The sequence below is a fragment of the Burkholderia sp. BKH01 genome, assembly GCF_025685725.1.
GTDB lineage: Bacteria > Pseudomonadota > Gammaproteobacteria > Burkholderiales > Burkholderiaceae > Burkholderia > Burkholderia pyrrocinia_C.
The window spans coordinates 113480-170073 of the sequence record NZ_JAOTQT010000012.1 but is presented as its reverse complement, the minus strand read 5'-3'; the positions used below and the strand labels follow the sequence as shown (position 1 = coordinate 170073).

Here is a 56594-nt window from a genome sequence, read left to right as displayed (position 1 = left end):
GCAATCGGGTTAACCAGCATAAGGCGATCGATTATTTTTTGCAGCGCAGCAGCGTACCGATTTTCGGTGCTGGCGTAGAACGCTGATTTTTATGAGCAATTTTTTGTATTGCGCGATGAGCGATGCCGTGGAAATCGACGCATCGCCGCAATTTTGACGCCGACGCATCATTTCCGAGGGCCGGAGCACGATGGTTGAAACCGTGCCGGAGTGCGATCGCGCGGCGCTTCCGGCCTTACACCGATACTTTCATTTTTATTTCGATTGACCTCGCTCGATGCAGGTCGGGCGAATAGCCGCTCCACCCTTCGGCGTCGCGGCAGGCACCGCGTCGATCATGTGCCCGGCCGCTAGCGCTGATGACTCAGACGGCCCCATACGCGCATCGTCACCGCGCGATAGCGGTTGTGTTGTGCGGGAAAATGGACGAAGCGGCTGTCGCGCACGGCATAGACCGGCGATGACGCGAGCGTCATCGCATCGACGATATGGTGCGCATCGATCATGCCGCTTGCGGCGGGCAGCGACGACTTCGACGTCTGCGTTGTGACGATCGCATCGTAACCGCGTGCGACATCCGGCAGCGCGTGCGGGTCGAACACGACGGAGAACGGATCGAGCACGAGCAGCAATGCGCCCGGCTCGATCGCGACGAGCTGCGCGATGATCGCGTGGTACTTGTGCAGGACCTGCTGGCGCTCGCCATACACGTGCATGCCGTCGACCATCGCATGCCGGCAGCCGTGCAGCCGCGCGTAACGCTCGTGGTTGTCGACAAGTTCGTCGACAGGTCGATGAGAGAGGACTGTCAGAACGGAATGCGGGCTGGCCAAGAGCGTCACCTTGAGTCGCGCCAATCGAAACGCGATATGTAGCGCGTTACCGCCGCTCAAGTCGAGCACTCATTGCCTGACTGGCTGCCTCGGCCAATTCCGCCTGCGGATGAGATCCGGCTGCATCGAATGTGTTGTGCGTGGATGCAGCGGAAAAAGAAAAAGCCCCGCAAGTCCGAGAACTTGCGGGGCTTTGTCACCGCTTTTGGCGGAGACGGAGGGATTCGAACCCTCGATCCAGGTTTTGGCCCAGATGCTCCCTTAGCAGGGGAGTGCCTTCGACCTCTCGGCCACGTCTCCCAAACTTTCGCTCGCACCAGGGAGGCAGTGCGACGAGAACGAAATAATATAGGGTTTCGAACCGCGCGTCAATTTCCGTGATGCATTTTCGTCAACGCATCACGAAAATTTCATCATGCCTGGTCGAGTTCGAATGCCTTGTGCAGCGCGCGGACGGCCAGCTCCATGTATTTCTCGTCGATCAGCACCGAAATCTTGATTTCGGACGTCGAGATCATCTGGATGTTGATGCCCTCTTCCGACAGCGTGCGGAACATCTTGCTCGCGACGCCCACGTGCGAACGCATGCCGACGCCGACGACCGACACCTTCGACACCTTCGGGTCGCCCTGCACCTGCTCGGCGTTCACATGGCCCTTCACCTGGTTGGTGAGGATGTCCATCGCCTTCTGGTAATCGCCACGGCCGACCGTGAACGTGAAGTCGGTTTTGCCTTCGACGCTCTGGTTCTGGATGATCATGTCGACGTCGACGTTCGCGTCGGCGACCGGGCCGAGGATCTGATACGCGATGCCGGGCTTGTCGGGCACGCCCATCACAGCAATGCGTGCTTCGTCGCGCTGGAACGCGATGCCGGAAATGACTGCCTTTTCCATGGTCTCGTCTTCTTCAAAAGTAATCAGGGTGCCCGAGCGCATTTCTTCGTCGAGCGCAATCAGCGGATCGGTCAGGCTCGACAGCACGCGCGTCTTCACCTGGTATTTACCGGCGAATTCGACCGAGCGGATCTGCAGGACCTTCGAGCCGAGGCTGGCCATTTCCAGCATCTCCTCGAACGTCACGCGATCGAGGCGTCGCGCCTCTTCGACGACACGCGGATCGGTCGTGTAGACGCCATCGACGTCCGTGTAGATCAGGCACTCTTCGGCATCCAGCGCGGCAGCGACCGCCACCGCCGACGTGTCCGAGCCGCCACGGCCGAGCGTCGTGATGTGGCCGTCCGGATCGACGCCCTGGAAGCCCGTGATGATCACGACCTTGCCTGCGTTCAGATCGGCCTTCACGCGGTCGTCGTCGATCGAGTGGATGCGCGCTTTCGTGAACGCGCTGTCGGTCTTGATCGGTACTTGCCAGCCGGCATAGCTCACGGCCTCGACGCCGATTTCCTGCAGCGCGATCGACAGCAGGCCGACGCTGACCTGCTCGCCGGTCGACGCGATCATGTCGAGCTCACGCGGGCTCGGCTGGCTCGAAATCTCTTTCGCAAGACCGAGCAGACGGTTGGTTTCGCCGGACATCGCCGAAGGCACGACCACCATCTGGTGCCCGGCCTGATGCCATTTTGCGACGCGTTTCGCGACGTTCTTGATGCGCTCGACCGAGCCCATCGAAGTGCCGCCGTATTTGTGTACGATGAGTGCCATTGTCGTTCTGAACTGGAGGAGAGACCGCACGGGCGCGCTGGGCAGGCCGCGTTGCCGTTCGGTCACGCGGCTTGTGGCTGTGGACGGACGACGAGGGGGACGGCTGGGACGCAACACGCAAGCGTGACGGATTTTGCCCGGAAGGCCGATCAGGCCGCGCAAACCGGGTACGTCACGCGGGAAACCTGCACAAATCGCTCAAAAATCGAGCCGAGCAAACGACCGAGCGTACCCGATAGAAGCCCGCTTGACAAGCCGCTCGCCGTGCCTGCGGCCGTTCCGGCGCTGTTTACCAAATGGTGAAAATGGGCGCGCCATCACGCCGCCGGAAGCCTGCCCGCCGTTACGCGATCAGCAGGTCGGGACGCCATTCGATCCTGCGCCACGCGCCGCCGTCGGAAGGCCCGTTGTCGGACAATTCGCCATCGCGGTTCACGCCAAGCCGCGGCACGTAGATCAGCCGGTCGCCCGCGAACAGCAGCGGCACGTCGCGCTGCCATGCCGGCACGCCGCGCTCCTGGAACAGGTTCTTCAGCGTCCGGCCCGGGCCGCCCGGCGACGTGCGCATCCGCTCGCCGCCCGCCCGGGCGCGCGCGGCGAGCGGCGCGGCGCGCAGCAGCGCCTCCGGCACCGCGCCGGCGCTTCCCGCGTCGACCGGCGCGAACACGAACGTGCCGCGCCATCCCGGCAGGTGCCAGACTTCCTGCCCGTCCCACGCGAGCGCCGATTCCGGGTGCGGCGTGCCGGTGCCGTCGTCGGCCGGTTCGGCGCTGTCGCCCGCTTCCCAGTAGACGACGTCGCGATAGAGCCGCAGGCACTGCCCCGCGTGATCGACGCGCAGCGCATGCGCGTCGTGCGCGGCGCGCAATTGCCGCATCATGTTGGCGAGCCGGGCGGCGGATGCGCCCGGCAAGCCGAGCCGGCGCATCCAGAAGCGCAGCAGGTTCGCGCCGCGCGTGTCGTCGAACGCGACCAGCGACTCGCGCGACAGCGCCCGCCCGTCATCGCGCGCGGCGACGGCGAAATCCAGTTCGGCCAGATCGTCGAGCAGCCGCTGTGCGGCGGCCGCATGCTGGGCCGCGCGACCGAGCGCGTCGCGAAAGCCCGGGAAATGCACGGCCAGCGCCGGCAGCACGTCGATGCGCAGCGCATTGCGCGCGTAGCGCGTGTCGCTGTTCGATTCGTCGTCGATCCATTCAAGCTCGTGCTGCGTCGCATAGCGCTCGAGTTGCGCGCGCAACAATCGCAGCAACGGACGCACACGCTCGACGCTCACGCCGTCGGGACGGTAGCGCGGCGCCATGGCGGCGAGCCCCGCGATCCCCGCGCCGCGCAACAATTGCAGCAGCACGGTCTCGGCCTGGTCGTCCGCATGCTGCGCGAGCCACAGCGTGGCCGCGCCATGGCGTTCGCACATCGCGTCGAGCGCGGCATAACGACGCTCGCGGGCAGTCGCCTCGATACCGAGACCGCTGTCGCGCGGCACGTCGACGCGCATCGATTCGAATTCGACGCCGAGCCGCGCCGCCGCCGCCTCGGCATGCGCGACCCACGCGTCGGCGTTCGCGCTCAGGCCGTGATGCACGTGCAGCGCGACGCACCGCGACGCGCCCGCGACCCGCACGGCCGCGTCGAGCAGCACCGTCGAATCGAGGCCGCCACTGCAGGCGATCGCGATGCGTGCGTCGGACGGCATGCCGGAAAGCGCAACGCCGACCGCGTCGAGTACGACGCGGTCGGCGGAGAATTCGGTCGGTGGGATCACGAGAGGGACGCGCGCTCGGCGGCGCGCGTATTGAACACGCGGCCGGTCATGCGCCCGGCGTGGTTTCCTTGAACTTGCCGTAGGCCATCAGGCGCTCGAAGCGGCGCTCGCGCAGCGCATCGATGCTCATGCCCTGGAACTGGCGCAGCGAATCGGCGAGCGCGCGGCGCAGCAGCGCCGCCATGCCTTTCGGATCGCGATGCGCGCCGCCGAGCGGCTCGTTGATGATCTTGTCGATCAGGCCGAGCGCCTTCAGGCGGTGCGCGGTCAGGCCCAGCGCTTCCGCGGCTTCCGGCGCCTTCGCGGCGCTCTTCCACAGGATCGACGCGCAGCCTTCCGGCGAGATCACCGAGTAAGTCGAGAACTGCAACATCATCACGGTGTCGGCCACGGCGATCGCGAGCGCGCCGCCCGAACCGCCCTCGCCGATCACCGTCGTGATGATCGGCGTCTTCAGCTCGGCCATCACGTACAGGTTGCGGCCGATCGCCTCCGACTGGCCGCGCTCTTCCGCGCCGATGCCCGGGTACGCGCCCGGCGTGTCGACGAACGTGAAGATCGGCAGCCCGAACTTCTCGGCGAGACGCATCAGGCGTTCGGCCTTGCGATAGCCTTCCGGACGCGGCATCCCGAAGTTGCGCGCTGCGCGCTCCTTCGTGTCGCGGCCCTTCTGGTGACCGATCACCATGCACGGATGGCCGCCGAAGCGCGCGAGACCGCCGACGATCGACAGATCGTCCGCGAATGCGCGGTCGCCGTGCAGCTCGTGAAAATCGGTAAACAGCTCCGCAACGTAATCGAGCGTGTACGGACGCTGCGGGTGCCGCGCGATCTGCGAAACCTGCCATGGCGACAGGTTCGCGTAGAGGTCCTTCGTCAGTTGCTGGCTTTTCTTCGACAGCCGCTCGATTTCTTCCGAAATATCGACAGCCGAGTCGTCCTGCACGAATCGCAGCTCTTCGATCTTGGCCTCGAGTTCGGCGATCGGCTGTTCGAAATCCAGAAACGTGGTCTTCATGTGTTCGAATCCTTGGGTCTTGCGGCAGCGCGTATTCTACCCGCGCGGGCGACGCTCAAGACCGGCTCTCAACTATTGATGTTTAAAACCCGATAGCCGGCGCTCAGGCATCGGCGTCGGGCGCATCGAGGCTGCGCCACATATACCAGGTCGCGACGGTGCGCCACGGTTCCCAGTTGGCCGCGACCTCCCGCGCCTCGCTGCGCGTGACGGGTTCCCCGCTGAAGTAATTGACGCTGATCGCGCGGATCAGGCCCGGGTCGTCGAGCGGCAGCACATCCGGCCGCGACAGGTTGAAGATCAGGAACATCTCGGCCGTCCAGCGGCTGATGCCGCGGATCTGCGTGAGTTCCGCGATCACGTCCTCGTCGTCCATCGACGTCCATTTGTCGACGTGCAGCGCGCCTGACACGAAATGCTGCGCGAGATCGAGGATGTATTCGGTCTTGCGCTTCGACAGCCCGCACGCGATCAGCTTGTCCGCGCCGAGCCGGATCACCGGCTGCGGTGCGAGTTTCGGACAGGCATCCTCGATGCGCGCCCACAGCGACTGCGCGGACGGCACCGAAATCTGCTGGCCGACGACCGAGCGCGCGAGCGTGACGAACGGGTCGCCGCGCTTCACGAGATGTGCGGGACCGAACTTCGGAATCAGTTTCTTCAGGATCCGGTCGCGCTTGACGAGGTCGGCGCATGCCTTGTCCCAGTACGCAGGGCGCACGACGACCTCCTCGCCGTCCATTTCGGACGCACGCGTCTTGCGGGCCGCATCGGCGGCCGGCAGCGCGGCCGCCGGCTGCGCATGACCGTTGAGCGCGCCGTTCGGCGCGGCGCGCGTCGCGTCCGACTTCGCCGCCGGCACGCGCTTGGCTGCCGGACGCGCGGCGACCGGGGTCGCGCGCCTGACCGGCGCTTTTCTGGCCGTTGCCATCCTGCCTCCTACCTGACGGATCGGTCAGTGGAACGCACCGCGCTCATACGCGACGCCATTCGGTCGATCCGCCCGGTTTGTCTTCAAGTGCGACGCCGGCCTCGAGCAGTTCCGCCCGGATCCGGTCCGCTTCGGCATAGTCCTTCGCTTGCTTCGCCGCGACGCGCGCGGCGATCTTCGCTTCGATCTCGTCGGCAGCGAGCGCGCCCGCCTGCGCGGCGCCGGACGCCTGCTGCAGGAACGCGCGCGGTTCGCGGCCCAGCAGGCCCAGCAGGCCCGCCAGCTGTTTCAGTTGCCGTGCGAGCGACGCGTCGCCCGTGCGATTCACCTCGCCCGCCAGCTCGAACAGCGTTGCCACCGCGACGGGCGTGTTGAAGTCGTCGTTCATCGCGGCCGCGAAACGCTGCGCATGCGGCTCGTTCCAGTCGAGCGCGAGCGTGTCGGCCTCGACATCCTTCAGCGCGGTATAAAGACGCGTGAGCGACGCGCGCGCATCGTCGAGATGCACGTCGCTGTAGTTGAGCGGCGACCGGTAGTGCGTGCGCACGATGAAGAAGCGCACGACCTCGGCGTCGTACCGCTCGAGCACTTCGCGGATCGTGAAGAAGTTGCCGAGCGATTTCGACATCTTCTCGTTGTCGACCTGCACGAAGCCGTTGTGCATCCAGTAGTTGACGAACGTCTGGCCAGTCGCGCCTTCGCTCTGCGCGATCTCGTTCTCGTGGTGCGGGAATTGCAGATCCTGCCCGCCGCCGTGGATGTCGAAATGCTCGCCGAGCAGCGTGCAGCCCATCGCCGAGCACTCGATGTGCCAGCCCGGGCGACCCATCCCGTACTTCGACGCCCACGACGCGCCTTCCGGATCTTCCGGCTTCGCGCGCTTCCACAACACGAAATCGAGCGGATCTTCCTTTGCATCGTTCGCGGCGACGCGCTCGCCCGCACGGAGATCGTCGAGCGACTTGCCCGACAGCTTCCCGTAGTTCGCGAACTTGCGCACCGAGTAATTGACGTCGCCGTCGGTCGCCTGGTACGCGTAGCCGTTCGTCTCGAGCGTCTCGATCATGCCGAGCATCTGCGGAATGAATTGCGTCGCGCGCGGCTCGATGTCGGGCCGCTGGATGCCGAGCGCGCCTTCATCCTCGTGCATCGCGCCGATGAACCGGTCGGTCAGCGACTTGATCGTCTCGCCGTTCTCGACCGCGCGGCGGATGATCTTGTCGTCGATGTCGGTGATGTTGCGCACATACGTGACCCGGTAGCCGATTGCACGCAGCCAGCGCTGGACGAGGTCGAACACGACCAGCATGCGCGCGTGGCCCACGTGACAATAGTCGTAGACGGTGATCCCGCATACGTACATCCGCACTTCGCCGGACTGGCGCGGCACGAAAACTTGCTTGTCACGCGCGAGCGTGTTGTAGATGCGCAGTGATTCCATAGAGATGAACCGTGAGCCGAAGGAGACCGCCCTGGCGAACCTCGCCCAGCATGCGAAGCGGACGGACCATCTGCTGCGGCGCCAGGCCGAGCGTCCTCGCTATCACATGGGGCGGTCAGGCTGCAAGCACAGCGGTGACGGCCACGAGAGGCTAAGAAAGACTGCCTGCGGCTCGCCGGAACGCGCAGACGTTTTGTTAGAATGGCTCGGAGTATAACATTCCGATTTACGCCTATGAAACCTCATCGCGGCCGCGCGCCGAGCGCTGCGACCCTCGTTGCGACCACCGTCATGGGCGTCGCGCTGACGCTGTTCGCGGCCCCTGCGGCGCATGCGCAGAAGGCCCCGGCCACCGCCGACGGCACCCCCGAAATCGACGCGTCGATCGCCGGCAAGCAGTGGAAGCAGGCGCTCGCGCAACTCGACGCGCGCATCGCGTCGAACCCGCACGACGTGCAGGCGCAGTTCAAGCGCGGCACCGTGCTGGCCCGCATGAACCGCGACGACGATGCGATCCAGCAGTTCGTCGCGATCACGCAGGCGTATCCCGAACTGCCCGAGCCGTACAACAACCTCGCGGCGCTCTACGCGAAGCACGGCCGCTACGACGAAGCGCGCACCGCGCTCGTCACGGCGACGCAATCGAACCCGAGCTACTCGCTCGCGTACGAGAACCTCGGCGACCTGTACCTGCGCCTCGCGGCCGAATCGTACAAGCGCGCGCAATCGCTCGGCCGCACGAGCGGCGCCACCGCGCAGCGCCTCGCCGACCTGCAGAAGATCGTGTCGCCGCCGAAGGCCGCGCCGAATGCCCGCGCGATCACGCCGGCCACGCGCAACTACTCCGACCGCGCAGCCGCGAACGTGAGCACCACCACGCTGCCGATGTCGCCGACGTTCCAGTTCAGCGGTCCGTCGGGCGCACTGGCGGCGCCGTATGTCGCGCCGCCGTCGCAATAAGCGGCGCGGCCCCCTTTCCTTCCCAACCTGAGGATCGCAATGAAACGTCTGTTGCTGGCGCTTGGCGGCGCCGCCCTTCTCGCGACCGCGCCCGCTTTCGCGCAAACGGCCACCGCGCACCCGGTCGTGCAACTCAAGACCTCGCAGGGCGACATCCGCGTCGAGCTCTACCCGGAGAAGGCGCCGAAGTCGGTCGCCAACTTCCTCGATTACGTGAAGGCCGGCCAGTACAACGGCACGATCTTCCATCGCGTGATCAAGGGCTTCATGATCCAGGGCGGCGGCTACAAGACCAACTTCGAGGAGAAGCCGACCCGCGCGCCGATCCCGCTGGAGAGCCGCAATGGTCTGAAGAACCTGACGGGCACGATCGCGATGGCGCGCACGAGCGATCCGAACTCGGCCACCGCGCAGTTCTTCATCAACACGGTCGACAACAACGGCCTCGACTACCCGAACCCGGACGGCAACGGCTATGCGGTGTTCGGCAAGGTCGTGTCGGGTCTCGACGTCGTGAAGAAGATCGAAGGCGTGGCGACGACCTCGCGCGGCCCGATGCAGGACGTGCCCGCGCAACCGATCCTGATCGAATCGGCCAGCATCGTCTCGAAGTAAGAACCTGCCGGCACGTCCGGCGACTCACGCGGCCGCGTCGCACGACCGGCCGCGTGCCATTTAAACCGCCTCACCGAAGGAATTCATCATGGTTGAACTGCATACGAACCACGGCGTGATCAAGCTCGAGCTCGACGCCGCCAAGGCACCGAAGACGGTCGAGAACTTCCTGAACTACGTGAAGAAGGGCCACTACGACGGCACCGTGTTCCATCGCGTGATCAACGGCTTCATGATCCAGGGCGGCGGCTTCGAGCCGGGCCTGAAGCAGAAGCCGACCGACGCGCCGATCGACAACGAGGCGAACAACGGCCTGAAGAACGACAACTACACGGTCGCGATGGCGCGCACGAACGATCCGCACTCGGCGACCGCCCAGTTCTTCATCAACGTGAACGACAACGACTTCCTGAACCACTCGTCGCCGACGCCGCAAGGCTGGGGCTACGCGGTGTTCGGCAAGGTCGTCGAAGGCCAGGACGTGGTCGACAAGATCAAGGGCGTCAAGACGGGCAACGCCGGCTTCCACCAGGACGTGCCGACCGACGACGTCGTGATCGAGAAGGCCGTCGTGGTCTGACACACGGTATAACGGAGGCACTTCGATGTTGCAGGAGAGTCCGCCGCGAAGCGTCTCCGCGGGCGTGCCGGGCGAGCGCGAATACGCGCAAGCCGCACGCCCGTTCCTGTTTCTCTCCGATCTGCACCTGAGCGAAGCGATCCCGAAGACGGTCGCCGCGTTCGAGCATTTCGTGAAATACACCGCCGACAGCGCCGACTCGGTGTTCATCCTCGGCGATCTGTTCGAATACTGGATCGGCGACGACATCCTCGACGACGATCCGTTCGCGGCACGCATGGCCGCGCTGATGCACACGCTCTCGGAGCGCGGGATCGCGCTCTACGTGATGCACGGCAACCGCGATTTCCTGCTCGGCCGGCGCTTCATGAAGGCAGCCGGCGCGATGCTGCTGCCGGATCCGTCACTGATCGTGGCGTTCGGCCAGCGCATCGTGCTCGCGCACGGCGACGCGCAATGCACGGCCGACCGCGGCTACCAGGTGTTCCGCCGCTTCGCACGCAACCGCGTCGCGCAATGGCTGTTTCTCGCGTGGCCGCTCCGCTGGCGCCGCGCGCTCGCGCAACGCATGCGCTCGAACAGCGAAGCAGGCCGGATGCGCCCCGCTTCGGCGATCTATGACGTCACGCGTGAAGGCGTGGCCGCGCTGTTCCGGAAAAGCCGCGCGGCCGTGATCATTCACGGCCACACGCACCGCCCCGCGAGCCACGCCGAACCGGGCGGCATCCGCTGGGTGCTGCCCGACTGGGATCTCGACCACGGCAGGCCGCGCGGCGGCTACCTGCGCGTCGACGCGGAAGGCATCCATGCGATGCCGCTCGACTGACACCGACGGCTGCCGTCTCACCACCCGGCAGCCGTCGGTGTAGTTCGCATTACGCCTGGCGCTCGACCGACTTTCCTTCCAGCACCGCCGACAGCCTGCGCAGGTCGAGGCGCGCCGCATCCGCGCCCTGCAGCGTTTCCAGATGCGTGCCGAGCCGCTCGAGCGCCGCAACGATCTCGTCGACGCGGCGGCTTTCCTTCGCCGCATGATCGATCAGGCCGTGAATCGCCAGCGACATCGGATCGTCGGCGTTCGGCGTGATCCCGTATGCGCAGAACGCCGCGCGTTCCGGCTGCGGCTTCGGCTGCGCCGGCATCACGATGCGCGCCGGATTGCCAACCGCCGTGCCGCCCGCCGGCACCGGCTTGACGACGACCGCATTCGAACCGATCTTCGCGCCCGCTCCGACCGTGAAACCGCCGAGCACCTTCGCGCCCGCGCCGACGATCACGCCGGCCTCGAGCGTCGGGTGGCGCTTCGCGCCGCGCGTGAGCGACGTGCCGCCCAGCGTCACGCCCTGGTAGATCGTGCAGTCGTCGCCGATGATCGCCGTCTCGCCGATCACGACACCCATGCCGTGATCGATGAACACGCGCCGGCCGATCGTCGCACCGGGGTGGATCTCGATACCCGTCAGGAACCGCCCGGCCTGCGACGCAAAACGCGCGAGCCAGTAGCGCTTCGCGCGCCAGCAAGCGTGCGCGAAACGGTGCAGCACGAGCGCGTGCAGCCCCGGATAACAGGTCAGCACTTCCCAGGCACTGCGAGCGGCGGGATCCCGCTCGCGAATCGTTGCAACGTCTTCGCGCAATCTGGTGAACATGATCTGATCGGGGAAAAGGCCGGCGCGCACCGCCGGCAATGACCGGCCGTTATCGCGCCGGGTAATTTGCTTATGACGTCCGGCGATTGTAGGGCCAGTCGCACACGGCCGCACGAGGTCGCGCGTTCACCCCGCCGCCGGCGCGGGTATTCGGGCGGGAGGCTCGCTGTCGCGGTGTTTGCGGGAGGTTCGGCCGGTCGGAAACGCTCGGGGCCCGGCACTCCCGAAGGCCGACAAAACGCCTGCCCGGCCGGGACGCTGCACCGGAACGCCCGGTTGCCTGCGCGCCGACCGCTTACGCGTCGCCGTCGGGCTTGCCCGATTTCAGCAGGATGTGCTTCGCGACGCCGCGCAGGATGTTGACCTCCTCGCGCTCGAGGCCCGTGCGTGCGAACAGGCGCCGCAGCCGCGGCATCAGTTTCTTCGGATTGCGCGGGTCGAGGAAATCGAGCGCGATCAGCGCGTTCTCGAGGTGCACGTACATCCGCTCGATCTCGTCGCTCTGCGCGAGCGTGCCTGCCTCGGCCGACGGTTGCGGCGAAGTCCCGCTCGCCTGCTCGAGAAACGCGACGCGCAGCTCGTACGCGAGCACCTGCACGGCCTGTGCAAGATTCAGCGAGCTGTATGCAGGGTTCGCCGGGATGTGCGCGAGCGCGCTGCACTGCTCGACATGCTCGTTCGCGAGGCCCGTGCGCTCGTTGCCGAACACGAGCGCGATGTCGCCCGCGCCGACCTGCGCGCACGCCTGCGTGGCGGCCGCGCGCGGTGCAAGGCGCGGCGGTCCGTATTCGCGCGTGCGCGCGGTCAGCGCGATCGACCAGTGAACACCGGACAGCGCGTCGCCAAGCGTCGGCACGACATGCGCGGACGCGAGGACGTCGTCCGCGCCGCTGGCCATCGCGATCGCCTCGGGGTCGCTCTGCACGTGCGGCACGCGCGGCGCAACCAGCACGAGACGCGAGAAGCCCATCGTCTTCAGCGCGCGGGCGGCCGCCCCGACATTGCCGGGATGGCTCGGCTCGACGAGCACGAAACGGGTGGACGTGAAGCCGCCGGACGGCGGCCGGGACGTGTCCGCGCCCGACTCGGACGGCGCGGCGGTGTTCTGCGGGGTTTCCACTACGATACGACTCGGTTCATCAGAATGGCCGTATGGTAGCGCCATCGCCCCGGCAAACCCACTCGTCCGGACGGACAGTGGGGGTTTGCCCGCATTCCGGTCGCCTGAAACCGCCAAAAATCGGGTAAAATCATGCCTTTACGCGTCGCGCTCCGTGCGGCGCGGGTCGTACCCCGCTCTTTGTCAATTTGCGTCTCACCTCGCCCGGCACGCTTGCGCCGTTCCGGGCGGTTGTTCCACTTCGTGGCGGCCCGTGCCGCCGGCTACAGGATCCAGGCTCATGCATCCCATGCTCAACATTGCTGTCAAGGCTGCGCGCCGCGCCGGACAGATCATCAATCGCGCGTCCCTCGATCTCGACCTGATCGAGATCCGCAGGAAGCAGCAGAACGACTTCGTCACCGAAGTGGACAAGGCCGCCGAAGAGGCGATCATCGAGACGCTGAAGACCGCCTACCCCGATCACGCGATCCTCGCGGAGGAATCGGGCGAATCGGAGAACGAATCCGAATTCAAGTGGATCATCGATCCGCTCGACGGCACGACCAACTTCATCCACGGTTTCCCGTACTACTGCGTATCGATCGCGCTCGAGCACAAGGGTGTCGTCACGCAGGCCGTCGTCTACGATCCGAACAAGAACGACCTGTTCACGGCCACGCGTGGCCGCGGCGCGTACCTGAACGATCGCCGCATCCGCGTCGGCCGCCGCGACCGCCTGTCCGACGCACTGGTCGGCACGGGCTTCCCGTTCCGCGAGAAGGACGGCCTCGACGCGTACGCGCGCCTCTTCACCGAAATGACGCAGGCCTGCACGGGCCTGCGCCGTCCGGGCGCCGCGGCACTCGACCTCGCGAACGTCGCGGCTGGCCGTCTCGACGCGTTCTTCGAGCAGGGCATCAACGTGTGGGACATGGCGGCGGGCAGCCTGCTGATCACCGAGGCCGGCGGCCTCGTCGGCAACTACACGGGCGATGCCGATTTCCTGCATCGCCACGAGATCGTCGCCGCGAACCCGAAGATCTACGCGCAGATGATTCCGATCCTGAATCGCTACACCCGCGTGCATCCGGCGGCGGAGTAATCGCCGCCCGCACCGCCCGTGCGGCGCGCTTCGACGGCCCGTGTCCGCTTCGTGCGGCACGGGCCGTTGGCAAAGGGATGCCGCGTGCGTAGCATGCCGCTACCGCCCTTTCCCCTGGTGGCCGCAATTGTGCGTGGCATCGATATCGATGTGCTATGTTGACCAGCATGAACGACAAGGGCGGCTATGCCCGCCTGGCGCGGCTTTCGCACCGACCGCCCGCCGGCACCGTCATGATGGAGCGACTTTCGCATCCCGATGATTCGGCGGCGGAAAAATCTTCCCCGCTCAAGGGGCGCTTCATGCTCCCGTCCTGAAGTTGCCCGCGTTGTCCGGCCTGGTCAGTGTGCAGCCCCTCGTACAGCTTGTTCCAGCGATGAATGGTTCGCGTCCGAGATGCCCGCGCGGCGAACAACGCCGCCACCAGCATGCCGGCCCCGCCTGTTTCAACACCGCCACGACGCCGTGGCGACAGCATCCGAGTACCCATGTTACGGCTAAGCGAAGTTAAACTCCCCCTCGACCATCCCGAAAGCGCGCTCGAAGCCGCGATTCGCGCGCGTCTCGCGGACCTTGGCGTACCGGCAGACGGGCTCCTCCGTTACACCGTGTTCCGCCGTGCACACGATGCGCGCAAGCGCTCCGACATCAAGCTGACGTACATCGTCGATGTCGAAGTCAAGGACGAAGCGGCTGCGCTCAAGAGACTCGCCGGCACGCCGCATTGCAGCGTGACGCCCGATATGGCGTACCACTTTGTCACGAAGGCCCCCGAGCACACCGCTTTCCTGCGCCCCGTTGTCATCGGCATGGGGCCGTGCGGCCTGTTTGCAGGACTGATCCTCGCGCAGATGGGCTTCCGCCCCATCATCCTCGAGCGTGGCAAGGCCGTGCGCGAGCGCACCAAGGACACCTTCGGCCTGTGGCGCAAGAGCGTACTCAATCCCGAATCCAACGTGCAGTTCGGCGAAGGCGGCGCCGGGACGTTTTCCGACGGCAAGCTGTACAGCCAGATCAAGGATCCCCATCACTATGGCCGCAAGGTCCTGGACGAATTCGTCAAGGCCGGTGCGCCGGAAGACATCCTGTATCTGAGCCGGCCGCACATCGGCACGTTCCGCCTCGTCAGCATGGTGGAAAAAATGCGCGCTTCCATCCATGAACTGGGTGGTGAAGTACGCTTCGAAACCCGGGTCGACGACATCGAAATCGATCAGGGCAAGGTGCGCTCGCTCAAGCTCTCGAACGGTGAAACGCTCCGGTGCGACCATGTGGTGCTGGCCGTGGGCCACAGCGCGCGCGACACCTTCCAGATGCTGCACGATCGCGGCGTGTATATCGAAGCCAAGCCGTTTTCGCTGGGTTTTCGGATCGAACATCCGCAGGGGCTGATCGATCGCAGCCGCTTCGGCAAGTTTGCGGGCCACAAGCAACTCGGTGCGGCCGACTACAAGGTGGTCCACCACTGCAGCAATGGGCGCGCGGTCTACAGCTTCTGCATGTGCCCCGGCGGCACGGTGGTCGCGGCGACCTCCGAGCCGGGCCGCGTGGTCACCAATGGCATGAGCCAGTATTCCCGGGCCGAGCGCAACGCGAATGCGGGCATCGTCGTCGGCATCACGCCGGAAGACTATCCCGGCGGTCCGCTGGCGGGCATCGCGTTCCAACGCAAATGGGAAGAGCGCGCGTTCGAACTCGGCGGCGGCGATTACCGCGCGCCGGGCCAGCTGGTCGGCGATTTCATCGCAGGCCGGCCGTCGACGTCGCTGGGCTCGGTGGAGCCGTCGTACAAGCCAGGCGTGAATCCGACCGACCTCAGTACCGCGCTCCCGGACTACGTGATCGAAGCAATCCGTGAAGCATTGCCGCAGATCGACAAGAAGATCGCGGGCTTCGCGATGCACGATGCCGTGCTCACCGGTGTGGAGACGCGCACTTCGTCGCCGATCCGGGTTCGACGCAAAGACGATTACCAAAGCATGAACGTCGAAGGCCTGTATCCGGCCGGCGAAGGCGCGGGGTATGCGGGTGGCATCTATTCGGCAGCCATCGACGGCATCGAAGTCGCGCAAGCGGTGGCACTCAGCATGACGTCGGCGCACGCGTCCTGAGGTGCCGGACAGGATCGGCGCGCGAGGCTCCATGAGCCCAGCGAAGCCGATTTTCGAATCTCCGCCCGAGAGCGAAGTCGAATCACCGTATGGGCCGACAGCCGCCGGGCGCGAGCTCCGGCGGCTGGCCGAACGGCGAACTTCGCGCTCGTACGTCGGGGCCGCTGGTAAACTCGGGCAACCAAAGCAACAACCTGATGCCTGACCTATGACCACGCTGTCGCCCGAGGCCTTTGCAGGCCACACCCCGATGATGCAGCAGTACCTGCGCATCAAGGCCGACCATCCCGACACGCTCGTGTTCTACCGGATGGGCGACTTCTACGAGCTGTTTTTCGAAGATGCCGAAAAGGCCTCGCGCCTGCTCGACCTGACCCTCACGCAGCGCGGCGCATCGGCCGGCACGCCGATCAAGATGGCCGGCGTGCCGCATCACGCGGTCGAGCAATATCTTGCGAAGCTCGTGAAGATGGGCGAGTCGGTCGCGATCTGCGAGCAGATCGGCGATCCGGCCACGTCGAAGGGTCCGGTCGAGCGCAAGGTCGTGCGTGTCGTCACGCCCGGCACGTTGACCGATGCCGCGCTGCTGTCCGACAAGAACGACGTCTACCTGCTCGCGATGTGCACGGGCCACAACAAGCGCGGCGTCGCGGTCAACATCGGCCTCGCGTGGCTGAACCTCGCAAGCGGCGCGCTGCGGCTCGCCGAAATCGAGCCCGAGCAGCTCGGCGCCGCGCTCGAGCGCATCCGGCCGGCCGAAATCCTGACGGCGGACGGCGCGACCGACGCCGTGCCGGCAGGCACGGGTGCAACCAAGCGCGTGCCGGCGTGGCACTTCGACATCGCGTCGGGCACGCAGCGCCTGTGCGACCAGCTCGATGTCGCGAGCCTCGACGGTTTCGGTGCACATTCGTTGACGAGCGCCTGCGGCGCCGCGGGCGCGCTGCTGCTCTATGCAGCGGCTACGCAAGGCCAGCAACTGCGGCACGTGCGCAGCCTGAAGGTCGAGAACGAAACCGAATACATCGGGCTCGATCCGGCCACGCGCCGCAACCTCGAACTGACCGAGACGCTGCGCGGCACCGAATCGCCGACGCTGTATTCACTGCTCGACACCTGCTGCACGACGATGGGCAGCCGCCTGCTGCGCCACTGGCTGCATCACCCGCCGCGTGCGTCGGTCGCCGCACAATCGCGTCAGCAGGCAATCGGCGCGCTGCTCGATGCACCGGCGAACGCGAGCCTCGATGCGCTGCGCAGTGCACTGCGCCAGATCGCCGACGTCGAACGGATCACCGGGCGTCTCGCGCTGCTGTCCGCGCGCCCGCGCGACCTGTCGAGCCTGCGCGACACGTTCGCCGCGTTGCCGGCGCTGCGCGAGCGCATCAGCGCGATCGTCGCGAATGCGGACGCGCTCACCCGTGTCGACGCTGCGCTCGCGCCGCCCGCCGAATGCCTCGACCTGCTGACGAGCGCGATTGCGCCAGAGCCGGCCGCCATGGTGCGCGACGGCGGCGTGATCGCGCGCGGCTACGACGCCGAGCTCGACGAGTTGCGCGACATCTCGGAGAACTGCGGGCAGTTCCTGATCGATCTCGAAGCGCGCGAACGCACGCGCACCGGCATCGCGAACCTGCGCGTCGAATACAACAAGGTGCACGGCTTCTACATCGAGGTCACGCGCGGCCAGACCGACAAGGTGCCCGACGACTACCGCCGCCGCCAGACGCTGAAGAACGCCGAGCGCTACATCACGCCCGAACTGAAGACCTTCGAGGACAAGGCGCTGTCCGCGCAGGAACGCGCACTGGCGCGCGAGCGCGCGCTGTACGACGCGGTGCTGCAGGCGCTGCTGCCGTTCATCCCCGAGTGCCAGCGCGTCGCGTCGGCACTCGCCGAGCTCGACCTGCTCGCCGCATTCGCCGAACGCGCGCGCTCGCTCGACTGGGTCGCGCCGACCTTCACCGACGAGATCGGCATCGAAATCGAACAGGGCCGCCACCCGGTCGTCGAAGCGCAGGTCGAGCAGTTCATCGCGAACGACTGCCGGTTCGGCACCGAGCGCAAGCTGCTGCTGATCACCGGTCCGAACATGGGCGGTAAATCGACGTTCATGCGGCAGACCGCACTGATCGCGCTGATGGCTTACGTCGGCAGCTACGTGCCGGCGAAGTCCGCATGCTTCGGTCCGATCGACCGGATCTTCACGCGCATCGGCGCGGCCGACGATCTCGCGGGCGGCCGTTCGACGTTCATGGTCGAGATGACCGAGGCCGCGGCGATCCTCAACGACGCAACCCCGCAAAGCCTCGTGCTGATGGACGAGATCGGCCGCGGCACGTCGACGTTCGACGGCCTCGCGCTCGCGTGGGCCATCGCGCGCCACCTGCTTGCGCACAACGCCTGCTACACGCTGTTCGCGACGCACTACTTCGAGCTGACGCAACTGCCGGCCGAATTCCCGCAAGCGGCCAACGTGCACCTGTCGGCCGTCGAGCACGGCCACGGCATCGTGTTCCTGCACGCGGTCAACGAAGGCCCGGCGAACCAGAGCTACGGCCTCCAGGTCGCGCAGCTCGCGGGCGTCCCGGCGCCCGTGATCCGCGCCGCGCGCAAGCACCTCGCGTATCTCGAACAGCAGTCGGCGGTACAGCACACGCCGCAACTCGATCTGTTCAGCGCGCAGCCGGTAGTCGCCGACGATTTCGAGTGCGCGGACGCGCCGGCGCTGCCCGACACGCCGCATCCGGCGCTCGAGAAGCTGCGCGACATCGATCCCGACGATCTCAAGCCGCGCGAGGCGCTCGACCTGTTGTACGAACTGCGCACGCTGGTCCGGTCGCACGATGCCGACGGGCACGCGTAAGCGCATCCCGCGGCGCCTGCCGGCCCGCGCCGCCGCCGCGCTCGCCGCGGCGGTGCTCGCGCTCGCGCAGGCCGGTGCGCTGGCGGCACCGCCGAAGCGCGCCACCGCGCCCTACTCGTTCGCGGTCGTGTCGGGCGTCATCAACGTACCGGCGGACGAACCGGCGACCCAGCGGCTGCTCGACTCGATCGCGCGCGAGCGCAACCTCGCTTTCGTCGTCTATGCGGGCGATCTCAAGGGCTCGAAGGAAGCGTGCCGCGATGCGCTGTATTCGCAGCGCGGCGCGATCCTGGACGCCGCACGCGTGCCGCTCGTATTCATCCCCGGCCACGACGACTGGGTGACGTGCAACACCGTGGCCGGCGGCAGCTACGATCCGGTCGAGCGGCTCGACTTCCTGCGGCAGACGCTGCTCGCCGATTCGGCGCTGCCCGACCCCGGCGCGCTGCAGATCACGCGGGAAAGCGAAATCGCCCGGTTCCGGCCGTATCGCGAAAACGCACGCTGGATGCGCGACGACATCGTCTATGTCGCACTCAACGCACCGGCGCCGAACAACCATTTCCTGACGGCCGGCGGCCGCAACGGCGAATTCGAGGATCGCGTCGTCGCAAACGGGTTCTGGATCGACCACGCAGCCGAATACGCGAAGCGGCGCGAGGCGCGTGCGATGGTGGTGATTTTCGAAGGCGATCCTCAATTCGAACGTCATGAACGCTCGGAACGGTTCGCGTGGCTGCGTTTCAACCGGCCGCGCGTGCGCGACGGCTTCCGCGAGTTGAAACGAACGCTGGTGAAGGCGGCGGCGACGTTCCGCGGCCCGATACTGGTGATGCACGCGAGCGGCCAACCGCTTGCGAGCGGCTTTCTGATCGATCGCCCGCTGCGGGCCGACGACGGCGAACTGGTAGGAAACGTGACGCGCGTCGCGATCGGACCGCGCAATCCGGCGAATCAGTGGGTACGGGTGAGCGTGTCGCCGGCGCGACAGACGATCTTCAACGTGAGCCTGCAGGAAGTGCCGAAGAACCTGCCCGTGCCGCCCGCGCTGCCGCTCGTGCCGCACGACGATGTCCCGCTGCCGCAGATGCCGGAAATCCCCGCGTTGCCGGCGCTACCCGACTCGTCGTCGGTCGCGCCGCCACTGCAGGGGGACGGCGCCGCGCCCGGCAGCGCGTCGTGGCCGGCACCGCCCCCTGCATCGGGGCCGGCACCCGGCCTGCCTGCGAGTTCAGTGCAGGGTACGCCCTGACGGCGATTCGCCGTCTTCGTCTTCGTCCTCGTCGACAATCTCGAGCCCTTCCGCGCCATGCGCGTGTTCGTGCTCAATTTCGTCTTCGGTTGCTTCGCGAACGTCCTTCACCGTGAGTGCGAAACGCAGCGCCATGCCTGCCAGCGGGTGATTGCCGTCGAGCACGACCTTGTCTTCGGCGACGTCGGTGACCGTATAGATCAGCGAATCGACGTCCTCGTCGCCGTCTTCCGGCGTGCCTTCGAACTGCATGCCTACTTCGAGCGGCTCGGGAAAACGATCGCGCGGCTCGATCTTCACGAGTTCGGGATCGTAGTCGCCGAACGCGTCCTGCGGCTCGAGCTGAATCTGCGCCTGGTAACCCGGCTCGTGCCCGTCGAGCTGTTCCTCGATCTTGGGGAACGTGCCATCATAGCCGCCGTGCAGATAGACCATCGGCTCGTCGCTTTCCTCGATCAGATTGCCCTGTGCATCCGACAGCTTGTAAGTGACCGACACGACGGTGTTTTTTGCGATTTTCATCCAATTCTCCCAAATACAACTGTCATTATACGATGCGCAACCGGTCTCCAGCCGAACCGCGGGATGCCGCTGCCGCCCCGCTCGGCGCGCCGCCTTCCGATCTTCCCACACCGCTGCTCGGCGGTCTTACGCCGGCGCAATTCATGCGCGGCTACTGGCAAAAGAAGCCGCTGCTGATCCGCCAGGCGATCCCCGGCGTTGCGTCGCCGGTCACGCGCGATGCGCTGTTCGAGCTTGCATCCGACTATGACGCGGAATCGCGACTGATCACCCATTTTCGTAACAAGTGGCAACTGGCGCACGGTCCGTTCGAGTCCGGCTCGCTGCCGGCCGTCACGCGCAAGTCCTGGACCCTGCTCGTGCAGGGGCTCAACCTGCATGTCGACGCGGCACGCACGTTGCTCGACCGCTTCCGCTTCATCCCCGACGCTCGGCTGGACGACCTGATGATCTCGTATGCGACCGACGGTGGCGGCGTCGGCCCGCACTTCGATTCATACGACGTATTCCTGCTGCAGGTCGAAGGCCGGCGGCGCTGGCGCGTCGGCGCGCAGAAAGACCTGTCGCTGCAGCCAGACGTGCCGCTGAAAATCCTCGAAAACTTCGAGCCGAGCGACGAATGGGTGCTGGAGCCAGGCGACATGCTGTACCTGCCGCCGCACATCGCGCACGACGGCATCGCCGAAGGCGAATGCATGACCTGCTCGATCGGCTTCCGGGCCCCGTCCGCCGGCGAGCTGGGCGCCCAGTTCCTGTACTATCTCGCGGAGCGCGGCGGCCTGCACGACGGGGCCGGCGACGACCTCTACCGCGATCCGAAGCAGCCGGCCGTCGACACGCCCGCGCAACTGCCTCCGGCAATGGTCGAGCGCGTCGCCGAGATCGTCGACGCAATCCGCTGGCGCAAGCGCGAGGTCGCGGAATTCCTCGGCTGCTACCTGAGCGAACCCAAGCCGAACGTCGTATTCGACCCGCCCGCGCGCCCGCTGTCCGAGGACGCATTCGTCGCGCAAGCGTCACGTCGCGGCGTGTGCCTCGACAGAAGGGCCGCATTGATGTATAACGCGCGATCGTACTTCATTAATGGCGAGGAAGGACCGCTCGAGGAGGCCGGCGAATGGCTGCTCGAACTGGCCAATCAACGCCAGATGGAGGCGAAACGGTTTGTAACACTATCCCGGGCCCCCTCGATGACAGCTTTGTTGCACGAGTGGTATTGTGCGGGCTGGATACGGGTCGGAGACCGGAATTAGTGTGAGTCGCCCCGTATGCCCGTACAGATCAAATTCTGTATGGGAAAGACAACGTATTGACCCCGCATTTGTCGACGGTCGATAGGAAAGTGCATATAATTTCCGCCCAAGCCGTAGGGAAGATTCACGCTCTAGAAGTGCGTCTCCACCAGCGGCCCAGGTCGGTGTTGGAGCACATTACCGGTATTGTTTCGCGCTGTTGCTTACCTTTAACCATAAAAGGACGTGATCATGAAGAAATCCCTCCTCGTAGCTTCCCTGTTGGCTGCTGTTGCACTGGCTGCTTGCAACAAGAGCGCTGATCAAGCTGCTTCGTCGGCTGCAAGCGACGCGGCTGCTGCTGCTTCGACGGCTGCTTCGGCAGTTGCTGGTGCTGCGAGCGACGCTTCGGCTGCTGCTTCGTCGGCAACGGCTGCTGCGAGCGATGCTGCTGCTGCAGTGGCGTCGGCTGCTTCGGCAGCGACGGCTGCTCCGGCTTCGGGCGCAAGCCAGTAAGCCTCAGCGTCAGCTGAAAAAAAACCGGCCCTCGGGCCGGTTTTTTTACGTCTGCGGTTTCCGGATCGATCGCCCGGCAGCCGCACCGGGCCGCCATAGCGGCCCCGCCCTCGCTCAACCGAGCATCAGCCAGTCGAATCCCGCGTCCTGCGTGGCCACGACCACCTCCTCCCCGCTCGTCCCCAGCACGCCGGCAAACGCCTGGCGGGCCAGTTCCGGCAGATTGTTCTGCTGGCTCAGGTGCGCCGCGACCAAGTGCTGGAGGCGGCTGCGTTCGAGCGACGCGAGGATGTCGGCCGCCGCGTCGTTGCTCAGGTGGCCGTGGTTGCCGCCGATCCGCGCCTTCAGCGACTGCGGATAGCGGCTCGCGGCCAGCATCGCGGTGTCGTGGTTGGATTCGAGCACCAGCGCGTCACAGCCGCTCAGGACGGCCGTGATGTGCGGCGTGGCCATCCCGACGTCCGTCAGCACGCCGAGCCGGCTGGCGCCGTCCATAAAGACGAACTGGAGCGGTTCGCGTGCATCGTGGGGGACCGTATAGGGCATGACGGCCAGATCGCGTATCGCGGCCGTCTCGTCGCCCCACAGCACGTGGAGATCGACATCGGCTTCGTCCGCGCCTACCGCGCGCGCGGTGCCCCAGCTCATGTAGAGCGGTAGCGACGCGCGCCGGGCGAGCGTCAGCGCGCTGCCGACGTGGTCGCTGTGTTCATGGGTGATGAGGATCGCATCGAGATCATCGATGCCGAGATTCAGTCGGCCGAGCCGGCGCTCGACCTCCTTGGCAGAAAAGCCGCAGTCGAGCAGCACGCGAGTGGTCGTCGTGCCGCTCGAGGCCTCGACGACCAGCGCGTTGCCTTCGCTGCCGCTTCCGAGGCTGGCGAATCGCACGCGCTCAGTTCAGCTGCGCGTGGAGCAGCGAAATGATCCGCTGCGCGTCCGACGAGTTGTCGACCTGGCCGTTTGCGCCGACCACCGCGACCTGCGTGCCGGCGCCTTGCGCGCGCACGTTGACCAGGAATTCCCTGCCCGGCTTCGCCGCCGCCGGACCGCCATAGAACAGCTTGCCGAACAGGCCGTCGCGCTTGAGCTCTTCCATCGAATTCGCATAGCGCACGGTGTACACGCCCTTCTCGCGGTCGCGATTGTCGACCGTGAAGTTGGTACGGTCGAGCGCGAGGCCCACGCGCAGCCACGCACGGTCGAACGATTCGGCCAGTTGCAGCGTCGCGGCGCCGCTGCTCGCGTCGCTGACCTGCGCCGGCGCCGTTGCCGAACGTGCATCGGTCAGCAGTTGCTTCGCCTGCGCGTCGGTCAGGCCGAACTTCTGCATCAGCTTCGACAGGAACACGGCTTCGAGCACCGGGTTGCGCGGCCGCTCTTCCCAGCGCGACGACGTGCCGCCCTGCGGGCCGACCATCATTTCCTCCATCGCGCTGTGCGTGATCGAGATGTCGGTGTTGCCGTCCGACGTGCGGTTCACGAGCGTCCGGAAACGGTCGCGCGTGCCCGACGAGTACGCGAAATCGATGACCTTGCCGATCGTGCGGCGGAACCAGTCGTCGGGAATGTTCGCGCGGTTTTCGGCCCAGTCGGTAGCCATGATGCCCGTCGACGGCGCGTCGGTCTTCAGCGAGAAGCCGTTCTCCTGCCAGAACTCCTTCAGGATCGGCCACAGCTGCTCGGGCGTCCGGCCATCGACGACGAGCCAGCGACGATCGCCGTCGCGCTCGATGTGCATGCCGAGCGGATCCTGCGCGCTCGGAATGCCGTCGGTCGCGTTGCCGGCCTGCGTCGTGACCCGCGGCGGCAGCGTGCCGAGCCCCGCGTTGGTCGGCGGCGCGACGAACTGCTGGGTCGTCGGCACCGGCTTCAGGTCGCTCGGCACCGCGAGCGGTGGCGCCGAACCGGTGTTCTTGTAGTTGACCCGGTCAGGGGCCAGGTAGTCGTTCAGCGTATCGCAGCCGGCGAGCGCGCCCAGCGCCAGCACCACCACCGACATCTGGATGGCGCGAGAGGAAAAGGCGAAACGTTTCATGAAATCCTTCGTCTTGCTTGAACGCTCGTCAGGAGCGGCGCCGGACGGAGCCGGCCGGTGCGGGTTGATCAGGGGTCGAGCCGGCGGCCGCAGGACGCGGCCGCCTCGGCATCATGCGAGGACGCCGGCCTCGACGAGGGCCGAACGCACGGCATCGTGGTAGCGCTCGTCGAGCGCCGTGAGCGGCAGCCGGATGCCGCCCTGCATCTTGCCCATCGCCTGCAGCGCCCACTTCACCGGAATCGGGTTCGCCTCGATGAACAGGTTCTTGTGCAGCGACAGCAGCTTCATGTGCAGCTCGCGGGCCGTCTGCACGTCGCCGGCCAGCGCCGCGCGGCACAGCTCGCTCATCGCGCGCGGCGCGACGTTCGCCGTCACCGAGATGTTGCCGTGGCCGCCGAGCAGCATCAGCGCGATCGCGGTCGGATCGTCGCCGCTGTAGATCGCGAAATGCTTCGGCGCGGCCTTGATCAGGTGCGCGGCACGATCGATGTTGCCGGTCGCGTCCTTCACGCCGATGATGCCCGGCACCTGCGCGAGGCGCAGCGTCGTCTCGTTCGCCATATCGGCAACCGTGCGGCCCGGCACGTTGTACAGGATCACCGGCAGGTCGACAGCTTCAGCGATCGTCTTGAAGTGACGGTACATGCCTTCCTGCGTCGGCTTGTTGTAGTACGGCACGACCTGCAGCGTCGCGTCCGCGCCGACCGACTTCGCGTGCTTCGTCAGCTCGATCGCCTCCGCGGTCGAGTTGCCGCCCGCGCCCGCGATGATCGGGATGCGTTTCGCCGCATGCTCGACCGCCGTGCGGATCATCAGGATGTGCTCTTCGACGTTGAGCGTTGCCGACTCGCCGCTCGTACCGACCACGACGAGCGCATCGGTGCCTTCCGCGATGTGCCAGTCGATCAGTTTGCGAAACGCCGGCAGGTCGAGACTGCCGTCTTCGAGCATCGGGGTGACGATCGCGGGGATGCTGCCGCGGATTTGAATGCCGTCTTGGGTGCCGTTAGCCATGAAACGCGATTGATTGTGTACCGGTAAACGTTGAGATTGTAGCGGATTAGCCGGGCAGTTCGTAACGTGGAATTCCCGCCCCCGCCTTCGGGGTCGCGCCCTCGCGCACTGCGCAGAGACGCTGGACGAACGCCTCGCGCGGCGCGGCGACGTAACCATCCTCGTACGCGACCACCCGCAGGCGGCCGTGCACGGCGTCCAGCAGCTCGCCCGGGGCGAGCAGGAACGCGGGGTTGGACGGTTTGCCGACCGTTTCGTTTCCTTGCGCGAAAGTTTCGTAGACGAGCACGCCGCCCGGAGCCACCGCATCGAGTAGATGGGGCCAGAGCGGGCGATGCAAATAATGGGTGACGATCACGGCGGCGAACCGCTCGCCGGCCGGCAGCGGCCACGGCGCGCCTTCGAGATCGGCGTCGCGGGCATCGACGCCCGAGATCGTGCGCAACGCGGCCAGCGCGGCCGGGTCGCGGTCGAGCGCGACGACCGGATGCCCGTGCGACGCGAACCAGCGCGCATGGCGGCCGCCGCCCGCGGCGACGTCGAGCACCGCGCCGCCCGCCGGGACGAGCCGCGACCACCGGGCGACCCAGCGCGACGGCTCGGCCGGTGCGACGTGGCCGCCCGTGGCGGCGATGACGGATTCGTTCATGCGCGCGGACCGGATCAGTTGTACGACAGGCCCATCGCGTCGCGCACGTCGCGCATCGTTTCCGTCGCGTACTTGCGCGCCTTGTCGCAACCGTCCGCGACGATCGCGCGCAGCAGCGACGGATCGTCCATGTACTTCTGCGCGCGCTCGAGCATCGGCTGCTGCTCGCGCAGGATGCCTTCGACGACCGGCTGCTTGCAGTCGAGGCAGCCGATGCCCGCCGAGCGGCAGCCCTGCTGCACCCACTCGTGCGTCGTTTCGTCCGTATAGACCTGATGCAGCTGCCACACCGGGCACTTGTCGGGGTCGCCCGGATCGGTGCGGCGCACGCGCGCCGGATCGGTCGGCATCGTGCGGACCTTCTTCGTGATCGTGTCGGCGTCTTCACGCAGGCCGATCGTGTTGCCGTACGACTTGGACATCTTCTGCCCGTCGAGGCCCGGCATCCGGGACGCTTCGGTCAGCAGCGCCTGCGGCTCGACGAGAATGATCTTGCGCGCGCCTTCAAGATAGCCGAACAGGCGCTCGCGGTCGCTCATCGACAGACTCTGCGATTCCTGCAGCATCGCACGCGCCTGCTCGAGCGCCTCGTCGTCGCCTTCCTGCTGATACGCGTTGCGCAGCTCGTGATAGAGCTTCGCGCGCTTGCCGCCGAGCTTCTTCGCGGCGTCGAGCGCCTTCTCCTCGAAACCGGGCTCACGGCCGTACAGGTAGTTGAAGCGGCGCGCGATCTCGCGCGTCATCTCGACGTGCGGCACCTGATCCTCGCCGACCGGCACGAGCGAGCCGCGATACAGCAGGATGTCGGCGGCCATCAGCACCGGATAGCCGAGGAAGCCGTAGGTCGACAGGTCCTTGTCCTTCAGCTTCTCCATCTGCTCCTTGTAGGTCGGCACGCGTTCAAGCCAGCCGAGCGGCGTGCTCATGCCGAGCAGCAGCGCGAGTTCCGCATGCTCGGGCACCTTGCTCTGGATGAACAGCGTCGCCTGCGCCGGATCGATGCCGGACGCGAGCCAGTCGATCAGCACGTCCCACACGTTCTTCTCGATGACCTCGGGAGTCTCGTAGTGCGTCGTCAACGCATGCCAGTCGACGACGCAGAAGAAGCACGGGTACTCGGACTGCAGTTTCACCCAGTTTTTCAGCACGCCGTGGTAATGACCGAGGTGCAGCGACCCGGTGGGTCGCATGCCGGAGAAAATACGTTCTGGGAACATGATTGTCGTTAGAAAAGCGAGGCGAATGGGGACAGGATGGCGCTCAGCACGGCGTAGCCGACGTTGACGAGCGGGCGCAGCCAGAAGTTCGTCAGCACGCCCGTCGCGACCAGCACGAGGACGATGATGAAACCGTACGGCTCGATGCGCGACAGCACGATCGATTGCTTCGGCGGCAGCAGCGCCGCCAGGATGCGGCCGCCGTCGAGCGGCGGCAGCGGAAACAGGTTCAGCACGCCGAGCACGAGGTTCGCGCTGACGCCGGCAAACGCCATCCGAGTGAAGAACGGCTCGTCGACGCCGACCGCGGGCAGCACGAGAGTCAGCAGGCCCCAGATCAGCGCCTGCACGAAGTTGCAGGCCGGGCCGGCGAGCGCTACCCACAGGCTGCCCCAGCGCGGATCGCGCAGGTTGCCGAACGAAACCGGCACCGGCTTCGCATAGCCGAACAGGAACGCGCCGCCCGTCAGGAAATACATCGCGAGCGGGATCGCGATCGTGCCGATCGGATCGATGTGGCGCATCGGATTGAACGACACGCGCCCCATCATGTAGGCGGTGTTGTCGCCGAGCAGGCGGGCGGCGTAGCCGTGCGCGGCCTCGTGCAACGTGATCGCGAAGATCACGGGCAGCGCGTAGACGGCGATGGTCTGTATCAGGGAAGCATCCATATCGCGTTATTGTAACAAGCGCACTCGCGCAAAAATGGAACGGCGCGCGCTTACGCGGCCGAGAGTCCGAACGGTTCGAGCGCGCCGCGCCCCGCGCGCACGAGCTCCGGCTCGTCGCCGGTCAGGTCGATCACCGTCGACGGCTCGCGCGGGCACGCGCCGCCGTCGATCACGAGGTCGACCTGCTTCTCGAGCCGCGCACGGATGTCGTCGGGATCGTTGAGCGGCTCGTCGTCAGGCGGCAGGATCAGCGTCGTGCCGAGCAGCGGCTGGCCGAGCGATTCCAGCAACGCGAGCGTGATCGCGTGATCGGGCACGCGCAGCCCGATCGTCTTGCGCGACGGGTGCGACAGCCGGCGCGGCACTTCTTTCGTCGCCTGCAGGATGAATACGTACGGGCCCGGCGTCACCGACTTGATCAGCCGGTACTGGCGGTTGTCGACCATCGCGAAGTTGGCGAGCTCCGACAGGTCGCGCACGAGCAGCGACAGGTGCTGTTTCTCGTCGAGGCCGCGAATCCGGCGCACCCGCTCGACCGCATCCTTGTCGTCGAGATGGCACGCGAGCGCATAGCTCGAATCGGTCGGCATCGCGACCACACCGCCCTTGCCGATGATCTCCACGGCCTGCTTGATCAGGCGCGGCTGCGGATTATCCGGATGAATCCTGAAGAACTGGGACATGAAAGCACGTAAAGAGGGAGAAGTCGGATGCGCGCGTCGACCACAACGCGGGCGGCGGGCGGCCGCCCGGCGTCAGAGCCAGCGCTCCCAGACCGGTGTCAGGTCGGACGGCAGCGGCGGCAGGCCGCCGAGCTCGACGCGGCCCTCGCCCGGCGCATGGAAATCCGAGCCGCGCGACACCTCGAAGCCGAAGCGGCGGGCAACGTCCGCGTATTCGCGGTACTGGTCGGGCGTGTGGCTGCCCGTGATGACCTCGATCGCGCGGCCGCCCAGATCGATGAACTCGCCGAAGAACGCGTCGAATTCGACGGGCGTATAGCGGTAACGGCCCGGATGCGCGACCACGGCCTCGCCGCCCGCCGCGCGAATCCACCCGACCGCGTCGGACAGCGTCGCCCAGCGATGCGGGACGAACCCGGGCTTGCCGTCGCCGAGCAGGCGGTCGAACACGTCGGACGTCGATTCGGCGTGGCCGTGCTCGACGAGAAACCGCGCGAAGTGCGTGCGCGAGATCAGGTCGGGATTCGATACGTACTTCAGCGCGCCTTCGTACGCACCGGGGATGCCGAGCGTCTCGAGCTGCGCGCCGATCGCCAGCGCGCGCGCGGCGCGGCCGTGGCGCGTGCGGTACAGGCCGTCGACGAGCGCCGGGTTCGCGGGATCGATGTTCAGGCCGACGATGTGCACCGTGCGCGATGCCCACGTGACCGAAATCTCGACGCCGCTCAGGTAACGCATGCCGAGCGCCTCCGCCTCGCTGCGCGCCGCCGCCTGGCCGCCGATCTCGTCGTGGTCGGTCAGCGCCCACAGGGTCACGCCGCCGGCATGGGCACGGCGCGCGACGTCGGCAGGCGACAGCAACCCGTCGGAAACATTCGAATGGCAGTGGAGATCAGCGTTCATTGTCGGCTTGGCAGATAAGGCTTCATTCTACTGCAATGCGGCAATTGCGCCGCCGGCCTGCCCCGCCGTCGCGCGCCTACGCGCAGAACGCCTCGATCAGCGCCGCGATCTGCTCGGGCTGGTCGTGATGCACCATGTGGCCGGCATCCTCGACGAGCTTCTCGCGCCAGTCGGGGAACGCGTTGAAACGCGCCTTGAATTCCGACAGCGGGATGTCGCCGGCGAGGTGCGCGAGCGTCGGCGAATTGACGGCCTCGACGTGCAGCACCTTCGCGCGCACCTGCGTCCAGGTGGCCATCACCTCGTCGAGCCGGTATAGCAGCGGGCCGGGCACCTTGTGCGCGGGGTCCGCGAGCAGGTGGTAAAGGCCGTCGTCGCCACGCTTGGACCAGTGCGCGGCGAGGAATGCGGCGCGGTGCGGGTCGAGCCGCGGATTGGTCCTGGTCAGGCGCGCCGCCACGTCGTCGAGGGACGCGTACGGGCGCAGCGCGGGCGGCTCGCGCAGTTCGTCCAGCCAGCCGCGCAGCCGGCGCGGCGCCTGCTCGGCCCGCGCGGGCGCGAGCCCGAAACCCTCGAGGTCGACCACGCGCCGCACGCGTTCCGGCCGCGCGCCCGCGTACAGGCACACGACGTTCGCGCCCATGCTGTGCCCGACCAGGTTGACTTCGCCGGTCGGCGCATAGTGGTCGACGAGCGCATCGAGATCGCCCAGGTATTCGTGGAACCAGTAGTGGCCGCCGCCCTGCCGCGCGACCGGCCAGTCGGACAGCCCGAAGCCGCGCGCGTCGGGTGCGATCACCTGCCAGTCGCCCGCGAGCGCATCGACGACGAACTGGAACGACGCCGCGACGTCCATCCAGCCGTGCAACATGAACAGCGTCGGCGCATCGGGCCGGCCCCAGCGCCGCACATGCAGCTTCACGCCGCGCACCGTGACGAAATCGGAAACAGAACTCGATGCACTCATTGCGGCCGCCAGAAAAAAGAATGATCGTTCGATTATAGCGGTGGCGCCTCCGTTCAGGCGACCGGCATTCGAGGTCAAGCTCTAGCGGCCGAGTCGCTCAAGGGTCCGCCGGGAACCGCCACCAGCCGGGCGAGCAAGCCGACCTCGCGGCAGACACACGCTGCCGAACGCGAAACGCGATCCGGCTAACGCACTGCGCTTCCGTCTGCTGCGTCCTGCGCGGCCAGTTCATCGAGTTCGGCCTGCTCGAATCCGGCATCGCGACGCGCATCGAAGTTGAACGGGCCACGCAGCCGTGGCGCATGGTATTGCTCGGCGAGCTGACGGTAGGCCGGCACCGGATCGCGGCCGGTTGCGTCGCACAAATACCGGAACCAGCGGTTGCCGATCGCGACATGACCGACTTCGTCGCGCAGGATCACGTCGAGGATCGCGGCCGACGCGTCATCGCCCGCCTGCGCGAGCCGCGCGCGGATCGGCGGCGAAGCATCGAGCCCGCGGGCCTCGAGCGTGCGCGGCACGAGCGCCATGCGCGCAAGCACGTCGCCCCGGGTCCGCTCGCACATCTCCCACAGCCCGTTGTGCGCGGGAAAATCGCCGTATGCATGCCCGAATGCCGCCAGCCGGTCGGACAGCAGCGTGAAGTGATAGGCCTCCTCGGCCGCGACCTTCAGCCAGTCCGCATAAAAGGCGTCCGGCAGGCCCGCAAAGCGCCAGACCGCATCGAGCGCCAGATTGATCGCATTGAATTCGATATGGGCGAGCGCGTGCAGCAGCACCGCGCGCCCTTCGGGCGAACGCATGCTGCGTCGCTCGAGCTGGCGCGGCTCGACCAGCGCCGGGCGCGCCGGGCGCCCGGGCAGATCGGCGGGTTCGCGCAGGTCGAGCGACGGTGCGATCGCGGCCTGCCCGGCCAGCAGCGCGTCGTACAGCGAGCGCACCTGCGCGGCCTTGGCCGCGGGTTCGGATGCGCGCAGCGCGTCGAGCGCGGCGCGGCGCACGCAAACCGGCGCATGACCGAAAGAAGAAGACTCGATGCTCATAAACGGGGACACCCTGCACGCGCATCGCGGGAGCACACGCACGCGACGGTTTACAATATGCGATCGTTCCGCGGCGCAATGCGCCGGGCAAACCAGACGCGCCATTCTACCGGCGCCCATCCTCGAAGAGACAAGGAGACTCCGTGACGATCTACAAGCTGGGCGATACAGCCCCGACGATCCACGAAAGCGTATTCGTCGCCGATACGGCGGCCATCATCGGCAAGGTCGTGCTCGACGAAAACGCGAGCGTCTGGTTCGGCGCGACGATACGCGGCGACAACGAGACGATTGCGGTCGGCGCCGGCAGCAACGTCCAGGAAGGCGCGGTACTGCACACGGACCCGGGTTTTCCGCTGACGATTGCCGAAAACGTGACGATCGGGCACCAGGCAATGCTGCACGGCTGCACGATCGGCGAAGGTTCGCTGATCGGTATTCAGGCGGTGGTCTTGAATGGAGCGGTCATCGGCCGCAACTGTCTGGTTGGTGCCGGCGCGGTCGTGACGGAAGGCAAGACGTTCCCGGACAACTCGCTGATTCTCGGCGCACCGGCGAAAGTCGTGCGCGAGTTGTCGGCAGAAGACATCGCGCGGCTGCGCGCGAACGCGAAGACATACGTCGAGCGGCGTGCGCATTTCAAGGAGCAACTCGTGCGGATCGGGTGATTCGCGCGATTTCAAGGAAGAAGAGTGAGCGACCAGTTACAGAAATTCATGTTCAATGCGGCGCCCGTGCGCGGCGAGATCGTTTCGCTGCGCAATACGTGGCAGGAAGTGCTCGCCCGCCGCGACTACCCTGCCCCCGTGCGCACGGTGCTCGGCGAGATGATGGCCGCGTGCGCGCTGCTGTCCGCGAACCTGAAATTCCACGGCACCCTGATCATGCAGATCTTCGGCGACGGGCCGGTCCAGATGCTGGTCGTCCAGTGCGGTTCGGATCTGTCGATGCGGGCCACCGCGAAGTTCTCCGGCGACGCGGCGCAAACGATCGGCGACGACACGAGTTTCGCGTCGCTCGTCAACGCGAGCGGCCACGGCCGCTGCGTGATCACGCTCGACCCGGCCGACAAGCTGCCGGGCCAGCAGCCGTACCAGGGCATCGTGCCGCTGAACGGTGTCGACGGCCCGCTCGAATCGGTATCGCAGGTGCTCGAGCATTACATGCACCACTCCGAGCAGCTCGACACGCGGCTGTGGCTCGCGGCCGATCGCGACCGTGCGGTCGGCATGCTGTTGCAGAAGCTGCCGGGTGACGGCGGCATCGTGCCGCGCAACGCCGAAACCGATATCGACACGTGGGAGCGCGTCTGCACGCTCGGCGGCACGCTGTCCGCACAGGAACTGCTCGAGGTCGAACCGGAAGTCGTGTTCCGCCGGCTGTTCTGGCAGGAGAACGTGCAGCACTTCGAACCGGCCGGCACGCGCTTTCAGTGCTCCTGCTCGCGCGAGAAGGTCGGTGCGATGCTGCGCATGCTCGGCCGCGACGAAGTCGACAGCGTGATCGTCGAGCGCGGCCACGTCGAGATCCACTGCGAGTTCTGCAACCAGCGCTACGAATTCGATCCCGTCGACGTCGCGCAGTTGTTCGCGGCGCCCGGCGTCGAGACCGGCATCGCGCCGGCGACCGGCCAGCGTCACTGAGCGGCGCGCCCGATGCCCGCCGTCCGGGCACGGGCGCATAATGCGCACATGCGTCGCACGCATGGCTCAGGCGCCGGAGGCTCGGCCTTCGGCGCAAGCCGCTTCCCGCCGTCGGCGCGCTGCAGGAGAAACACATGAATCGCCCGTTTCGCACCATCGTCCTGACGAGCGTTGCCGCCGGCACGCTCGCGCTGGCCGGCTGCGCGATGCCGCCGCCATCCTCCACGATCCTGAGCCGCCTGCCCGAACCGGGCGCGTCGGGCGGCCAGCCGCCCGTGCTGTCGAGCGCCGAACGCAAGCGCTACGACGAGATCGACCGGCAGGTGCTGCGCGAACAGAACAGCGCGATGGCGGCCGAAGCGGCCGCGCGCGCGTGGGCCTATTACTCGCCGCCACCCGTGACCGTCTATGGCGGGTATTACGGCGGATGGGGAAATCGCTGGGGAACGGGCATCGGCTACGGCTACCCGGGCTGGTGGTGGTAAGCGATCGCCCGGCCGATTGAACACTGGCAGGAAATAAAAAAGCGCGGCATTTCCCGCGCTTTTTCAATGGGTTCGAGCTGCCGCACTCAGTGATGCGCGGCCTTGCCCTTGTCGCCGCCATGATGCCGCGACGGCTTCGCCATCGACTGCGGATTCGGCACGACACGCACCGGCGCCGCCGACACGGCACCGCGCGTCGACGTGTTCGAAGGCGTGTTGTTCAGCGGCACCGCCGGTGCATTCGGCGACACGAACTGCACGAATACCTCGCCGTCCTTCACCATGCCCATCTCGTAGCGCGCGCGCTCCTCGATAGCCGCGGTACCGCTCTGCAGATCCTGCACTTCGCCTGCGGTCCGCTCGTTGCGCAGCTTCTCGTCCGCATTCTTCTGGAGCTGGTCGCCGAGCTGCTGACGCAATTCATGCACCCGCAGCCAGCCGCCGTGTCCCCACCATAGGGGGTACTGAATGAGCGCCAGCAAGGCAATCAGGACGACAGTGACAAGCCGCATGTAAGAGACGCAGATATAAGAAGCGCCGCTCCGCGCACGTGCACAGAGCGGCGTCGATATGACGAACCCGATATTAGCGCGTTAGCGCAGGTTATAGAAAGCCGATTTACCCGGGTAGCTCGCGATGTCGCCGAGATCTTCCTCGATGCGCAGCAGCTGGTTGTACTTCGAGATGCGGTCGCTGCGCGACAGCGAACCCGTCTTGATCTGACCGGCATTCAGGCCGACCGCGATGTCCGCGATCGTCGAATCTTCCGTTTCGCCCGAGCGGTGCGAGATCACGGCCGTGTAGCCCGCGCGCTTCGCCATTTCGATCGCCGCGAACGTTTCGGTCAGCGTACCAATCTGGTTGATCTTGATGAGGATCGAGTTCGCGATGCCCTTCTCGATGCCTTCCTTCAGGATGCGCGTGTTCGTGACGAACAGGTCGTCGCCGACGAGCTGCACCTTCTTGCCGAGGCGGTCGGTCAGCAGCTTCCAGCCTTCCCAGTCGCTTTCGTGCATGCCGTCCTCGATCGACACGATCGGGAACTTGTCGGCGAGCGTCGCCAGGTAGTCGGTGAATTCGGCCGACGACAGTTGCAGGCCTTCGCCCGCGAGCTGGTACTTGCCGTCGTGGTAGAACTCGGATGCGGCGCAGTCGAGCGCGAGCAGCACGTCCTCGCCCGCACGGTAACCGGCCTTCTCGATTGCCTGGAGGATCGTCGACAGGCACTCGTCGTTGCTGCCGAAGTTCGGTGCGAAACCGCCTTCGTCGCCGACTGCCGTGCTCATGCCGCGGTCGCTCAGAATCTTCTTCAGTGCGTGGAACACTTCCGCGCCGCAACGCAGGGCTTCACGGAACGTCGGCTGGCTGACCGGGACGATCATGAATTCCTGGATGTCGAGGCTGTTGTTCGCGTGCGCACCGCCGTTGACGATGTTCATCATCGGCACCGGCAGTTGCATCGCGCCCGAACCGCCGAAGTAGCGGTACAGCGGCAGGCCTGCCTCTTCGGCGGCAGCCTTCGCGACGGCCATCGACACGGCCAGCATCGCGTTCGCGCCGAGGCGCGACTTGTTGTCGGTGCCGTCCAGCTCGAGCAGCGTCTTGTCGAGGAACGCCTGTTCCGACGCGTCGAGGCCCATGATGGCTTCGGAGATTTCGGTGTTGATGTGCTCGACTGCCTTCAGCACGCCCTTGCCGTTGTAGCGGCCGGCTTCGCCGTCGCGCAGTTCGATCGCTTCACGCGAGCCCGTGGACGCGCCCGACGGCACCGCCGCGCGGCCCATCGTGCCCGATTCGAGCAGCACGTCGCATTCGACGGTGGGGTTGCCGCGCGAATCCAGAATCTCGCGGCCGATGATATCTACGATTGCACTCATGGGTTTCCTCTGAGAATGACGATGGATTCTTCAAACTGCGACGGCGTGCGTGCCGGAACCGCTTTCGCTACTGACGCGCGAAGCCGTCGCAAGGTTCATTCGATCTTTAATTGAAATCGTTTTCCAGGAACGGATTACGCTTCACCGCCTGGTCGAGCGTGACGAGCGTCTCCAGCAGCGCGCCCATCCGGTTCAGCGGCACCGCGTTCGGGCCGTCCGACTTCGCCTCGGCCGGATTCGGGTGCGTTTCCATGAAGAGGCCCGCGACGCCCGTCGCGACCGCCGCACGCGCGAGCACCGGCACGAATTCGCGCTGGCCGCCCGAGCTCGTACCCTGCCCGCCCGGCAGTTGCACCGAGTGGGTCGCATCGAATACGACGGGCGCGTTCGTTTCGCGCATGATCGCGAGCGAACGCATGTCCGACACGAGATTGTTGTAGCCGAACGAGACGCCGCGTTCGCACGCCATGAAGCGGTCTTCCGACAGCCCCGCTTCACGCGCCGCGTCGCGCGCCTTGTCGATCACGTTCTTCATGTCGTGCGGCGCGAGGAACTGGCCCTTCTTGATGTTGACGGGCTTGCCCGAGCGCGCGCACGCGTGGATGAAATCGGTCTGGCGGCACAGGAACGCGGGCGTCTGCAGCACGTCGACGACCGACGCGACCTGCTCGATCTCTTCGATCGAATGCACGTCGGTCAGCACCGGCAGGCCGAGCTGGCGCTTCACCTCGGACAGGATCCGCAGGCCCTCGTCCATTCCGAGGCCGCGAAACGACTTGCCCGAGCTGCGATTCGCCTTGTCGTAGGACGACTTGTAGATGAACGGAACGTTCAGCTTCTCGCAGATCTCCTTCAGGCGGCCCGCCGTGTCGATCGTCATTTGCTCCGATTCGACGACGCAGGTACCCGCGATCAGGAAAAAAGGCTTGTCGAGACCGACCTCGAAATCGCACAGCTTCATGCTTTCACTCCGCGCGCTTGCTTGTTGGCGAGCGCGGCTTCGACGAACGACTTGAACAGGGGATGACCGTCACGCGGCGTGGACGTGAATTCCGGGTGGAACTGAACGCCGACGAACCACGGGTGCATCGAGCGCGGCAGTTCCATCATTTCCGGCAGATCCTCGCTCGGGGTACGCGCGCTGATGATAAGGCCGCCGCTTTCGAGCTGGGGCACGAAGCGGTTATTGACTTCATAACGGTGGCGATGACGCTCGTTCACGTCCTTGCCGTAGATTTCTTCCGCCATCGTGCCGGGCTTGATCGGGCAGCGCTGCGAGCCGAGGCGCATCGTGCCGCCGAGATCGGATTCCTCGGTGCGCGTCTCGACCTTGCCGTCGCGGTCGTACCACTCGGTGATCAGCGCGACCACGCGTTCCGGCGTGTCCGGATCGAATTCCGTGCTGTTCGCCTGTTTCAGGCCGACGACGTCGCGCGCGAACTCGATCACCGCGAGCTGCATGCCGAGACAGATGCCGAGATAAGGCACCTTCGCCTCGCGCGCATAGCGGATCGCCGCGATCTTGCCTTCGGTGCCGCGACGGCCGAAACCGCCCGGGACCAGCACCGCGTCGAGGTGCTTAAGACTGTCGACGCCGTTCGTCTCGATCTCTTCCGAGTCGATGTACTCGATGTTGACCTTCGTCGACGTGTGCAGCGACGCGTGACGCAGCGCCTCGATCAGCGACTTGTACGATTCGGTCAGGTCGACGTACTTGCCGACCATGCCGATCGTCACTTCGTGCTTCGGGTTCTCCAGCTTCTCGACGAGCTCCGACCACATGCTCAGGTCGGCATCGTGCGGCGTCAGCTTCAGCTCGTCGCAGATGATCTTGTCGAGGCCCTGGTCGTGCAGCATCTGCGGAATCTTGTAGATGCTGTCGGCGTCCCACACCGAGATCACGGCGTCTTCCGGCACGTTCGAGAACATCGAGATCTTCTTCGATTCGTCGTCGGGGATGCGGCGATCCGCGCGGCACAGCAGCACGTGCGGCAGGATGCCGATCTCGCGCAGCTTCTGCACGCTGTGCTGGGTCGGCTTCGTCTTCAGCTCGCCGGCCGTCGCGACGTACGGCACGAGCGTCAGGTGCACGAAGCACGCGCTGTTGCGGCCGAGGCGCAGGCTCATCTGGCGCGCGGCTTCAAGGAACGGCAGCGACTCGATGTCGCCGACCGTGCCGCCGATCTCGACGATCGCGACATCCGGCTCGCCGCAGGTGGCCGATGCGGCCCCGCGCTCGATGAACGCCTGGATCTCGTTCGTGATGTGCGGAATCACCTGAACGGTCTTGCCGAGATAGTCGCCGCGGCGTTCCTTGCGGATCACCGATTCGTAGATCTGGCCGGTCGTGAAGTTGTTGGCCTTGCGCATCTTCGTGCTGATGAAGCGCTCATAGTGGCCGAGGTCAAGGTCCGTCTCCGCCCCGTCTTCCGTCACAAACACTTCGCCGTGCTGGAACGGGCTCATCGTGCCGGGGTCGACGTTGATGTAGGGATCGAGTTTGAGGAGGGTGACTTTCAGACCGCGCGATTCGAGGATCGCGGCGAGGGAAGCGGCGGCAATACCCTTGCCAAGGGAAGAAACTACGCCGCCGGTGACGAAAACATATTTGGTCATCGCTGGATGCTCGCGGGAAAAACGGATTATACCGTAAAGCCCGCCCTTTTCTCAGCAACTGACGTGATGATCGCGCCCTTTCGGGCGGACCCGCGCCAACCGTGAGCCGGGGGCGAACCGGCCGGCCGGTCGGCGCGGCCGCACCCGCCGCGGCGCGTACCGGACCGCCGAGCGAAGCGTCAGGCGCGCTTCGCGAGCGGGGCGCCGCCCTGCGACACACCGCCCTCCTCCGCCTTCAGCGAATTCAGCATCCGCTGCAATGCGCGGGCGGTCTCGAGCGGCCGCTCCATCGGGAACAGGTGGCTGCCCTCGAGCCATTCGACGCGGCCGCGCGCCGCACGGCGTGTCGCGTCGAGCCCGACCTGCCGCACCTCGCGCGAACGCGTGCCGGCGAGAAAACCGATCGGCACCGGCGCGCCGTGCGCGAGCCGCGGGCCGAGCGTGTGCGGCAGCGTCCGGTAGATCAGGTATTCGACTTGCCGATCGAACGCGAGCGCGCGCTCGCCGTCGGCGCCGGCCTGCGGAATGCCGTAGTCGATGTAGTCGGCCAGCATCCGTTCGTCCCAGCGCGCGAACGCGGGCTTCTCGCGGAAGTGCCGCCAGACTTCGTCGCGGCTCACCCAGTGCGTGCGCCGGTTGCGCGTCGCGGCGGCCGGCGACAGCCGCTCGTCGAGCCCTGCCCACTGGCTCGCGCGCAACGCGCCGGCACGCCAGCCCGCGATGATCGGCGAATCGATCATCACGACGCCGCGCACCCATTGCGGCTTCTTCAGCGCGGCCATCAGCGACAGGTAGCCGCCGAGGGAATGGCCGACGAGCCAGACGGGACGCTCGTAGCGGCTGCCGATGTCGTCGAGCAGTTGCTCGACGAGATGCGGCCAGTCGCGCGTCACCGGGTAGCGGCGGTCGTGGCCGATCCGTTCGATGTAGCGCAGCTCGTAGTCGTCGGCCAGTTCGGCGAAGATCGTCCGGTACGTCGACGCCGGAAAGCCGTTCGCATGCGAGAAGTGGAGGATGTCCTTCAAACGCCGATGTCTCCTTTGTCGACGGGAGTTAGTGCTTCGGCACTTACTCCCGTCCCATGCTTCGCGTTCTGCCGGGCCAGTGCTCCGGCACTTTGCGCGGGTCTCACGCATTCTTTATAAACCGGCCCTCGCCCCGCTCAACGGTCCATCCAGTACCCTCGCCGTACGTCGCGATACCGCTCGAATGCAAACCCGCCGTCGGCCGGCGCGACGTCGAACCGCACGGCGCCGTCGCGATCGGTGCGCGGCAGCGGAATCCCGCGCGCCTCGTAGCGCGCGAGGACGGTCCGGTGCGGATGCCCGAAACGATTGCGATAGCCTACAGGAAATACCGCGACGCGCGGCCCGACCGAATCGAGGAAAGGCTCGACCGACGACGTGCGGCTGCCGTGGTGCGGAACGACCAGGATCTGCGCGGCCAGCGCGTCGCGCGCGGCGTCCACGAGCTGGCGCTCGGTGCGTGCTTCGATGTCGCCCGTCAGCAGCGCGGACGTGCCGCCCGCGTCGACGCGCAGCACGCACGATTGCCCGTTCGACGAGCCCGCGCCCGGGCCGCCCGGTGGCCAGAGCATCGTGAAGACGACGCCGTCCCAGGTCCAGCGCTGCCCGGCCGCACAAGGCAGCCGGTCGGCGACGCCGGCGGCCGTCGCGTCGCGCCACAGCCGGCTCGTCGGCGCAATGCCGGCCAGCAGCTGGCGCACGTCGGTTGCCGCATAGACGGCCGGCGCGCCGCCCGCGTGATCGGCGTCCGCGTGACTGAGCACCAGCGAATCGATCACCGCGATGCCGCGCGAGCGCAACGCCGGCGCGACGATCCGCGCACCGGCATGCGTCGACTCCGCGCCCGGCCCCGCATCGAACAGCAAGGTTCTGCGCGCGGTCTCGACCAGCACCGACGCGCCCTGCCCGACGTCGAGCACGGTCAGCCGGAAGCCGCCTGGCGGCGGCGCATCGGGTGCCGGCGCGACGAGCGGTAGCCACGTGAGCGGCGCCGCCCAGCGCAACGGCCAGCCGCGCGGCATCAGCGCCCATGCGACGCCCACGCATGCAAGCGCCAGCACCGGCCAGTCGGGCATGCGCAGCCAGAACACGCCAGCCGGCCAGTCGGCGAGGTACCCGAGCAGCGTCATCATCGGTTCGAGCGCCGCATGCGCAAGCCGGAATGCATACGCATCGAGCGGCGCGGGCAGCGCGATGCCGGCCAGCACGATCGGCGTCACGACCGTGCTCACCCACGGAATCGCGAACACATTGCCGAACGGGCCCGACAGCGAGATCTGCGCGAACCACGCCGCCGTCAGCGGCGCGAGACCGATCGTCACCGCGTACTGCACGCGCGTGGCCTCGGCGATACGGCGCGCGGCGCGCGTGCCCCACGCGCGCAACCGGCTCGATGGGCCGGCCGTGTCGCCACCCTCCTCGCGTTGCGCGTCGACCTCGCGCGCCGCGCGCCAGCCGGCGACGGTCAGCAGGATCACGGCCACCGCTCCGAACGACAGCCAGAACCCGGCCGACAGCACGGCCCACGGATCGGCGAGCAGCACGCCGCCGAGCGCCGCGCACAGCACCGCCGACGTCGGCACGCTGCGCCCGGCCAGATACGCGATGCCTCCGGCCGCGATCATCCACCACGCGCGCTGCGCCGGCACGTTGAAGCCGGCGAGCGCCGCATAGCCGGCCGCGGCCGCCAGCGCGGCAAGCGATGCCGCGTACGGCGCCGGCAACACGAGTGTTGCGGCCCGCGCACGCCAGCGCAGCCGGCGCCAGGCCATCGACACGAGCCCACCCGCGATCGCGCCGACGAGCCCGACGTGCAGGCCGGAGATCGCGACCAGGTGGCTCGTTCCCGTGTTGCGCAGCACGCGCCAGTCGTCGTCGCCGATGCCGGACTGGTCGCCGATCGCGAGCGCGGCGACGATGCCGCGATGGCCGGCGTCGACACCGAGCGTCTCGCCGATGCGTGCCCGCAGTACATCGCGCAGCCGATCGATCGACGCACGCCAACCCGATGCGTGCGCATCGAGCAATACCGACCGCCGCGGCGCGCTGACATAACCGATCGCGCGAATGCCGGCGGCGAGCCACGCCGCCTCGCTGTCGCGCACGCCGGCATTGGCCTCGGCGTGCGGGCGCTTCAGGCGCACGACGAAGCGCCAGCGCTGCGCGGCACGCAGCTCGGGAAGCGGATCGCGCGTCGCGGATGCGCCATACGCGCGCCACGACAGCCGGATCAATGGCGGAAAACGGGCCAGCCCCGCATCGTTCGACTCGACCGCGAGCAGCAGCCGTGCGCCCGTCTCGTCGACGACGGGCAGCCCCCGGATCACGCCGGTGACGACGATGTCGCGCCCTTCCCAGTCGACGGGCAAGCTGTCGCGCAGCCGCCATTCGGCCCGCGCCGCCGCATAACCGAACCCCGCCACGCAGGCCGCGAACGCGCACAGCATCCATCCGAGCGCGACGGTCGTGCGCGTGCGCCGGCGGCGCATGCACCACGCTCCGAGGGCCGCGCAACCGGCAAGCACGACCGCACCGGCCGTCCATGCGATCGCGCCCGGCAACGCCGCCTGCCGCTGCAGCACGACGACGCCGAGCGCAAACGCGATCCACCACACGCGCATCCCGCCTCCTCGTCGACCTGGCACCGCCATTGCGAATGCGGCGCCTTCCGGAAACGATTATGCGGACGAAAGTGCGAGTCGCGGCAGCGCGGCGAGCGCGTTGGCCGAAGTGGATAGGCCGAGTGAACTGGCGTCGAGACCGCGCAGTTCGGCTAGCACGTCGCCGATGCGCGGCACCTGGTCGGGCGTGTTGCGGGATTTGTACGCCCATTCGGGTGCGATGTCGGGCGCGTCCGTCTCGACGACGATCGCGTCGAGCGGCAATTCCGTGGCGAGCCGGCGGATCTGCAACGCGCGCGTGAATGTCACGTTGCCGCCGAAGCCGAGATGCAGCCCCTGCGCGAGATACGCTTCGGCCTGCTGGAAACTGCCGTTGAATGCATGCGCGATGCCGCGCCGCACGCCGAAGCGGCGCAGCCCCGCGAGCACGCGGTCCTGCGACTTGCGCACGTGGCACAGCACGGGCAGGTCGAATTCGCGCGCCAGCTTCAGCTGCCCCTGGTAGAAGAACTGCTGCCGGTCTTCGTCGAGCCCCGGCACGAAATAGTCGAGGCCGATCTCGCCGATCGCGACGAAGCGCGGATCGTCGAGGCTCGCTTCGATCTCCATGCGCAGCCGGTCGAGATCCTCGTCGCGCGCGTGCGGCGTATACATCGGATGGATGCCGAGTGCATAGACCGCACCCGGCGTGCGCTGCGCGAGTTCGCGCACCGTCGTGAAGTTATCGCGCCCGATGCTCGGGATCACGATACGCGACACGCCGGCCGCGCGCGCCGCGCGCGCGACCGCATCGCGGTCGGTGTCGAACTCGGCGGCATCGAGATGGCAATGCGTATCGATCCACATGACGGCATTCCTGTACCCCTCGCGCCGCGCCGGGACGAACCCGACGGCCCGGCCAGGGGCGTTCGCTTACACCGGCAGCGCCGGCTCCTCGTGCAGCACGCCGTCGCGCAGCCGCATGATGCGGTCGCAGCGCGCGGCGAGATCGGGATCGTGCGTGACGATCACGAAGCTCGTTTCGAGCGTCTCGGACAGTTCGAGCATCAGGTTGAACACCGTGTCTGCCGTCGTGCCGTCGAGGTTGCCGGTCGGCTCGTCGGCGAGCACGCACGCGGGTTTCGTGACCAGCGCGCGCGCGATCGCGACGCGCTGCCGCTCGCCACCCGACAACTCACCCGGCCGGTGTTTCGCACGCGGGCCCAGACCGACGCGTTCGAGCATCGCCTGGGCCTGCGCGCGCGCATCCTCGGTCGTCATCCGGCGGATGCGCAGCGGCATCGCGACGTTGTCGAGCGCAGTGAACTCGGGCAGCAGGTGATGGAACTGGTAGACGAAGCCGAGTGCGCGGTTGCGCAATTCGTTGCGCTCGCGCTCGGCGAGCTGCGTAAACGGCTTGCCGAGCAGCGACACCTCGCCCGCGCTCGGCTCGTCGAGCCCGCCCAGCACATGCAGCAGCGTGCTCTTGCCGGAGCCCGACGCGCCGACGACCGCGAGCTTCTCGCCGCGCCGCACCGTCAGCTCGGTATTGTTGAGCACCTGCACGTTGAAGCCGCCCTGCACGAACGCCTTCGTGATCCCGCGCGCCTGAAGCACGTATTGCTGCATACCTGCCGAATCCTGTCTGTTGTGTTGTTTTGAATCCGCGAATGCGGTCGCGCGGTCATTCATAGCGGAGCGCCTCCGCCGGCTTCACCTTCGCGCCGCGCCAGCTCGGATAGAGCGTCGCGACGGCCGACAGCGCGAATGCGATCAGCCCGATCCGGATCACGTCGCTCGCGACGAGTTCGGACGGCAGCTCGCTGATGAAGTACACGGACGGTGGCAGGAACTGCACGCCGAACAGATGTTCGATCATCGGGATCAGCCACGGGATGCTCCACGCGATCAGGCAGCCGAGCGCGACGCCCGACGCCGTGCCGACGAAGCCGATCGTCACGCCCTGCACGACGAAGATCTTCATGATCGACCCCGGCTGCGCGCCGAGTGTGCGCAGGATCGCGATGTCGGCCTGCTTGTTGGTCACGGTCATCACGAGCGACGACACGAGGTTGAACGCGGCCACCGCGATGATCAGCGTCAGGATGATGAACATCATCCGCTTCTCGATCTGCACGGCCGAGAACCACGTCTTGTTCTGCTGGGTCCAGTCGCGGATATACAGGCTGCCCGACAGCGTATGCGACAGCTCGACCGCAACCTGCGGCGCCTTCTGCATGTCGGTCAGCCGCAGCCGCACGCCGGTCGGCGCAGCCATCCGGAACAGCGCCTCGGCGTCGCGGATGTTGATCATCGCGAGCGTGCTGTCATATTCGTAGTGGCCGGACTCGAACACGCCGACGACCGTGAACTGCTTCAGACGCGGCATCATCCCGGCCGGCGTGATCGAGCCTTCGGGCGCGACCAGCGTGACCTTGTCGCCGACCGTCACGCCGAGGTTGCCGGCGAGCGCGTCGCCGAGCACGATGCCGAACTGGCCCGGCACGAGCGCGCCGAGCTGCCCGGCCTTCATGTCCTTGCCGATGTCGGAAACCTGCGGCTCGAGCGTCGGCTCGACGCCGCGCAGCATCACGCCGCTCACCGCGTCCTGGCGCGTGAGCAGCGCCTGCGCGTCGACGTACGGCGCCGCGCCGACCACCGACGGATTGCGGCGCGCTTCCTGCGCGGTCAGTTGCCAGTCGGGCATCGAGCCCGTCGGCGAGAACACCTCGACGTGCGCGAGCACCGACAGCATGCGGTCGCGCACCTCCTTCTGGAAGCCGTTCATCACCGACAGCACGACGATCAGCGCCGCGACGCCAAGCGCGATCCCGAGCATCGACACGAGGGCGATGAAGGAAATGAAGCCGTTGCCGGTCGTGCGTTTGCCGGCGCGCGTATAGCGCCAGCCGATCTGCCATTCGTACGGAAGTTTCAAGCGAATCCTTTCTACTGGTTACGGCGGGAAGGCGCCCCGCGGCCGGACCGCCGCCCGGCGGCGGCCACCGGCCCGGGCGCGGTCGAAAAACGGCCGCCGGACGCGAACGGGCCGTCTGCCGGCCCGATCACGCGCGCAGTTTGCCATACAATGCGCACCATCATGCACGACCGACGCCTCCATTTTCTCGTTCCGTTCGCGCTGCCGTCGGCCGCCGACGCGGCCTCATCCCTGCACACGCTGGACAGCCCCGCGCTCGAAAAGTTGCTCGCCCGCGCGAGCCTCGTCGAGCGCGTGGCCGGCGAGGACTTCCAGCGCACGCTGCCGCACGAGCGCTGGCTGGCCCGCCAGTTCGGCGCGACCCAGGGCAACGCCGCGGACGAGGCACCACTCGCGCCCTACATGTTGCTGGCGGACGGCGGCGAACCCGGCGCGCAAGCGTGGGCATGCGTCGAACCCGTCCACGTCGAAATCGCGCACGATCACCTGGTGCTCGTCGATCCGGCGGCGCTCGCGCTCGACGACGGCGACGCGGCCGCGCTGCTCGCGGTCGCGCGGCCGCTGATCGAGGAGCTCGGCGTGCGGCTCGAAGCGCCGAACCCCGCGCGCTGGTACCTGTCGAGCGAACAGCTCGCACGGCTCGCCGGCGCCGCGCCGCTGCGCGCAAGCGGCCGCAACATCGAGATCTGGCTGCCGCACGAGGCACACACGGGCGAACGCTCGCGGATGTGGATGAAACTGCAGAACGAAGTGCAGATGGCGTGGTTCCAGCACCCGGTCAACGAAGCCCGCGAGGCGCGCGGCCTGCCGGCCGTCAACTCGATCTGGTTCCATGCGCAGGGCACACTGAAGCCGGTCGGCAAGCCGTTCGCGCGCGTGCTGTCCGCATCGCCCGCCGCGCTCGGCCTCGCGCGCGCCGCGCAAGCCGAAGCCGGCCCCCCACCCGCCGCGTTCGGCGCGCTGCCCGCCGCCGACGGCGCAACGCTCGTCGAACTGCCGACGCTGACCGCCCCATTCATCGAGCAGGACTGGGCGCGCTGGCACGACGGGCTCGCCGCGCTCGAGCGCGAATGGTTCGCGCCCGCGCTCGCCGCGCTGCAGAACGGCGAGTTGGCGAGTGTCGATTTCACGCTGTGCGGCGATACGAGCTCCGTGACGCTGCACGCGACGCGCGGCGACCTGCGCAAGTTCTGGCGCCGCCGTGTGCTCGCCTCCCTGTTCGAATAACAAGCAGACCCCGAATGACCCGGATCGTTACCCGCCCCGTCGCGCCCGCCGACGCCGAAGTGCTCGCGCGCCACGGCCTGCATCCCGTCCTCGCGCGCCTGTATGCGTCGCGCGGCGTGCAGTCCCCGACCGACATCGAGACCGCGCTTGCGCGCCTCGTCCCGCCTACCGAGCTGAAAGGCTGCGCCGACGCGGCGTCGCTGCTCGCCGACGCGATCGCCGACAAACGACGCCTGCTCGTCGTCGCCGACTACGATTGCGACGGCGCGACCGCCTGCGCGGTCGCGGTGCGCGGCCTGCGGATGTTCGGCGCGCAGATCGACTACCTGGTGCCGAACCGCTTCGAATACGGCTACGGCCTCACGCCCGAGATCGTCGAGCTCGCGGCCGCGCGCAAGCCCGACCTGCTGATCACCGTCGACAACGGGATCGCGAGCGTCGCGGGCGTCGAAGCCGCGAACGCGCGCGGCATCGACGTGCTCGTGACCGACCACCACCTGCCCGGCGACGCGCTGCCCGCCGCCCGCGCGATCGTCAACCCGAACCAGCCCGGCTGCGCGTTCCCGAGCAAGCACATCGCCGGCGTCGGCGTGATGTTCTACGTGCTGCTCGCGCTGCGCGCCGAACTGCGCCGGCGCGGCGCATTCGCGAGCAAGGAAGCCGAGCCGCGCCTGGACGGCCTGCTCGACCTCGTCGCGCTCGGCACCGTCGCGGACGTCGTGCGGCTCGACGGCAACAATCGCGTGCTCGTCGCACAGGGGCTGCAGCGCATCCGCAACGGCCGCATGCAGCCGGGTGTCGCCGCGCTGTTCCGCGCCGCCGCGCGCGAAGCGCGCACCGCGTCGGGCTTCGACCTCGGCTTCGGCCTCGGTCCGCGGCTCAACGCCGCGGGGCGGCTGTCCGACATGTCGCTCGGCATCGAATGCCTGATCACCGACGACATCGGCCGCGCGTGGGATCTCGCGCAGCAGCTCGACGTGATGAACCGCGAGCGCCGCGAGATCGAGGCCGGCATGCAGCAGCAGGCGCTCGCCGATCTCGCCGACGTCGACCCGGCCGACGCGTGCACGATCACGCTGTTCAACCCCGAGTGGCACCAGGGCGTGATCGGCATCGTCGCCGGACGGCTCAAGGAAAAATTCCACCGCCCGTCGTTCACGTTCGCGCACGCGGACGACGAAGGCAAGCGGGTCAAGGGGTCGGGCCGGTCGATCGCCGGCTTCCACCTGCGCGACGCGCTCGACCTCGTGTCGAAACGCGAACCGGACCTCATCGTCGCGTTCGGCGGCCATGCGATGGCGGCCGGTCTCACGCTCGACACCGAGAACGTGCCGCGCTTCGCGGCCGCGTTCGAGGCCGTCGCGCGCGAATGGCTGTCCGACGATGCGCTCGCCCGCGTGATCGAGACCGACGGCGAACTCGAGGACGCGTACTTCACGCCGCAGTTCGTCGGGCTGCTCGACGAGGCCGTCTGGGGGCAAGGTTTTCCGGCCCCGCTTTTCTCCGGGGAATTCGACGTCGTGTCGCAGTCGCTCGTGAAGGAAAAGCACCTGAAGCTGCAGCTTGCGCGCGGCCGCCAGCGCTTCAACGCGATCTGGTTCAACCACACCGAGCCGCTGCCGGCGAGCGCGCTGATCGCGTACCGCCTCGTCGCCGACACGTGGAACGGCGTCACGCGCGTCCAGTTGATCGTCGAACACGCAGCCGGCTGAGCGCGAGCCGCCCGGCCCGCGGTGCCCGCCGACGCACGCACGCCGCGCCGGACGAGGCCGCGGCACGCATGCAAGCACCATTCGCGTCACCGGGCAACTCTGCCGATCGGCTATAATTCCGCTTTTTTACGAAGCAAGAATAGCGAGCGATCATGGAAGCGGAACGTCTCAACGCGATCGAAAGCTCCCTGCTCGACCTGCGCAACCGCGCGGGCGAGCTCCGGGGGTATCTTTGACTACGACGCCAAAGCAGCGCGTCTGATCGAAGTCAACAAGGAACTCGAAGACCCGAACGTCTGGAACGATTCGAAGAACGCCCAGGCACTCGGTCGCGAGAAGAAGCTGCTCGAAGGCGTCGTCACGACGCTGACGGCACTCGATAGCGACTTGCGCGACGCGCTCGACCTGTTCGAGCTGGCCCGCGAGGAAGGCGACGAGGACACGCTCGTCGCGTCGGAAGACGATGCCGCGAAGCTCGAGGCACGCGTCGGCGACATCGAGTTCCGCCGGATGTTCTCGAACCCGGCCGACCCGAACAACTGCTTCATCGACATCCAGGCCGGCGCCGGCGGCACCGAAGCGTGCGACTGGGCGTCGATGCTGCTGCGCCAGTACCTGCGCTATTGCGAACGCAAGGGCTTCAAGGCCGAGGTGCTCGAAGAGTCCGACGGCGACGTCGCCGGCATCAAGAACGCGACGGTCAAGGTCTCGGGCGAATACGCATACGGCTTCCTGCGCACCGAAACGGGCATCCACCGTCTCGTGCGCAAGTCGCCGTTCGATTCGTCGGGCGGCCGCCACACGTCGTTCTCGTCGGTGTTCGTCTATCCGGAAATCGACGACTCGATCGAAGTCGAGATCAACCCGGCCGACCTGCGCATCGACACGTACCGCGCATCGGGCGCCGGCGGCCAGCACATCAACAAGACCGACTCCGCGGTGCGGATCACGCACATGCCGACCGGCATCGTCGTGCAGTGCCAGAACGACCGCTCGCAGCACCGCAACCGCGCGGAAGCGATGGCGATGCTGAAGTCGCGCCTGTACGAAGTCGAGATGCGCAAGCGCCAGGCCGAGCAGGACAAGCTCGAATCGAGCAAGACCGATGTGGGCTGGGGCCACCAGATCCGCTCGTACGTGCTCGACCAGAGCCGCGTGAAGGACCTGCGCACGAACGTCGAAATGAGCAACACCCGTGCGGTGCTCGACGGCGATCTCGACGACTTCATCAGCGCGAGCCTCAAACAGGGCGTGTAAGCGCCGCGGCGCGCACCTGGCCAGGTCGCGCCGCCCTTCCCGTTTGCGTTGCCGCACCCACTCCGAATTCCGACCATCATGACCGAACCGACTCAAACGCAGCCCGCCGTCGCAGCGGACGAAAACCAGATCATCTCCGAGCGCCGCGAGAAGCTGCGCGCCTTGCGCGAGCAAGGCGTCGCCTACCCGAACGATTTCCGGCCGACGCACCACGCAGCCGATCTCCAGGTGAAATTCGCCGACTCGGACAAGGCCGCGCTCGAAGCGAACCCGGTCGAGGTGTCGGTTGCCGGCCGCATGATGCTCAAGCGCGTGATGGGCAAGGCGAGCTTCGCGACGGTGCAGGACGGGTCGGGCCAGATCCAGTTCTTCGTGACGCCGAACGACGTCGGCGCGGAAACCTACGACGCATTCAAGAAGTGGGACCTCGGCGACATCGTGGCCGCGCGCGGCGTGCTGTTCCGCACCAACAAGGGCGAGCTGTCGGTCCAGTGCAAGGAACTGCGCCTGCTGTCGAAGGCGCTGCGTCCGCTGCCGGACAAGTTCCACGGTCTCTCCGACCAGGAAATGCGCTACCGCCAGCGCTACGTCGACCTGATCGTCACGCCGGAAACGCGCGACACGTTCCGCGCACGCACCAAGACGATCGCGTCGATTCGCAAATTCATGGATTCGGCCGACTTCATGGAAGTCGAGACGCCGATGCTGCACCCGATCCCGGGCGGCGCGGCCGCGAAGCCGTTCGTCACGCATCACAATGCGCTCGACATGCAGATGTTCCTGCGCATCGCGCCGGAGCTGTACCTGAAGCGCCTGATCGTCGGCGGCTTCGAGCGCGTGTTCGAGATCAACCGTAATTTCCGGAATGAAGGCGTGTCGCCGCGTCACAACCCGGAATTCACGATGATGGAGTTCTACGCCGCGTACACCGACTACCGCTGGCTGATGGACTTCACCGAGCAGCTGATTCGCCAGGCGGCGATCGATGCGCTCGGCACCGCGACGATCCAGTACCAGGGCCGCGAGCTCGACCTCGCGAAGCCGTTCCATCGCCTGACGATCACGCAGGCGATCCAGAAGTACGCGCCGCAGTACACCGACGGCCAACTGTCGGACGACGCGTTCCTGCGCACCGAACTGAAGCGCTTCGGCGTCGACGTCGCGCAGCCGGCGTTCCTGAACGCGGGCATCGGCGCACTGCAGCTCGCGCTGTTCGAGGAAACGGCCGAAGCGCAGCTTTGGGAACCGACGTTCATCATCGACTACCCGGTCGAGGTGTCGCCGCTCGCACGCGCATCAGATACGGTGCCGGGCATCACCGAGCGTTTCGAGCTGTTCATGACCGGCCGCGAGATCGCGAACGGCTTCTCGGAGCTGAACGATCCGGAAGACCAGGCCGCACGCTTCAAGAAGCAGGTCGAGCAGAAGGATGCGGGCGACGAGGAAGCGATGTTCTTCGACGCCGACTACATCCGCGCGCTCGAATACGGGATGCCCCCGACCGGTGGCTGCGGGATCGGCATCGACCGTCTCGTGATGCTGCTGACCGACAGCCCGACGATCCGCGACGTGCTGCTGTTCCCCCATCTGCGCCGCGAAGACTGACGGCCGCGCCTGCGTGCGCGCCGCACCCCGTGGCGCGCACGCCTCAGCTTTGTAACGACGCGTAAATCCCGCCAGCCGGCGTCCGCCGGCTTTCGATCCTCCCCCGTTTTACTCCCTCGTCGCGACGGCCTGCCCCGGGTTTTCCCGGCAACGATCGCCGACGCCCCGCTGCAATTCGTTACACCTTGATACGGCGCGCCACTCGCCGCTCGACGACACTCCGTTTGCGTCACCACGCATGACAACGGGACCAGAACGAGGCGCCGGAACGCCGAGTCTGCTCGATCCCGAAGCGTGGGATCCGGCCCGGCGCCGACGTGCCGATCCGGATCGACATCGGAGAAAAAAATGGACAACCAGAATCAGACCACGCCGCAAAAGCAACGCCTCCACCCGCTGATCGCCACTGCAGCGGGCGCCGTCATCGTCGCCAGCCTCGCGGCGACGGCAGCGATCACGGGCGTATTCCCGAAGGCCAGCAGCAGCAACGAACAGAACGGCCAGACCCAGGCCGCGCTGATCGCGTCGCAGCCGGCCGTCGATACGGCCGCAGCCGCCAGCGCCGCACTGGCCGCGCAAGCCCGGCAGCAGGCAGCCGAACAGGCCGAGCAGCAGAAGGCGATCGCGCAGGCCGAACCGAAGCCCGCGCCGCGCCCGGCGACGACGCACCGCCGTCACACGACGGCACCGCAGCCGCCGCAGTATGCACAGCAGCAGCCGTCGGCGCCCGCCCAGGCAGCCTACTGCCAGAGCTGCGGCACGGTCGTCGCGATCACGCAGACGCGCACGCCGGGCCAGAGCTCGGGGATCGGCGCCGTTGGCGGTGCAGCGGCCGGCGGCCTGCTCGGCAACCAGTTCGGCAACGGTAACGGCCGCACCGCGATGACGATCATCGGCGCGCTGGGCGGCGGCCTCGCCGGCAATCAGGTCGAGAAGCAGGTGCGCGCGGAAACCGACTATCAGGTGCAAGTGCAGATGGAAAGCGGCGCGACGCGTACGTTCACGTACCACAACCCGCCGCCGTTCGGCCAGGGCCAGCGCGTGCGGATCGAGAACGGCACGCTGGTCGGCGCATAAGCGTCCGCTGCCCGCGTGTCGTGCGCGAGCAAGCGACCTGAAAACGAAAACGGCTCGTGAGCGATCGCTCACGAGCCGTTTTCTCATTACGAGCCGCGTGCGCCATTGCGGCGCACGCCGTGCTCAGTCTTCGTCGTCGAAATCCGATTCGTCGATCCAGTGCGCCTGGATCGCTTCGAGGATCTTCTCGCCGGAATGCTTAGGATCGTCGTCGAAGGCGTCGAGTTCGAGCACCCACTGGCGCAGGTCGACGAAATTGATCCGCTGCGGGTCGATGTCCGGGTACTTGTCCGCCAGCGCAATGGCTATTTCGCGCGAATCGGTCCATTTCATCGCCTGCCTCCGGTTTGTCAGTGATTTTCCTTCGCGTGGTTGATCGAGTACTTCGGAATCTCGACCACCAGGTCCGAATCTTCGTTCACGATCGCCTGGCACGACAGGCGCGACGTCGGCTCGAGGCCCCACGCCTTGTCCAGCAGATCGTCCTCGTCCTCCTCGGACGGCGCCAGATCGTTGAAGCCCTCGCGGATCACCACGTGGCACGTCGTGCACGCGCACGACTTCTCGCATGCGTGCTCGATCTCGATCCCATGTTCGAGCAGGTTGTCGCAGATACTCTTGCCGGGCGTCGCGTCGATCACTGCGCCATCCGGGCACAGTTCGACGTGAGGCAGCACCACCAGTTGAGGCATGTCCGTTCCGTCAGTCAGGGTGCGGCGACACGCGCCGCACGGTTCATTATCGCGCGGGCCGTCGCCGGCCGATGCGCAGTTCGTGAGTTCAGATCTCGTCGAGCCGGCGGCCCGACAGTGCGCGCTTGATGCTCTTGTCCATCCGGCGCGCCGCGAATTCGTCGGTGCCGTCGGCCAGCGTCTTGGTCGCGACTTCGATCGCGTTCGTATCGTCGCCCTGCGCGACCGCGCGCAGCGCCGCGGCGAGCGCGTCGACCTGCGTGCGCTCGTCCGCATCGAGCAGTTCGCCGTCGGCCGCCAGCGCGGCCTGCGTTGCCTCGAGCATCCGCTCGGCCTCGACCTGCGCTTCTCGCAGCGCGCGTGCACGCATGTCGATTTCGGCGGTCTTGAAGCTGTCCTCGAGCATCTTCGCGATGTCATCGTCGGCGAGACCGTACGACGGCTTCACGACGACCGACGCCTCGACGCCGGACAGTTGTTCGCGCGCGAACACCGACAGCAGGCCGTCCGCGTCGACCTGATAGGTCACGCGAATGCGCGCGGCGCCGGCCGTCATCGGCGGAATGCCGCGCAGCTCGAAGCGCGCGAGCGACCGGCAGTCGGCGACGAGCTCGCGCTCGCCCTGCACGACGTGGATCGCCATCGCGGTCTGGCCGTCCTTGAAAGTCGTGAATTCCTGCGCGCGTGCGATCGGAATCGTCGAGTTGCGCGGAATGATCTTTTCGACGAGGCCGCCCATCGTCTCGACGCCGAGCGACAGCGGAATCACGTCGAGCAGCAGCCAGTCGTCGCCGGTGCCGCGGTTGCCCGCGAGCAGGTCGGCCTGGATCGCCGCGCCGAGCGCGACGACCTGGTCCGGATCGAGGTTCACGAGCGGCGGCTGGCCGAAATATTTCGCGACCGCGTCGCGAATCACCGGCATGCGCGTCGCGCCGCCGACGAGCACGACGCCCTTGATGTCGGCCGGCGTCACCTGCGCGTCGCGCAGCGCCTTGCGGGTCGGCGTGAGCGTACGCTGCACGAGCGGCTCGACGAGCGATGCGAACGTGTCGTGCGAGATCGTCTGCACGACGTGCGCGCCGCCCGACAGCGTCACGTCGAGCGACGCCTGCGGCGCGGACGACAGCGCTTCCTTCAGCACGCGCACGCGGTCGAGCATCAGGCGCACGTCCTCGGGAGCGAGCGTCTTTGCGTCGATGCCGGCCTGCGCGAGCACGTGACCGAACAGCGCGTGATCGAAGTCGTCGCCGCCGAGTGCGGAATCGCCGCCCGCGGCCAACACTTCGAACACGCCCTTCGTCAGCTTCAGGATCGACAGGTCGAACGTGCCGCCGCCGAGGTCGTACACCGCGTAGAGACCTTCGGCCGCGTTGTCGAGGCCGTACGCAATCGCCGCGGCGGTCGGTTCGTTCAGCAGGCGCAGCACGTTGAGGCCCGCGAGGCGCGCGGCATCCTTGGTCGCCTGGCGCTGCGCTTCGTCGAAATACGCGGGCACCGTGATCACCGCGCCGACCAGATCGTCGCCGAGCGAATCTTCGGCGCGATAGCGCAGCGTCGCGAGAATCTCGGCCGACACTTCGACCGGGCTCTTCACGCCGTCGACGGTGCGGATCTGCACCATGCCCGGCGCATCGACGAATTCGTACGGCGCGTTCGCCGCGCCTTCGACCTCGGCCTTGCCGCGGCCCATGAAGCGCTTGACCGACACGATCGTGTTGCGCGGATCGGTCGCGGCCAGCTCTTTCGCTTCGTGGCCGATGCGGCGGCCGCCCTTCTCGAGGTAACGGACCACCGACGGCAGCAGCACGCGGCCCGCTTCGTCCGGCAGTACTTCGGCCACGCTGTTGCGCACGGCCGCGACGAGCGAGTTCGTCGTGCCGAGATCGATCCCGACGGCGAGTCGCCGCTGGTGCGGCGCCGGCGCCATGCCCGGCTCGGAAATTTGCAGTAAAGCCATCTTGGTTCGTTCGGGCGCTCGGCCCGTTTGCTGCGCATGCCGCAAGGCACGCGGTTAAGTTTCGAGGCGCTCGATCTGTACGCCCACTTCCGACGCGACCCGTTCGATGAACATCAGCTGGCGCACGGCCTCGGCGGCCGCCTGATCGGCGCCGCTGTCGAGCAGCGTGCCGAGGCGCTCGACGCGCACGCGCTTCTCGTCGCGCAACTCCGCGAGCAGCGTGTCGAGTGCGTCGACGTTGCGGGCAGCCGCGGCATCCTCGATGCCCTCGCGCCACTCCATCTGCTGCATCAGGAACGCCGGCTCCATCGCGGTGTTGTTTTCAGCGCCGATATCGACGCCGCGCAGCGACAGCAGATAGGACGCGCGTTTCAGCGGATCGCGTAGCGTGCGGTACGCCTCGTTCGCGCGGGTTGCCCATTGCATCGCGATGCGCTTCTGCGCGTCGCCGGCCGCCGCGAAGCGGTCCGGATGCACCTGCGTCTGCACCGTCCGATAGGCGGCATCGAGAGTCGCCTCGTCGAGCGCGAATTGCGCCGGCAGGTGAAACAGGTCGAAGTGGCTGTCTTTCAGCGAGACCATCGTCGCGTTCAATTCCGGTTCGTCGCGCGGCAAACGCCGCACATTAAAAAGGCGGCACGTGCCGCCTCTTGCCCGCATTGCGCGGAGATCCGCGTCACACGCGGAACGATTCGCCGCAGCCGCACTCGTCCTTCACGTTCGGGTTGTTGAACTTGAACCCTTCGTTCAGGCCTTCGCGGGCGAAGTCGAGTTCGGTGCCGTCGATATACGCGAGGCTCTTCGGATCGACGACGACCTTCACGCCATGGCTCTCGAACACCTGATCCTCGGGAGCCAGCTCGTCGACATACTCGAGCTTGTACGCGAGCCCCGAGCACCCGGTCGTGCGAACGCCAAGCCGCAGGCCAACACCCTTGCCGCGACGGACGAGGTATTTCTGGACGTGCTGTGCTGCTTTTTCGGTCAGTGTAATTGCCATGATGTCCTTGCCGCGACGCGCCACCGGGGCCCGCCGCGTTCCTTCTGAACCCAACCCGCTCGATGCCGCTCAGGCCGCTGCCTGATCGCCTTCCTTCGTGTCGTGGCGCTTCTTGTAGTCGGCCACAGCTGCCTTGATCGCGTCTTCCGCGAGGATCGAGCAGTGAATCTTCACCGGCGGCAGCGCGAGCTCTTCGGCGATCTGCGTATTCTTGATCGACAGCGCCTCGTCGAGCGTCTTGCCCTTCACCCATTCGGTCACGAGCGAGCTCGACGCGATCGCTGAACCGCAACCGTAGGTCTTGAACTTCGCGTCTTCGATCACGCCGTCCGCGCCGACGCGGATCTGCAGCTTCATCACGTCGCCGCAGGCCGGCGCGCCGACCATGCCCGTGCCGACCGTGTCGTCGTCCTTCGCGAACGAACCGACGTTGCGCGGGTTTTCGTAGTGATCCAGAACCTTGTTGCTGTAAGACATGACTCAGACTCCTTGACTCGTTACGTCTGCGTGCGCCAATCCGCCCGCGGGTGCATTCAATGCGGTGTTCAGTGTGCGGCCCATTCGATCGTCGACAGATCGATGCCTTCCTGGTGCATTTCCCAGAGCGGCGACAGTTCGCGCAGCTTCGCGATCTTGCTGTTCAGCAGATTGATCACGAAGTCGACTTCCTGCTCCGTCGTGAAGCGGCCGACCGTGAAGCGGATCGAGCTGTGTGCCAGTTCATCGTTGCGGCCGAGCGCACGCAGCACGTACGACGGCTCCAGCGACGCCGACGTGCAAGCGGAGCCCGACGACACCGCGACGTCCTTGATCGCCATGATCAGCGACTCGCCTTCGACGAAGTTGAAACTGATGTTGAGGTTGTGCGGGACACGGTGCTCCATGTCGCCGTTCACGTACGTTTCCTCGATTTGCGACAGGCCGCGCAGCAGCTTGTCGCGCAGCATGCGGACGCGCTCGTTCTCGGTCGCCATTTCTTCGCGCGCGATGCGGAACGCTTCGCCCATGCCGACGATCTGGTGCGTCGCCAGCGTGCCCGAACGCATCCCGCGCTCGTGGCCGCCGCCGTGCATCTGCGCCTCGATGCGCACGCGCGGCTTGCGGCGCACGTACAGCGCGCCGATGCCCTTCGGACCGTAGGTCTTGTGCGCCGAGAACGACATCAGGTCGACCTTCAGCTTCGCGAGGTCGATCCCGACCTTGCCGGTCGACTGCGCGGCGTCGACGTGGAAGATGATGCCCTTCTCGCGGCAGATCTCGCCGATCGTCTCGATGTCCTGGATCACGCCGATCTCGTTGTTCACGTGCATCACCGACACGAGGATCGTGTCGGGGCGCAGCGCGGCCTTGAACACGTCGAGGTCGAGCAGGCCGTCATCCTTCACGTCGAGGTAGGTGACTTCGAAACCGTCGCGCTCGAGCTCGCGGCACGTATCGAGCACGGCCTTGTGCTCGGTCTTCACCGTGATGATGTGCTTGCCCTTGCCCTTGTAGAAGTTCGCGGCACCCTTGATTGCGAGGTTGTCCGATTCCGTC

55 protein-coding genes, 1 tRNA gene and 1 pseudogene (1 of these 57 cut by a window edge) are annotated in these 56594 nt (G+C 66.9%); 21 read left to right on the top strand and 36 right to left on the bottom strand.

Annotation, left to right across the window (positions count from 1 at the left end):
- Positions 1 to 350: 350 nt before the first annotated feature.
- The 3 genes from OEJ37_RS19455 to OEJ37_RS19445 all read right to left on the bottom strand — a co-directional run bounded on the left by OEJ37_RS19455 (position 351) and on the right by OEJ37_RS19445 (position 2497).
- Positions 351 to 833, bottom strand: coding sequence for a hypothetical protein (locus OEJ37_RS19455; protein ID WP_263345137.1), 483 nt, complete (start codon positions 831 to 833; stop codon positions 351 to 353).
- A gap of 206 nt (positions 834 to 1039) precedes the next feature.
- A tRNA-Ser gene (locus tag OEJ37_RS19450) sits at positions 1040 to 1133 on the bottom strand.
- 113 nt (positions 1134 to 1246) lie between these two features.
- Entirely contained in the window at positions 1247 to 2497 is a 1251-nt protein-coding gene (locus tag OEJ37_RS19445) for an aspartate kinase (protein ID WP_152857041.1), read from the bottom strand.
- Here OEJ37_RS19445 and OEJ37_RS35145 point away from each other — a divergent pair.
- Positions 2480 to 2717 (top strand): annotated as a pseudogene (locus OEJ37_RS35145) (hypothetical protein); the annotation flags it as partial. The gene OEJ37_RS19445 and the pseudogene OEJ37_RS35145 overlap by 18 nt on opposite strands.
- A 123-nt stretch (positions 2718 to 2840) precedes the next feature.
- On the opposite strand, the gene tilS reads toward OEJ37_RS35145, so the two are convergent.
- From tilS to cysS, 4 genes are all read right to left on the bottom strand, one after another.
- On the bottom strand, positions 2841 to 4262 hold the full coding sequence (gene tilS, locus OEJ37_RS19440; protein ID WP_263345136.1) for a tRNA lysidine(34) synthetase TilS: 1422 nt from the start codon (positions 4260 to 4262) through the stop codon (positions 2841 to 2843).
- Between the two features lie 46 nt (positions 4263 to 4308).
- A complete protein-coding gene (locus tag OEJ37_RS19435) occupies positions 4309 to 5280 on the bottom strand; it encodes an acetyl-CoA carboxylase carboxyltransferase subunit alpha (protein ID WP_006478433.1) in 972 nt (323 codons plus the stop codon).
- 103 nt (positions 5281 to 5383) lie between these two features.
- The gene (locus OEJ37_RS19430) at positions 5384 to 6211 is read right to left on the bottom strand and encodes a DNA-3-methyladenine glycosylase family protein (RefSeq protein ID WP_263345134.1); all 828 of its coding nucleotides are present in this window, start codon (positions 6209 to 6211) and stop codon (positions 5384 to 5386) included.
- A gap of 43 nt (positions 6212 to 6254) precedes the next feature.
- On the bottom strand, positions 6255 to 7652 hold the full coding sequence (cysS, locus tag OEJ37_RS19425; RefSeq protein ID WP_175941608.1) for a cysteine--tRNA ligase: 1398 nt from the start codon (positions 7650 to 7652) through the stop codon (positions 6255 to 6257).
- Between the two features lie 234 nt (positions 7653 to 7886).
- Here cysS and OEJ37_RS19420 point away from each other — a divergent pair, with 234 nt between their 5' ends.
- The 4 genes from OEJ37_RS19420 (at position 7887) to OEJ37_RS19405 (ending at position 10633) form a co-directional block, all read left to right on the top strand.
- A complete protein-coding gene (locus tag OEJ37_RS19420; protein WP_263345133.1) occupies positions 7887 to 8612 on the top strand; it encodes a tetratricopeptide repeat protein in 726 nt (241 codons plus the stop codon).
- A gap of 39 nt (positions 8613 to 8651) precedes the next feature.
- Positions 8652 to 9227 carry a peptidylprolyl isomerase gene (locus OEJ37_RS19415; protein ID WP_047898459.1) on the top strand — a complete coding sequence of 192 codons (576 nt, stop codon included), beginning with the start codon at positions 8652 to 8654 and terminating at the stop codon, positions 9225 to 9227.
- 88 nt (positions 9228 to 9315) lie between these two features.
- Positions 9316 to 9807 (top strand): peptidylprolyl isomerase, encoded by a 492-nt coding sequence (locus OEJ37_RS19410; protein ID WP_006478428.1) that lies wholly within the window; start codon positions 9316 to 9318, stop codon positions 9805 to 9807.
- A gap of 25 nt (positions 9808 to 9832) precedes the next feature.
- Positions 9833 to 10633, top strand: a complete 801-nt coding sequence (locus OEJ37_RS19405; protein ID WP_174420353.1) for a UDP-2,3-diacylglucosamine diphosphatase — start codon at positions 9833 to 9835, stop codon at positions 10631 to 10633.
- 49 nt (positions 10634 to 10682) lie between these two features.
- Here the strand turns inward: OEJ37_RS19405 and cysE are convergent, their stop codons facing one another.
- Positions 10683 to 11456, bottom strand: a complete 774-nt coding sequence (cysE, locus tag OEJ37_RS19400; protein WP_175920271.1) for a serine O-acetyltransferase — start codon at positions 11454 to 11456, stop codon at positions 10683 to 10685.
- A 295-nt stretch (positions 11457 to 11751) separates the two neighbouring features.
- Complete coding sequence (locus OEJ37_RS19395) at positions 11752 to 12576, bottom strand: RNA methyltransferase (RefSeq protein ID WP_175920272.1); 825 nt, start codon at positions 12574 to 12576, stop codon at positions 11752 to 11754.
- Positions 12577 to 12856: 280 nt separating this feature from the next.
- On the opposite strand from OEJ37_RS19395, the gene OEJ37_RS19390 reads away from it, so the two are divergent.
- From OEJ37_RS19390 to OEJ37_RS19370, 5 genes are all read left to right on the top strand, one after another.
- Complete coding sequence (locus OEJ37_RS19390) at positions 12857 to 13660, top strand: inositol monophosphatase family protein (RefSeq protein ID WP_072437022.1); 804 nt, start codon at positions 12857 to 12859, stop codon at positions 13658 to 13660.
- Between the two features lie 155 nt (positions 13661 to 13815).
- A complete protein-coding gene (locus OEJ37_RS19385) occupies positions 13816 to 13977 on the top strand; it encodes a hypothetical protein (RefSeq protein WP_174420350.1) in 162 nt (53 codons plus the stop codon).
- A gap of 171 nt (positions 13978 to 14148) precedes the next feature.
- Positions 14149 to 15771 carry an NAD(P)/FAD-dependent oxidoreductase gene (locus tag OEJ37_RS19380; protein WP_174420349.1) on the top strand — a complete coding sequence of 541 codons (1623 nt, stop codon included), beginning with the start codon at positions 14149 to 14151 and terminating at the stop codon, positions 15769 to 15771.
- A 208-nt stretch (positions 15772 to 15979) separates the two neighbouring features.
- The gene (gene mutS / locus OEJ37_RS19375; RefSeq protein WP_174420348.1) at positions 15980 to 18637 is read left to right on the top strand and encodes a DNA mismatch repair protein MutS; all 2658 of its coding nucleotides are present in this window, start codon (positions 15980 to 15982) and stop codon (positions 18635 to 18637) included.
- The gene (locus OEJ37_RS19370; RefSeq protein ID WP_175941596.1) at positions 18618 to 19889 is read left to right on the top strand and encodes a hypothetical protein; all 1272 of its coding nucleotides are present in this window, start codon (positions 18618 to 18620) and stop codon (positions 19887 to 19889) included. Before mutS ends, OEJ37_RS19370 begins: the two co-directional genes overlap by 20 nt.
- Here OEJ37_RS19370 and OEJ37_RS19365 read toward each other — a convergent pair.
- The gene (locus OEJ37_RS19365; protein ID WP_034183585.1) at positions 19869 to 20411 is read right to left on the bottom strand and encodes a peptidylprolyl isomerase; all 543 of its coding nucleotides are present in this window, start codon (positions 20409 to 20411) and stop codon (positions 19869 to 19871) included. The genes OEJ37_RS19370 and OEJ37_RS19365 overlap by 21 nt on opposite strands.
- A gap of 32 nt (positions 20412 to 20443) precedes the next feature.
- Here OEJ37_RS19365 and OEJ37_RS19360 point away from each other — a divergent pair, with 32 nt between their 5' ends.
- Genes OEJ37_RS19360 through OEJ37_RS19355 form a run of 3 tightly spaced genes read left to right on the top strand, consistent with a single transcriptional unit; the run spans position 20444 to position 22159 of the window.
- The gene (locus OEJ37_RS19360) at positions 20444 to 21664 is read left to right on the top strand and encodes a cupin domain-containing protein (RefSeq protein ID WP_263345131.1); all 1221 of its coding nucleotides are present in this window, start codon (positions 20444 to 20446) and stop codon (positions 21662 to 21664) included.
- Between the two features lie 56 nt (positions 21665 to 21720).
- Positions 21721 to 21966, top strand: coding sequence for a hypothetical protein (locus OEJ37_RS35140; RefSeq protein ID WP_011657350.1), 246 nt, complete (start codon positions 21721 to 21723; stop codon positions 21964 to 21966).
- Positions 21896 to 22159 (top strand): hypothetical protein, encoded by a 264-nt coding sequence (locus OEJ37_RS19355; protein ID WP_041493100.1) that lies wholly within the window; start codon positions 21896 to 21898, stop codon positions 22157 to 22159. Before OEJ37_RS35140 ends, OEJ37_RS19355 begins: the two co-directional genes overlap by 71 nt.
- A gap of 114 nt (positions 22160 to 22273) precedes the next feature.
- On the opposite strand, the gene OEJ37_RS19350 is transcribed toward OEJ37_RS19355, so the two are convergent.
- The 10 genes from OEJ37_RS19350 to OEJ37_RS19305 form a co-directional block, all read right to left on the bottom strand.
- The gene (locus OEJ37_RS19350) at positions 22274 to 23050 is read right to left on the bottom strand and encodes an MBL fold metallo-hydrolase (protein ID WP_174420612.1); all 777 of its coding nucleotides are present in this window, start codon (positions 23048 to 23050) and stop codon (positions 22274 to 22276) included.
- 4 nt (positions 23051 to 23054) lie between these two features.
- Positions 23055 to 24197 (bottom strand): outer membrane protein assembly factor BamC, encoded by a 1143-nt coding sequence (bamC, locus tag OEJ37_RS19345; protein WP_174420611.1) that lies wholly within the window; start codon positions 24195 to 24197, stop codon positions 23055 to 23057.
- A gap of 111 nt (positions 24198 to 24308) precedes the next feature.
- Positions 24309 to 25214: a 4-hydroxy-tetrahydrodipicolinate synthase gene (gene dapA / locus OEJ37_RS19340; RefSeq protein ID WP_174420610.1), complete on the bottom strand. Its 906-nt coding sequence runs from the start codon at positions 25212 to 25214 to the stop codon at positions 24309 to 24311.
- Between the two features lie 46 nt (positions 25215 to 25260).
- On the bottom strand, positions 25261 to 25863 hold the full coding sequence (locus tag OEJ37_RS19335) for a class I SAM-dependent methyltransferase (RefSeq protein ID WP_175941591.1): 603 nt from the start codon (positions 25861 to 25863) through the stop codon (positions 25261 to 25263).
- A gap of 14 nt (positions 25864 to 25877) precedes the next feature.
- Positions 25878 to 27080, bottom strand: coding sequence for a tryptophan--tRNA ligase (locus OEJ37_RS19330; protein WP_174420608.1), 1203 nt, complete (start codon positions 27078 to 27080; stop codon positions 25878 to 25880).
- A gap of 8 nt (positions 27081 to 27088) precedes the next feature.
- Complete coding sequence (locus tag OEJ37_RS19325) at positions 27089 to 27751, bottom strand: site-2 protease family protein (RefSeq protein ID WP_263345130.1); 663 nt, start codon at positions 27749 to 27751, stop codon at positions 27089 to 27091.
- Positions 27752 to 27801: 50 nt separating this feature from the next.
- On the bottom strand, positions 27802 to 28434 hold the full coding sequence (locus OEJ37_RS19320; RefSeq protein WP_174420607.1) for an L-threonylcarbamoyladenylate synthase: 633 nt from the start codon (positions 28432 to 28434) through the stop codon (positions 27802 to 27804).
- Positions 28435 to 28506: 72 nt separating this feature from the next.
- Entirely contained in the window at positions 28507 to 29337 is an 831-nt protein-coding gene (locus tag OEJ37_RS19315) for a 3',5'-nucleoside bisphosphate phosphatase (protein WP_174420606.1), read from the bottom strand.
- Positions 29338 to 29413: 76 nt separating this feature from the next.
- Positions 29414 to 30304: an alpha/beta fold hydrolase gene (locus OEJ37_RS19310; protein ID WP_263345128.1), complete on the bottom strand. Its 891-nt coding sequence runs from the start codon at positions 30302 to 30304 to the stop codon at positions 29414 to 29416.
- Between the two features lie 185 nt (positions 30305 to 30489).
- Positions 30490 to 31347, bottom strand: a complete 858-nt coding sequence (locus OEJ37_RS19305) for a ferritin-like domain-containing protein (protein ID WP_263345127.1) — start codon at positions 31345 to 31347, stop codon at positions 30490 to 30492.
- Between the two features lie 143 nt (positions 31348 to 31490).
- On the opposite strand from OEJ37_RS19305, the gene OEJ37_RS19300 reads away from it, so the two are divergent.
- The 3 genes from OEJ37_RS19300 to OEJ37_RS19290 all read left to right on the top strand — a co-directional run bounded on the left by OEJ37_RS19300 (position 31491) and on the right by OEJ37_RS19290 (position 33475).
- Positions 31491 to 32015, top strand: a complete 525-nt coding sequence (locus OEJ37_RS19300; protein ID WP_174420603.1) for a gamma carbonic anhydrase family protein — start codon at positions 31491 to 31493, stop codon at positions 32013 to 32015.
- A gap of 24 nt (positions 32016 to 32039) precedes the next feature.
- A complete protein-coding gene (gene hslO / locus OEJ37_RS19295) occupies positions 32040 to 32990 on the top strand; it encodes an Hsp33 family molecular chaperone HslO (RefSeq protein ID WP_111016651.1) in 951 nt (316 codons plus the stop codon).
- A gap of 134 nt (positions 32991 to 33124) precedes the next feature.
- Entirely contained in the window at positions 33125 to 33475 is a 351-nt protein-coding gene (locus OEJ37_RS19290; RefSeq protein WP_174420602.1) for a hypothetical protein, read from the top strand.
- Between the two features lie 86 nt (positions 33476 to 33561).
- Here OEJ37_RS19290 and ftsB read toward each other — a convergent pair whose 3' ends face one another.
- From ftsB to OEJ37_RS19245, 9 genes are all read right to left on the bottom strand, one after another.
- Positions 33562 to 33987: a cell division protein FtsB gene (gene ftsB / locus OEJ37_RS19285; RefSeq protein ID WP_096471271.1), complete on the bottom strand. Its 426-nt coding sequence runs from the start codon at positions 33985 to 33987 to the stop codon at positions 33562 to 33564.
- Between the two features lie 81 nt (positions 33988 to 34068).
- Positions 34069 to 35352 (bottom strand): phosphopyruvate hydratase, encoded by a 1284-nt coding sequence (eno, locus tag OEJ37_RS19280; RefSeq protein WP_011352544.1) that lies wholly within the window; start codon positions 35350 to 35352, stop codon positions 34069 to 34071.
- Between the two features lie 106 nt (positions 35353 to 35458).
- Positions 35459 to 36313 carry a 3-deoxy-8-phosphooctulonate synthase gene (kdsA, locus tag OEJ37_RS19275; RefSeq protein ID WP_174383860.1) on the bottom strand — a complete coding sequence of 285 codons (855 nt, stop codon included), beginning with the start codon at positions 36311 to 36313 and terminating at the stop codon, positions 35459 to 35461.
- Complete coding sequence (locus tag OEJ37_RS19270; RefSeq protein ID WP_034183570.1) at positions 36310 to 37968, bottom strand: CTP synthase; 1659 nt, start codon at positions 37966 to 37968, stop codon at positions 36310 to 36312. Before OEJ37_RS19270 ends, kdsA begins: the two co-directional genes overlap by 4 nt.
- Before the next feature lie 179 nt (positions 37969 to 38147).
- Positions 38148 to 38993 carry an alpha/beta fold hydrolase gene (locus OEJ37_RS19265; RefSeq protein WP_072437005.1) on the bottom strand — a complete coding sequence of 282 codons (846 nt, stop codon included), beginning with the start codon at positions 38991 to 38993 and terminating at the stop codon, positions 38148 to 38150.
- A 137-nt stretch (positions 38994 to 39130) separates the two neighbouring features.
- Positions 39131 to 41614 carry a DNA internalization-related competence protein ComEC/Rec2 gene (locus tag OEJ37_RS19260; protein WP_263345126.1) on the bottom strand — a complete coding sequence of 828 codons (2484 nt, stop codon included), beginning with the start codon at positions 41612 to 41614 and terminating at the stop codon, positions 39131 to 39133.
- Between the two features lie 57 nt (positions 41615 to 41671).
- Entirely contained in the window at positions 41672 to 42460 is a 789-nt protein-coding gene (locus OEJ37_RS19255) for a TatD family hydrolase (protein WP_263345125.1), read from the bottom strand.
- A 66-nt stretch (positions 42461 to 42526) separates the two neighbouring features.
- Entirely contained in the window at positions 42527 to 43285 is a 759-nt protein-coding gene (gene lolD / locus OEJ37_RS19250; RefSeq protein WP_411859273.1) for a lipoprotein-releasing ABC transporter ATP-binding protein LolD, read from the bottom strand.
- Positions 43278 to 44531 carry a lipoprotein-releasing ABC transporter permease subunit gene (locus OEJ37_RS19245; RefSeq protein ID WP_034183566.1) on the bottom strand — a complete coding sequence of 418 codons (1254 nt, stop codon included), beginning with the start codon at positions 44529 to 44531 and terminating at the stop codon, positions 43278 to 43280. Before OEJ37_RS19245 ends, lolD begins: the two co-directional genes overlap by 8 nt.
- A gap of 150 nt (positions 44532 to 44681) precedes the next feature.
- Between OEJ37_RS19245 and OEJ37_RS19240 the strand changes: the two genes are divergently transcribed.
- The 5 genes from OEJ37_RS19240 (at position 44682) to OEJ37_RS19220 (ending at position 51409) form a co-directional block, all read left to right on the top strand.
- A complete protein-coding gene (locus OEJ37_RS19240; protein WP_263345123.1) occupies positions 44682 to 45758 on the top strand; it encodes a regulator in 1077 nt (358 codons plus the stop codon).
- A 14-nt stretch (positions 45759 to 45772) separates the two neighbouring features.
- Complete coding sequence (gene recJ / locus OEJ37_RS19235) at positions 45773 to 47470, top strand: single-stranded-DNA-specific exonuclease RecJ (RefSeq protein WP_174420596.1); 1698 nt, start codon at positions 45773 to 45775, stop codon at positions 47468 to 47470.
- Positions 47471 to 47622: 152 nt separating this feature from the next.
- A protein-coding gene (gene prfB, locus OEJ37_RS19230; RefSeq protein WP_110281339.1) for a peptide chain release factor 2 occupies positions 47623 to 48727 on the top strand; the annotation gives its coding sequence in 2 pieces (ribosomal slippage) (positions 47623 to 47703 and positions 47705 to 48727; 1104 coding nt in all).
- A 78-nt stretch (positions 48728 to 48805) separates the two neighbouring features.
- Complete coding sequence (gene lysS / locus OEJ37_RS19225; RefSeq protein WP_152857014.1) at positions 48806 to 50332, top strand: lysine--tRNA ligase; 1527 nt, start codon at positions 48806 to 48808, stop codon at positions 50330 to 50332.
- 348 nt (positions 50333 to 50680) lie between these two features.
- Positions 50681 to 51409, top strand: coding sequence for a glycine zipper 2TM domain-containing protein (locus OEJ37_RS19220; RefSeq protein ID WP_174420595.1), 729 nt, complete (start codon positions 50681 to 50683; stop codon positions 51407 to 51409).
- 123 nt (positions 51410 to 51532) lie between these two features.
- Here OEJ37_RS19220 and iscX read toward each other — a convergent pair whose 3' ends face one another.
- The 7 genes from iscX to OEJ37_RS19185 form a co-directional block, all read right to left on the bottom strand.
- A complete protein-coding gene (iscX, locus tag OEJ37_RS19215; RefSeq protein ID WP_174420594.1) occupies positions 51533 to 51742 on the bottom strand; it encodes a Fe-S cluster assembly protein IscX in 210 nt (69 codons plus the stop codon).
- A gap of 17 nt (positions 51743 to 51759) precedes the next feature.
- Entirely contained in the window at positions 51760 to 52101 is a 342-nt protein-coding gene (gene fdx, locus OEJ37_RS19210) for an ISC system 2Fe-2S type ferredoxin (protein ID WP_174420593.1), read from the bottom strand.
- 88 nt (positions 52102 to 52189) lie between these two features.
- Positions 52190 to 54058 carry a Fe-S protein assembly chaperone HscA gene (gene hscA / locus OEJ37_RS19205; RefSeq protein ID WP_263345122.1) on the bottom strand — a complete coding sequence of 623 codons (1869 nt, stop codon included), beginning with the start codon at positions 54056 to 54058 and terminating at the stop codon, positions 52190 to 52192.
- Between the two features lie 54 nt (positions 54059 to 54112).
- The gene (gene hscB / locus OEJ37_RS19200; RefSeq protein ID WP_174420615.1) at positions 54113 to 54640 is read right to left on the bottom strand and encodes a Fe-S protein assembly co-chaperone HscB; all 528 of its coding nucleotides are present in this window, start codon (positions 54638 to 54640) and stop codon (positions 54113 to 54115) included.
- A gap of 94 nt (positions 54641 to 54734) precedes the next feature.
- Positions 54735 to 55058: an iron-sulfur cluster assembly protein IscA gene (gene iscA, locus OEJ37_RS19195; protein WP_011885413.1), complete on the bottom strand. Its 324-nt coding sequence runs from the start codon at positions 55056 to 55058 to the stop codon at positions 54735 to 54737.
- A gap of 69 nt (positions 55059 to 55127) precedes the next feature.
- Entirely contained in the window at positions 55128 to 55535 is a 408-nt protein-coding gene (gene iscU, locus OEJ37_RS19190) for a Fe-S cluster assembly scaffold IscU (protein ID WP_006481982.1), read from the bottom strand.
- A gap of 68 nt (positions 55536 to 55603) precedes the next feature.
- Positions 55604 to 56594, bottom strand: the 3' portion of a protein-coding gene (locus OEJ37_RS19185) for an IscS subfamily cysteine desulfurase (RefSeq protein ID WP_152857010.1). Its footprint extends 233 nt past the window's final position; 991 of the gene's 1224 nt are visible here — the last part of the coding sequence; the start codon falls outside the window, past its right edge; its stop codon occupies positions 55604 to 55606.

Coding starts and splice junctions, on each gene's coding strand:
- OEJ37_RS19445 (WP_152857041.1), bottom strand. CDS start 2,497: ATGGCACTCATCGTACACAAATACGGCGGCACTTCGATGGGCTCGGTC.
- OEJ37_RS19435 (WP_006478433.1), bottom strand. CDS start 5,280: ATGAAGACCACGTTTCTGGATTTCGAACAGCCGATCGCCGAACTCGAG.
- OEJ37_RS19430 (WP_263345134.1), bottom strand. CDS start 6,211: ATGGCAACGGCCAGAAAAGCGCCGGTCAGGCGCGCGACCCCGGTCGCC.
- cysS (WP_175941608.1), bottom strand. CDS start 7,652: ATGGAATCACTGCGCATCTACAACACGCTCGCGCGTGACAAGCAAGTT.
- OEJ37_RS19420 (WP_263345133.1), top strand. CDS start 7,887: ATGAAACCTCATCGCGGCCGCGCGCCGAGCGCTGCGACCCTCGTTGCG.
- OEJ37_RS19415 (WP_047898459.1), top strand. CDS start 8,652: ATGAAACGTCTGTTGCTGGCGCTTGGCGGCGCCGCCCTTCTCGCGACC.
- OEJ37_RS19410 (WP_006478428.1), top strand. CDS start 9,316: ATGGTTGAACTGCATACGAACCACGGCGTGATCAAGCTCGAGCTCGAC.
- OEJ37_RS19405 (WP_174420353.1), top strand. CDS start 9,833: ATGTTGCAGGAGAGTCCGCCGCGAAGCGTCTCCGCGGGCGTGCCGGGC.
- cysE (WP_175920271.1), bottom strand. CDS start 11,456: ATGTTCACCAGATTGCGCGAAGACGTTGCAACGATTCGCGAGCGGGAT.
- OEJ37_RS19390 (WP_072437022.1), top strand. CDS start 12,857: ATGCATCCCATGCTCAACATTGCTGTCAAGGCTGCGCGCCGCGCCGGA.
- OEJ37_RS19385 (WP_174420350.1), top strand. CDS start 13,816: ATGTTGACCAGCATGAACGACAAGGGCGGCTATGCCCGCCTGGCGCGG.
- OEJ37_RS19380 (WP_174420349.1), top strand. CDS start 14,149: ATGTTACGGCTAAGCGAAGTTAAACTCCCCCTCGACCATCCCGAAAGC.
- mutS (WP_174420348.1), top strand. CDS start 15,980: ATGACCACGCTGTCGCCCGAGGCCTTTGCAGGCCACACCCCGATGATG.
- OEJ37_RS19370 (WP_175941596.1), top strand. CDS start 18,618: ATGCCGACGGGCACGCGTAAGCGCATCCCGCGGCGCCTGCCGGCCCGC.
- OEJ37_RS19365 (WP_034183585.1), bottom strand. CDS start 20,411: ATGAAAATCGCAAAAAACACCGTCGTGTCGGTCACTTACAAGCTGTCG.
- OEJ37_RS19360 (WP_263345131.1), top strand. CDS start 20,444: ATGCGCAACCGGTCTCCAGCCGAACCGCGGGATGCCGCTGCCGCCCCG.
- OEJ37_RS19355 (WP_041493100.1), top strand. CDS start 21,896: ATGAAGAAATCCCTCCTCGTAGCTTCCCTGTTGGCTGCTGTTGCACTG.
- bamC (WP_174420611.1), bottom strand. CDS start 24,197: ATGAAACGTTTCGCCTTTTCCTCTCGCGCCATCCAGATGTCGGTGGTG.
- dapA (WP_174420610.1), bottom strand. CDS start 25,214: ATGGCTAACGGCACCCAAGACGGCATTCAAATCCGCGGCAGCATCCCC.
- OEJ37_RS19335 (WP_175941591.1), bottom strand. CDS start 25,863: ATGAACGAATCCGTCATCGCCGCCACGGGCGGCCACGTCGCACCGGCC.
- OEJ37_RS19330 (WP_174420608.1), bottom strand. CDS start 27,080: ATGTTCCCAGAACGTATTTTCTCCGGCATGCGACCCACCGGGTCGCTG.
- OEJ37_RS19325 (WP_263345130.1), bottom strand. CDS start 27,751: ATGGATGCTTCCCTGATACAGACCATCGCCGTCTACGCGCTGCCCGTG.
- OEJ37_RS19320 (WP_174420607.1), bottom strand. CDS start 28,434: ATGTCCCAGTTCTTCAGGATTCATCCGGATAATCCGCAGCCGCGCCTG.
- OEJ37_RS19315 (WP_174420606.1), bottom strand. CDS start 29,337: ATGAACGCTGATCTCCACTGCCATTCGAATGTTTCCGACGGGTTGCTG.
- OEJ37_RS19310 (WP_263345128.1), bottom strand. CDS start 30,304: ATGAGTGCATCGAGTTCTGTTTCCGATTTCGTCACGGTGCGCGGCGTG.
- OEJ37_RS19305 (WP_263345127.1), bottom strand. CDS start 31,347: ATGAGCATCGAGTCTTCTTCTTTCGGTCATGCGCCGGTTTGCGTGCGC.
- OEJ37_RS19290 (WP_174420602.1), top strand. CDS start 33,125: ATGAATCGCCCGTTTCGCACCATCGTCCTGACGAGCGTTGCCGCCGGC.
- ftsB (WP_096471271.1), bottom strand. CDS start 33,987: ATGCGGCTTGTCACTGTCGTCCTGATTGCCTTGCTGGCGCTCATTCAG.
- eno (WP_011352544.1), bottom strand. CDS start 35,352: ATGAGTGCAATCGTAGATATCATCGGCCGCGAGATTCTGGATTCGCGC.
- kdsA (WP_174383860.1), bottom strand. CDS start 36,313: ATGAAGCTGTGCGATTTCGAGGTCGGTCTCGACAAGCCTTTTTTCCTG.
- OEJ37_RS19270 (WP_034183570.1), bottom strand. CDS start 37,968: ATGACCAAATATGTTTTCGTCACCGGCGGCGTAGTTTCTTCCCTTGGC.
- OEJ37_RS19260 (WP_263345126.1), bottom strand. CDS start 41,614: ATGCGCGTGTGGTGGATCGCGTTTGCGCTCGGCGTCGTCGTGCTGCAG.
- OEJ37_RS19255 (WP_263345125.1), bottom strand. CDS start 42,460: ATGTGGATCGATACGCATTGCCATCTCGATGCCGCCGAGTTCGACACC.
- lolD (WP_411859273.1), bottom strand. CDS start 43,285: ATGAATGACCGCGCGACCGCATTCGCGGATTCAAAACAACACAACAGA.
- OEJ37_RS19240 (WP_263345123.1), top strand. CDS start 44,682: ATGCGCACCATCATGCACGACCGACGCCTCCATTTTCTCGTTCCGTTC.
- recJ (WP_174420596.1), top strand. CDS start 45,773: ATGACCCGGATCGTTACCCGCCCCGTCGCGCCCGCCGACGCCGAAGTG.
- lysS (WP_152857014.1), top strand. CDS start 48,806: ATGACCGAACCGACTCAAACGCAGCCCGCCGTCGCAGCGGACGAAAAC.
- OEJ37_RS19220 (WP_174420595.1), top strand. CDS start 50,681: ATGGACAACCAGAATCAGACCACGCCGCAAAAGCAACGCCTCCACCCG.
- iscX (WP_174420594.1), bottom strand. CDS start 51,742: ATGAAATGGACCGATTCGCGCGAAATAGCCATTGCGCTGGCGGACAAG.
- fdx (WP_174420593.1), bottom strand. CDS start 52,101: ATGCCTCAACTGGTGGTGCTGCCTCACGTCGAACTGTGCCCGGATGGC.
- hscA (WP_263345122.1), bottom strand. CDS start 54,058: ATGGCTTTACTGCAAATTTCCGAGCCGGGCATGGCGCCGGCGCCGCAC.
- hscB (WP_174420615.1), bottom strand. CDS start 54,640: ATGGTCTCGCTGAAAGACAGCCACTTCGACCTGTTTCACCTGCCGGCG.
- iscA (WP_011885413.1), bottom strand. CDS start 55,058: ATGGCAATTACACTGACCGAAAAAGCAGCACAGCACGTCCAGAAATAC.
- iscU (WP_006481982.1), bottom strand. CDS start 55,535: ATGTCTTACAGCAACAAGGTTCTGGATCACTACGAAAACCCGCGCAAC.